The organism is Kitasatospora sp. NPDC096140 (assembly GCF_040303045.1).
Classification (GTDB): domain Bacteria; phylum Actinomycetota; class Actinomycetes; order Streptomycetales; family Streptomycetaceae; genus Kitasatospora.
In genome coordinates, this window is record NZ_JBEOUW010000024.1 from 1 (window position 1) to 56,851 (window position 56,851).

Consider the following 56,851-nt stretch of genomic DNA (forward strand, 5'->3'; position numbering starts at 1 on the left):
GCGCCGTTGGCAGTCTGAAAATCACCCGCAACGCCCCTCTCCGGGCCACCCCCTGCGCCGCCCCCGTCCGTCCCCGCAGCGCGTCCCTCTCGCTGGGGAGGGACGGGGGTGGGTGGGGGGTGGGGCCGGGGGTGGGTGCGGCGGGGTGGGGGTGGTCCTCTCGATGAGGGTGGGGGTGCTAGGGGTGGGGGGCTGGGGGTGGGGGCTGGGGGTGGCTGGGGCTGGGGTGTGTGGGGGTGCTGGGGCGGCACCGAACGGGTGAACAGTGGGGGCGACACGCATCAGGCGGGGTTGACGGGCGTTGAGTGGAGGGACGAGTGCACGAACGAGGTGTACGGGGGAGCGGAGCGAGCGAAAGGGGTGAGCCGGTGCGGGGTTTTCATCGGGCCGTTCTGCTGCGGGCGGCGGCTGCTGCGCTGGCTCTGGGTGCTGCCGTCGTGGCGCACACCGAGGTGGGGCAGGCGTTGGCCAAGCGGGGGGCGGAGCGGGCGGAGCGGGACGCGGTCGCGTGTGCCGAGGCGGCTCGGTGGGACGCCGCCGAGCGGGCGGGGCACGGGCGGCCGGATCTGTTCGATCCGGGGCGGATGCCGGGGTGCCACTGACGTACGGGTGTTCGCCGGAATCGGACAGGCCGTCACTCTTCCGGCTTGATTCCTGAACGGGGAGGAACCCCCCTTCCTTCCCTGCGGTTCGTCAGGAAGTGAACGAGTTTCCCGAGGGGGGTTCCCTGATGGCCGGCCCGGCAGTGCAGCCCGACGGCCCGGTCCCCGCGCCGTCGGAGCGGCGGCCGGTGCCGGTCTGGAGCGAGTGGGTCGGCCTGGTCGTACGGCTCGGACTCGCGGTGGTGTGGGGCTGGGCCGGGCTGGCCAAGATCGCCGACCCGGCGGAGGCGGCCCAGGCCGTCCGGGCGTACGAGATCCTGCCCGAGGGCCTGGTCAAGCCGATCGGCTACGGCCTGCCCTTCCTGGAGCTGGCGCTCGCGTTCCTGCTGGTGATCGGGCTCGGTGTCCGGCTGGTCGCCGGGGTCTCGGCGCTGCTGCTGCTCGTCTTCATCGCCGGGATCGCCTCCGCCTGGGCGCGCGGCATCTCGATCGACTGCGGCTGCTTCGGCGGCGGCGGGCACGTCGACGAGTCCCAGACCGCGTACCTGCAGGAGATCCTGCGCGACACCGGGTTCCTGCTGCTGGCCGGGTGGCTGCTGTGGCGGCCCCGTACCCGGTTCTCGGTGGACCGCTGGCTGGCGACCTGACCCGCCGGCCCCGCCGCACCCCCGTCCCCGCCCACCCCGCACCCGACGAAGGCCCCCGACCGTGGATGTCAAGGCAATGAGCGAGAAGAACCGAGAAGGCAAGCGCACCGCCCGTGAGCGGATGCAGGAGCAGCGGGCGGCCGAGGAGTCCTCCGCCCGGCGCAGGAAGAAGCTGATCGTGGGCGGCGCCGTGCTCGCGGTGATCGCCGCCGCGGTGGTCGTCGGCGTCGTGGTGCAGAACGAGCGCTCCAAGCCGGAGACCCCGACCGCCGCCCCGGCCGGGACCATCGGCGACAAGAACCTCGTCATCCCGGTCGGTGCCGGCAACGCGCCCTCCGTCCTCACCGTCTACGAGGACCCGCGCTGCCCCGCCTGCGGCATGTTCGAGCGGGAGTTCTCGCCGACCGTCGACCAGCTGGAGGACGCCGGCAAGGTCTACACCAACTACCACATCGTGTCGTTCATCGACCGGGCCGTGCCGGGCAAGGGCTCCAAGACCGCCGCCAACGCGCTGGCCTGCGCCCAGGACGCCGGGCACTTCCGGGACTACCACGACGTGCTGTACCGCAACCAGCCGGAGGAGACCAACGACGCCTTCGGCGACAAGGCCGTCCTGCTGAACCTGGCGAAGCAGGTCAACGGTCTGGACACGCCCGAGTTCCAGGCCTGCGTCAACGACAACAAGTACGGCGGATGGGTGTCCTCGGTGCAGCAGGACTTCGACAAGTCCAGCTACAAGTCCACCCCGACGGTGCTGCTCAACGGCCAGCCGATCTACCCGAAGAACGGCAGCGAGGAGATCACCCCGGAGAACCTGGCGAAGTGGGTGGACGCCGCGAACCAGGGCAAGCAGCTCGGCACGGCGGGCTCGCACGGGCAGACCCCGGCGCCGACCAGTGCGGCTTCGGAGGCCAACAACCCGTCGCCGAACGCCGGCTGAACCCCCTGCCCGGCCCGCCGCCCCCTCCCCGTCCGGAGGGGGCGGCTTCCCCTGTTGTTCGGCTTCTGTGACCCCGGGGGTGTCCGACCCGGGCCATTGACCCTGTAGCGTCGGAACTGCCATGGATATCGCCTACATTCCCAGCCCGTCGCGGGGCGTCTGGAACCTCGGACCAGTCCCGCTGCGCGCCTACGCCTTCTGCATCATCCTCGGTGTCGTCGTCGCCGTCTGGCTCGGCAGCAAGCGCTGGGTCGCCCGGGGCGGTGCCAAACACACGGTCGGTGACATCGCCGTGTGGGCCGTGCCGTTCGGCCTGGTCGGAGGCCGCCTCTACCACGTGATCACCGATGGTGGCCGGCTGTACTTCGGTGAGGGGAAGAACCCCTGGAACGCCCTCAAGATCTGGGAGGGCGGCCTCGGCATCTGGGGCGCGATCGCGCTGGGCGCGGTCGGCGCCTGGATCGGTTGCCGCCGCCGGGGTGTGCCGCTGCCCGCCTACGCCGACGCCATCGCGCCGGGCATCGCGCTCGCGCAGGCGCTGGGCCGCTGGGGCAACTACTTCAACCAGGAGCTGTACGGCCGCGAGACCACGCTGCCGTGGGGCCTGAAGATCCACAAGGTGCTGCCGGACGGCACCGTCGTGGAGGGCGTCTACCACCCGACCTTCCTGTACGAGTCGCTCTGGTGCGTCGGTGTCGCGCTGCTGGTGATCTGGGCGGACCGCCGGTTCACGCTGGGCCACGGCCGGGCCTTCGCGCTGTACGTCGCCGCGTACACGGTGGGCCGGTTCTGGACCGAGTGGCTGCGGATCGACGAGGCGCACGTCTACTTCGGTCTGCGCCTGAACGACTGGGTGTCGATCGCGGTGTTCCTGTGCGCCGTGGCGTACCTGGTGATCGTCGGCAAGAAGCGGCCCGGCCGGGAGGACCCGGCGACCATCGACCCGGCCGCGCACCTGGAGGCGGAGGGCGCCGAGGGCGTGGCCGCGGACAAGGCGGACAAGGCGGACGTCAAGGGCGCGGCGAAGGCGGACATCAAGGGCGCGGAGAAGGCCGCGGAGAAGTCGGACGCCGACGGCGGGAGAGGCGGGGGCGGGGCGAAGTCGTCCCGTTCCGTGGACGGAAAGCCGGCCGCCGCACCCGCTGCGGTGGCCGCCGACAAGGCCGACGAGGACGCCAAGAACCCGATCTGACCTGGGGCTTCCCCCGACCGGGGCCACCCTTCGCAGCGCATGCGAAGGGTGGCCTCAGTCGTGTTCGGACAGCCTTACTTTGCTGGAAATGCGCAGGTCAGGAGGGCTACGTTCAGGGCGGACCAATGACGACGGAGGGGACAGGGACATGAGTGCGACCACGTTGGAACCCGAGGCCGGGCACCAGCCCCGGATACCCGCGGCCGGTCACCACCGGGACGTCAACGGCGGCTGGCTGCGGCCGGCCGTGTTCGGGGCGGTGGACGGCCTGGTGTCCAACTTCGCGCTGATGACCGGTGTGGTCGGTGGCGCGGTGTCCAACGGCACGGTGATCCTCACGGGCCTGGCGGGCCTGGCGGCCGGCGCCTGCTCGATGGCCGCGGGGGAGTACACCTCGGTGGCCTCGCAGCGGGAGCTGGTGCAGGCCGAGATCGAGGCCGAGCGGCTGGAGCTGAGCCGCAACCCGCACGGCGAGCTGGCCGAGCTGGCCCAGCTGTACGTCTCGCGCGGGGTGGACCCGGAGCTCGCCCACGAGGTGGCCCGGCAGCTGTCGGTCGACCCGGAGCTGGCCCTGGAGGTGCACGCCCGCGAGGAGCTGGGCATCGACCCCACCGACCTGCCCTCGCCGCTGGTCGCGGCCGGGTCGTCGTTCCTGTGCTTCGCGCTCGGCGCGCTGCTGCCGCTGCTGCCGTACCTGCTGGGCGCGACCTCGCTGCTGCCCGCGCTGGTGCTGGCGGCGGCCGGGCTGTTCCTGTGCGGCGCGGTGGTGGCCCGGGTGACGGCCCGCAGCTGGTGGTTCAGCGGGCTGCGGCAGCTGGTGCTGGGCGGCGCGGCGGCCGGGGTGACGTACCTGCTCGGCTCGTTGATCGGCGGGCACGTGGGCTGAGGCCCGCCGAGCGGTCGTCGGGACCTGTGGGATGACCCAGAACTCTGCATGATTATGCCGGGCAATGCGTGACGTTTCACACATGGGCGTCGCGTCATGCCTGGCCTAGTCTCACCATCCGGGCCTCGGCGCCGCGGATTCGCATCCGTGGGCCGATTCCCGGAATGGATTCGCAGGCGGCCATGATCGGCCTCTGTGGCGATCCGGTTTCGCCCCTGTTTCAGGCCGGGGACCGTTGGGCACAATCGTCGGGACGTGCACTGTGGCACGTCCTTCTTCCCACACCCCCTGACCTGCGGCTCGTCCCGCCATGTGGACGGGATATTCCGCTTCTCGGGATCCTGGGCATCATGTAACTTGCACGACACCGCACCATCGCATCAGGGCCAACGTCGTCCCTACTTGCACCAACTTGCCGAAAGACGACGACGGGAGAGCCGATGCTGCCTGCATCCATGCACTCCGCCAACGAGCTCCAGGCCGGCGCCGCCCGCCAGCCGTACTCGCTCGTGCCGGATGCGCGACCTGCTGCTCAGGGCCTGTACGACCCGCGAAACGAGCACGACGCCTGTGGCGTCGGTTTCGTCGCCACGCTGACCGGCATCGCCGACCACACCATCGTCGAGCAGGCGTTGAACGTCCTGCGCAACCTGGAGCACCGCGGCGCCACCGGCGCCGAGCCGGACTCCGGTGACGGTGCGGGAATCCTGACCCAGATCCCCGACGCGTTCCTGCGCGGCCGCGTCGACTTCGAACTCCCGGCCGCCGGCGCCTACGCCGTCGGCATCGCCTTCCTGCCCGACGACGACGACCAGGACGCCGCCGCCGTCGCGCAGATCGAGGCCATCGCCGCCGACGAGGACCTCACCGTCCTCGGCTGGCGCGACGTCCCCGTCACCCCGGACCTGCTCGGCTCCACCGCGCGCAGCGTGATGCCGCGCTTCCGCCAGGTCTTCCTGAGCAAGGACGGCCTCGCCGGCATCGAGCTCGACCGGACCGCCTTCGTCGTCCGCAAGCGGGCCGAGCGCGAGGCCGGGGTCTACTTCCCGTCGCTGTCCGCGCGCACCATCGTCTACAAGGGCATGCTGACCACCGGCCAGCTGGAGCCCTTCTTCCCCGACCTCTCGGACCGCACCTACGCGTCCGCGATCGGCCTGGTGCACTCGCGCTTCTCCACCAACACCTTCCCGAGCTGGCCGCTCGCCCACCCGTACCGCTTCGTCGCGCACAACGGCGAGATCAACACGGTCAAGGGCAATCGCAACTGGATGCGCGCCCGCGAGTCCCAGCTCGTCACCGACCTCATCCCGGCCAACCGGAACGGGCAGGGCCTGGAGCGGATCTTCCCGATCTGCACCCCGGACCACTCGGACTCCGCCTCCTTCGACGAGGTCCTGGAACTGCTCCACCTCGGCGGCCGCTCGCTGCCGCACTCGGTGCTGATGATGATCCCGGAGGCGTGGGAGAACCACGCCACCATGGACCCGGCCCGCCGCGCCTTCTACCAGTACCACTCCAACCTCATGGAGCCCTGGGACGGACCGGCCTGCGTCACCTTCACCGACGGCACCCAGATCGGCGCCGTGCTCGACCGCAACGGCCTGCGCCCGGCCCGCTACTGGATCACCGAGGACGGCCTGGTCGTCCTCTCCTCCGAGGTCGGCGTGCTCGACATCGACCAGGAGAAGGTCGCCAAGAAGGGCCGCCTGCAGCCCGGCCGGATGTTCCTGATCGACACCGCCGAGGGCCGCATCGTCGAGGACGAGGAGATCAAGTCCGCCCTCGCCGCCGAGCACCCCTACCAGGAATGGGTCGGCGCCGGGCAGATCCAGCTCGCCAAGCTGCCCGAGCGCGAGCACATCGCGCACACCCACGCCTCCGTCACCCGCCGCCAGCAGACCTTCGGCTACACCGAGGAGGAGCTGCGGGTCATCCTCGCGCCGATGGCCAAGACCGGCGCCGAAGCCCTCGGCTCGATGGGCACCGACTCGCCGATCGCCGCGCTCAGCGAGAAGCCGCGCCTGCTGTTCGACTACTTCGTGCAGCTCTTCGCGCAGGTCACCAACCCGCCGCTGGACGCCATCCGCGAGGAGCTCGTCACCTCGCTGCTCTCCAACCTCGGCCCCGAGGGCAACCTGCTGGCCGCCGAGGCCGCCGCCTGCCGCTCGGTCGGCATCACCTTCCCGGTGATCGACAACGACGAGCTGGCCAAGCTCGTCCACATCAACGCCGACGGCGACCAGCCCGGCCTCAAGGCCGTCACGCTCTCCGGCCTCTACAAGGTCTCCGGCGGCGGCGAGGGCCTGGCCTCCCGGCTCGCCGCGATCGCCGCCGAGGCCGACGCCGCGATCGCCGACGGCGCCCGGATCATCGTGCTCTCCGACCGCCACTCGGACGCCGAGCACGCCCCGATCCCCTCCCTGCTGCTCACCTCCGCGATCCACCACCACCTCATCCGCACCAAGCAGCGCACCCAGGTGTCGCTGCTGGTCGAGGCCGGCGACGTCCGCGAGGTGCACCACGTCGCGCTGCTGATCGGCTACGGCGCCGGCGCGGTCAACCCGTACCTGGCCATGGAGTCCGTCGAGGACCTCGTCGCCCAGGGCGTGTTCATCCAGGGCGTCGAGCCCGAGAAGGCCATCAAGAACCTGATCAAGGCGCTCGGCAAGGGCGTGCTCAAGGTCATGTCCAAGATGGGCATCTCCACCGTCGCCTCCTACCGCGGCGCCCAGGTCTTCGAGGCCATCGGCCTCTCCCAGGCCCTGGTCGACGGCTACTTCGCCGGCACCACCACCAAGCTCGGCGGCATCGGCCTGGACGAACTCGCCCGGGAGACCGCCGCCCGCCACGCCAAGGCGTACCCCGCCTCCGGTATCCCCGCCGCGCACCGCGCGCTGGAGATCGGCGGCGAGTACCAGTGGCGCCGCGAGGGCGAGCCGCACCTGTTCGACCCGGACACCGTCTTCCGGCTGCAGCACGCCACCCGCAACCGCCGGTACGACATCTTCAAGCAGTACACGGACCGGGTGAACGAGCAGTCCGCCCGCCTGATGACGCTGCGCGGCCTCTTCCGGCTGGACGGCCTCGACCGCGAGCCGATCCCGGTCGAGGACGTCGAGCCGGTCTCCGAGATCGTCAAGCGCTTCTCCACCGGCGCCATGTCGTACGGCTCGATCTCCCGCGAGGCGCACGAGACCCTCGCCATCGCGATGAACCGCCTCGGCGGCAAGTCCAACACCGGCGAGGGCGGCGAGGACCCGGACCGCCTGTACGACCCGGAGCGCCGCTCCGCGATCAAGCAGGTCGCCTCCGGCCGCTTCGGCGTCACCTCCGAGTACCTCGTCAACGCGGACGACATCCAGATCAAGATGGCCCAGGGCGCCAAGCCCGGCGAGGGCGGCCAGCTGCCCGGCCACAAGGTGTACCCGTGGGTCGCCAAGACCCGGCACTCCACCCCGGGTGTCGGCCTGATCTCCCCGCCGCCGCACCACGACATCTACTCGATCGAGGACCTGGCGCAGCTCATCCACGACCTCAAGAACGCCAACCCGGCGGCCCGCATCCACGTGAAGCTGGTCTCCGAGGTCGGTGTCGGAACGGTCGCGGCGGGCGTCTCCAAGGCCCACGCCGACGTCGTCCTGGTCTCCGGCCACGACGGTGGCACCGGCGCCTCCCCGCTGACCTCGCTCAAGCACGCCGGCGGCCCCTGGGAGCTCGGCCTCGCCGAGACCCAGCAGACCCTGCTGCTCAACGGGCTGCGCGACCGCATCGTCGTCCAGACCGACGGCCAGCTGAAGACCGGCCGCGACGTCGTCATCGCCGCGCTGCTCGGCGCCGAGGAGTTCGGCTTCGCCACCGCCCCGCTGGTCGTCTCCGGCTGCATCATGATGCGCGTCTGCCACCTGGACACCTGCCCGGTCGGCGTCGCCACCCAGAACCCGGTGCTGCGCGACCGGTTCTCCGGCAAGCCCGAGTTCGTCGTCAACTTCTTCGAGTTCATCGCCGAGGAGGTCCGGGAGATCCTGGCCTCCCTGGGCTTCCGCTCGATCGAGGAGGCCGTCGGCCACGCCGAGTACATCAACGCCCAGGCCGCGATCGACCACTGGAAGGCCGCCGGGCTCGACCTGGCCCCGCTCTTCCACGTGCCCGACCTGCCCGACGGCGCCGCCCGGCACTGCACCACCACCCAGGACCACGCGCTCGACAAGGCCCTGGACAACCAGCTCATCACGCTCGCCGAGGACGCCCTGGAGCGCGGCGACGCCGTCCGCATCCAGCTGCCGATCCGCAACGTCAACCGCACCGTCGGCACCATGCTCGGCCACGAGGTGACCAAGCGGTACCGCGGCGAGGGCCTGCCGGAGGGGACCATCGACGTCACCTTCACCGGCTCCGCCGGGCAGTCCTTCGGCGCCTTCGTGCCCCGCGGCGTCACGCTGCGGCTGGAGGGCGACGCCAACGACTACGTCGGCAAGGGCCTCTCCGGCGGCGTGGTCGTCGTCCGCCCGGCCCGCGAGGCCGCGGCCATCGGCAACGACGCCCAGAACCACGTCATCGCCGGCAACACCATCGGCTACGGCGCCACCAGCGGCCGGATCCACCTGCGCGGCAAGGCCGGCGAGCGCTTCGCCGTCCGCAACTCCGGCGCCACCCTGGTCGTCGAGGGCGTCGGCGACCACGGCCTGGAGTACATGACCGGCGGCCGCGTCGTCATCATCGGCGAGACCGGACGCAACCTCGCGGCCGGCATGTCCGGCGGCATCGCGTACGTCCTGGACCTGCGCCCCGCGAACGTCAACGACGGCATGGTGGGCATCGAGGCCCCCACCGCCGACGACCGCGACTGGCTGCGCGAGACCGTGCAGCAGCACTACGAGGAGACCGGCTCCACCGTCGCCGCCGAACTCCTGGCCGACTGGGGCAGCGGCGTCTCCCGCTTCTCCAAGATCATGCCGACCGACTACAAGGCAGTGCTCGCCGCCAAGGACGCCGCTGAGCGCGATGGCCTCTCCGAGGCCGAGACCACTCGCAAGATGATGGAGGCGGCTAATGGCTGACCCCAAGGGCTTCCTGACCACGCCCAAGCAGCTGGCCGAGCGCCGTCCCGTGGACGTCCGTCTGCGGGACTGGAACGAGGTCTACGTCGAGCGCAGCCTCCTGCCGATCATCACCAAGCAGGCCGGTCGCTGCATGGACTGCGGCATCCCGTTCTGCCACAACGGCTGCCCGCTCGGGAACCTCATCCCCGAGTGGAACGACCTCGCCTTCCGGGACGACTGGGCCGGCGCGATCGAGCGCCTGCACGCCACCAACAACTTCCCGGAGTTCACCGGGCGGCTCTGCCCGGCTCCCTGCGAGTCGGCCTGCGTGCTCGGCATCAACCAGGACGCGGTGACCATCAAGAACGTCGAGGTCACCATCATCGACAAGGCCTGGGACCGCGGCGGCGTCACCCCGCAGGTGCCGGAGCGCCTCTCCGGCAAGACCGTCGCCGTCGTCGGCTCCGGCCCGGCCGGCCTCGCCGCCGCCCAGCAGCTCACCCGCGCCGGACACACCGTCGTGGTGTACGAGCGGGCCGACCGCATCGGCGGACTGCTGCGCTACGGCATCCCCGAGTTCAAGATGGAGAAGCGCCACATCAACCGCCGCATCGAGCAGATGCGCGCGGAGGGCACCCGCTTCCGCACCGGCGTGCACGTCGGCGAGGACATCACCGGGCAGCAGCTGCGCGAGCGCTTCGACGCCGTCGTCGTCGCCGCCGGCGCCACCACCGCCCGCGACCTGCCGGTGCCCGGACGCGAGCTCAAGGGCATCCACCAGGCCATGGAGTACCTGCCGCTGGCCAACAAGGTGCAGGAGGGCGACTTCGTCGAGTCCCCGATCAGCGCCAAGGGCAAGCACGTCGTGGTCATCGGCGGCGGTGACACCGGCGCGGACTGCGTCGGCACCGCCCACCGGCAGGGGGCGGCCTCCGTCACCCAGCTGGAGATCATGCCGCGGCCCGGCGAGGAGCGGCCCGGGCACCAGCCGTGGCCGACCATGCCGATGACCTACAAGGTCACCTCCGCCCACGAGGAGGGCGGCGAGCGGATCTACTCCGTCAACACCACCCGCTTCACCGGCGACGAGGACGGCAACGTCCAGGAACTGCACCTCGTCGAGGTGGAGTTCAAGGACGGCCGGTTCGAGCCCGTGCCGGGCACCGAGCGGGCCATCCCGGCGCAGCTGGTCACCCTCGCCATGGGCTTCACCGGCACCGACGTGCGGAACGGCCTGGTCGAGCAGCTGGGAGCCGACCTCGACGCGCGGGGTAACATTGCCCGCGACGGCCGGTTCGCCACCAATGTCGATGGCGTGTACGTCTGCGGAGACGCCGGCCGAGGCCAGTCGCTGATCGTCTGGGCCATCGCGGAAGGCCGTTCGGCCGCCGCCGCGGTGGACGCGTACCTGGGCGGCAAGACCCCGCTTCCCGCCCCGATCCGACCCACGGACCGCCCCCTGGTGGTCTGACGGTCCGACCGGCCCCCGAACCCCCGGCGCCGCATCGCCGGGAGCTCAACCCGCTGCCCCCGCCAGCGTCGCCGGGCCAACGCGGTCTCCTGGCGCCTGCCCTCTTCCCCGACCAGTTGGAGGGCGGGCGCCGTCGCGTTTTCCGGGGCGCTTTCCGGGGCGCTCCCCGGGGTGTTCTCCGGGCTGTTCTCCGGACCGTTCGCCGGGCTGTTCTCCGGGCGGCGCCGAGAAGCCCCGGGAGACACCGGGAGAGGCCGTCGGGCAGCGTACGGGCACCCCCCGGCACCTCCGGACAGCGCGAGCCCGGGAACGGGCGCAGACGGGTTCCCACCGGGGCGCACGGGGAAAGAACTCACCCGCGGGGGCGCACCACCGGCGTGACACTCCTCCGTGCACCGAGGGTCGGCTCACAGCGGAACCACAGGCTTCTCACAGCAGGCGGAAAGCCTCCCGGCACGGGCTGTTGTTCGTCGGTGCCAGGTGGCAGACTGCCGCCGACGGCCGGGGGGCTGCGCGAGTGCGGAGGTTGACTTCGATGGGCACGACTCAGGCAGGCGGAGGCGCGACGGTACGGCGTCTGCTGCTCGGCACCCAGCTGCGCAAGCTCCGCGAGGCCAGAGGCGTCAGCCGGGAGGAAGCCGGCTACTCGATCCGCGCCTCGGAGTCCAAGATCAGCCGGATGGAACTCGGCCGCGTCGGCTTCAAGGAACGCGACGTCGCCGACCTGCTGACCCTCTACGGCGTCGAGGCCGAACAGGAACGCGCCACCGTCCTCGGACTCCTCCGCGACGCCAACGCCAACTCCTGGTGGCACGAGTACGGCGACGTCCTGCCCGGCTGGTTCCAGAACTACCTCGGACTGGAGGAGGCCGCCGCCGAGATCCGCAGCTACGAGGTCCAGTTCGTCCACGGCCTGCTGCAGACCGCCGACTACGCCCGGGCCGTCGTCACCGCCGGCTGCCACGACCACGGCGCCGAGGAGATCGAGCGTCGGGTCGACGTCCGGCTCAAGCGCCAGGCGCTGCTCACCGACGAACGCGCCCCGCAACTCGTCGCCGTGCTGGACGAGGCGGCGCTGCGCCGCCCCTGGGGCGGGTCCGAGCTGATGCGGAGCCAGCTGGACCGACTGCTGGAGCTCGCCGAACTGCCCAACGTCCGGCTGCAGGTGCTGCCGTTCGGCAACGCCGGGCTGTCGGCGGAGAGCGGCGCCTTCACGGTGCTCGGCTTCGCCGAGCCGGAGCTCTCCGACGTCGTCTACCTGGAGCAGTTCACCACCGCGCTCTACCTCGACAAGCCCGCCGAGGTCGCCGAGTACCGCCACGCGATGGACGACCTCGTCGCCGACAGCCTGGACCCGACACGGACCCGCGACCTGCTGCACGCGGTACGCCAGGAGCTTTGACACATCAGTACGATGATGTTCCATCAGGTCGGTGCATGAGAGGGAACAGATGTCGTACTTCTCCGAGTTGGCGCTGCAGTACATCGACGGCGAGTGGTGCACCGGCAACGGCTCCTGGGACATCGTCGACGTCGACCCCTACACCGGGGACAAGCTCGCCACCATCACCGTCGCCACCGTCGCCGAGGTCGACCGGGCCTACCGCGCCGCCGAGCGCGCCCAGAAGGGGTGGGCCGCCACCAACCCCTACCGGCGCCGACTGGTCTTCGAACGCGCGCTGCACCTGCTGGAGGAGCGCGAGCCCGAGATCGTCGCGGCGATCACGGCCGAACTCGGCGGCACCGCGCTCAAGGCGGGCTTCGAACTCTCCCTGGTCAAGGACGTGCTGCGGGAGTGCCTGCACCTGTCCGTGGCCGCCGAGGGCCGGCTGCTGCCCTCATCCGCCCCGGGCAAGGAGAACCGGCTCTACCGGCTGCCGGTCGGCGTCGTCGGCGTGATCAGCCCGTTCAACTTCCCGCTGTTCCTGGCGCTCAAGGCGGTCGCCCCGGCGCTCGCCCTCGGCAACGGCGTGGTGCTCAAGCCCCACCAGGAGACCCCGGTGGTCGGCGGCGGCCTGATCGCCAAGCTCTTCGAGGACGCCGGCCTGCCGCCCGGCCTGCTGAACGTCGTGATCACCGACATCGCCGAGATCGGCGACAGCTTCATCGAGCACCCGGTGCCCAAGGTGATCTCCTTCACCGGCTCCGACAAGGTCGGCCGGCACGTCGGGACCGTCGCCGCCGCGAACTTCAAGCGCTCCGTCCTGGAACTCGGCGGCAACAGCGCGCTGATCGTGCTGGACGACGCCGACGTCGGCTACGCCGTGGACGCGGCCGTGTTCAGCCGCTTCGTCCACCAGGGCCAGGTCTGCATGTCCGCCAACCGCGTGCTGGTGGACCGCGCCGTCGAGGCCGAGTTCACCGAGAAGTTCGTCGCCAAGGTCGCCTCGCTCACCGTCGGCGACCCCAAGGACCCGGCCACCCACATCGGCCCGCTGATCAACCCCGTCCAGGCCGACGCCCTCTCCGCCCAGATCGACCAGGCGCTCGCCGCCGGCGCCACCGCACTGCTGCGCGGCGCCACCACCGGCAGCCTGATGGCGCCGACCGTGCTCACCGGCCTCGCCGAGGACGCGCCGATCCTGCAGCGCGAACTGTTCGGCCCGGTCGTGCTGCTGGTGCCCTTCGACGGCGAGGACGAGGCCGTGCGGATCGCCAACGACACGCCGTTCGGGCTCAGCGGCGCCGTGCACACCGCCGACGTCGAGCGCGGGGTGCGGCTCGCCCAGCGGATCGAGACCGGCATGGTCCACGTCAACGGCGGGACCATCGCGGACGAGCCGGGCGTGCCGTTCGGCGGGGAGAAGAACTCCGGCGTCGGGCGGCTCAACGGGGAGGCGACGGTGGACGCCTTCACCACGGTGAAGTGGATCTCGGTGCAGCACGGGCGGGCGGCGTTCCCGTTCTGAGCGGGGGTCGGGGCCGGGCGGCGTTCGGGGCCGGCCGGCGTGTGGCGCTGACTGGCGCGGGGCCGGCCGGCGTGCGGCACTGCGTAGGCGCCCGGCTCCGGCCGCGGGCGCCTACGCGGCGCGGGCCTCCCGGCGGTAACCGCCGGGGGCCAGGCCGAACTCCCGCTTGAACGCCTTCGCGAAGGCGTACTCCGAGCCGTAGCCGGTCTGCGCCGCGACCGAGGTCAGCGGCGCCTCCGACTCGCGCAGCAGCCGGGCCGCGGTGGTCATCCGCCAGCGGGTCAGGTACGCCATCGGCGGCTCGCCCACCATCGTGGTGAAGCGGCGGGCGAAGGCGGCCCGGGACAGGCCCGCGCGGTCCGCCAGCGACTCCACCGTCCACGGGGTGGCCGGCGCCTCGTGGATCGCGGTCAGGGCCGGCGCGACGGCGGCGTCCCGCAGCGCCGCCGCCCAGCCGGCGGCCGTCGCGGCGGGCTGGTCCTCGAACCAGGCCCGCAGGATGTACAGCAGCAGCGAGTCGATCAGCGCCGGGACGATGCCGGTCGAGCCGATCCGCGGGTTCTCCAGCTCGATGCCCAACAGCTGCACCGCGGCGGCCAGTTCGGGGTGGCGGCCGTGCCGGGTCGGCAGGTGGATCAGGGCCGGCAGCTGGCGGACCATCGGGTGCGGGCGGCCCTGGTCCAGGTGGTAGTTGCCGCACAGCAGGCTGGTGCGGGCGCCCCCGCCGCCCAGGGTGAGGGTGCCGATCGGCGGGGCGGAGTCCTTCACGCAGTCTTGGGCGTCCACCGCCGGGGTGTCCGGGTGGTCGGCCAGGACGTGGCCGCCGCCGTCCCGCAGGAAGACGACGTCGCCCGGGCTGAGCGCGATCGGCTCCTGCCGGCCGGAGCCGTCCCCGGTGCCCAGGGGGATCAGCCAGCAGGTGCCGTACAGCACCACGTGGAAGCCGGCGCCGAGCACCGGGGGCAGGCGCAGGGCCCACGGTGCGCGGCCCTCGGTGCGGGCGGAGGACGGGTAGGCCGTCCGCATCGAGCCCAGTGCCTCGGTCAGGATGTCCAACGCCCGTCCCCCTTGGGTGCTTTCACCGGCGGTCCTCAACGGCCCCCGGCCGTCCGCGGTCGAGTCCTCGACGGTCTGCGGTCGAGTTCTCGGTCGAGCGTTCGGCCGAGTCCTCAGTCGACCGTCAGGACGACCTTGCCCTGGACGCTACCGGAGCCCACCAGCTCGTGCGCCCGGCCGGCCTCGGCCAGCGGGAAGGCCTGCGCGACGTGCGGACGGATCCGGCCCTCGTCCACCAGGGCGGCGATCGCCTCCAGCGCGGCGTGGTCGGGCTCGACGAAGACGCCCGCGAAGCGGCGTCCGGCGGCCTCGACCGCGGCGGCCAGCTCCCGGTCGCGGTGCTCCATGATGCTCACCAGGTGGCCGCCGGGCTTCAGCACCTCCAGCGCGCGGGTGTTCTCGGAGGAGGAGTCGAAGACGACGTCGACGTCCTTCACCGCGCGGGTGTAGTCGGTGGTGCGGTAGTCGATGACCTCGTCGGCGCCGATCTCCTTCAGGAAGGCGTGCTTGGGCTCGCTCGCCAGCGCGATCACGTACGCGCCACGGGCCTTGGCGATCTGCACGGCGAAGTGGCCGACGCCGCCCGCCGCCCGGTGGATCAGCACCCGCTGCCCCTCACCGACGCCCGCCGCGTCCACCAGACCCTGCCAGGCGGTCAGCGCGGCCAGCGGCAGCGCGGCGGCCTGCACGTGGTCGATCGAGGCGGGCTTGCGGGCCAGCTGGCGGGACGGCGCGGCCACGTACTCGGCGTAGGCGTTCGCGGCGCGGGGGAAGAGCGGCATCCCGTACACCTCCTCGCCCACCCGGTACCGGGCGCCGGGCGCGGCCTCCTCGACCACCCCGGAGACGTCCCAGCCCACCGTGAACGGCGGCGCGCCCAGCAGCGGGAACATGCCCGCCCGCACGCCCACGTCCACCGGGTTCACCCCGGCCGCCTTCACCCGCACCAGCACCTCGCCGCTCAGCAGGTGCGGACGCTCCACCTCGGCGACCTCCAGGACCTCCGGCCCGCCGACCTCCCGCTGCACCACCGCACGCATCGCACTCACTCCCTGCCCGGTCAACACCGGCCCCCCGTGGGGCCGTTCTCGATGTGCTCAACGATAGGAAGGGCAGGCGAGCGGATGAATATCCTCCAGTCTTCACTGGATGTCCGATCGTCTCGCGGGACGAGCGTGTCAGTCGGGATAGCGGAGCAGGGTGTCGGTGGCCAGCTCGAAGTCGAAGGGGGCGGGAATCGGTACGAGGTCGCCGAACTTGCCGGTCCACTGTCGGTGGTAGCCGGTGGGGGAAGGCTCGGAGTAGAGCGTGATGTCGCCGTTGCGCGGGTCGATCACGAGGTACAGCGGGATGTCCATCAGCGGGTAGTCGCGGACCTTGCCGACCAGGTCGTTCTCCGGGTTCGACGGGGAGACGATCTCCACGGCGATGGCGGCCTCTTCGGCGGGCACCTCGGTGCCGCCGGATTCGTCGAGGGGGAACCGGAAGTAGGTCAGGTCGGGGTTGCGCAGCGCGCCGATGACCGGCGAGACGAGGTCGGTGTTCTCGCTCGGCATCAGGCCGGTCGGGCAGTGTGCGTCGAGTTGGCTGCGGACGAGCCAGAGGGTGTGTGCGTGGGTGGTGGACGGGCTCGCCGTGATGACGATGGTGGTACCGGAGACTTCGACCTTCCAGCCAGGTGGTGGGGTCAGAGTGCGTGCGTAGGTGAGGACTCGGCGATCCGACTCGGTCATGGCGGCATCCTGCCACCGCTCCGGATGCGGCGAGGCGCCGCCGGGCGGACGGGCCCGGCGGCGCCTCGGAGGGGCGGTGGTGCCGGTCAGAAGACCGGCTGGCCGGCGCGGACCAGGCGCCAGGAGTCGGTGAAGAAGTCGGCGGGGTCGATGACGCCCTTGGCCTTCACCCAGGCGATCATGGTGTTGCGGATCTCGTCGGAGTTCGACCAGACCAGCTTGGCGCCGGCCACGTGCGGGAAGTTGCCGCCGCCGTTGGCGCGGTAGTTGTTGACGGCCAGGACGAACTGGGCGGCGGGGTCGATCGGCTTGCCCTGGAACGACAGGTTGACGATCCGCGAGCCCTTCGGCTGGGCGACGTCGATGTCGTAGGTCAGGCCGTAGACCGAGTCGTAGTTGTAGTCCGGGGTGGCCTCGGCGCCGGTCAGGGCGTCCTTGTCGACCGGCGCGCCCGGGGCGAGCTGGTTGTAGTACTTCGCCGAGAACTCCAGGTAGTCCTTGAGCTGGGCGCCCGTCAGGATGCGGGCCTCCATGGTGTTCTCGTAGATGTAGAGGCCGGCGGCGTCGCGCAGCTTGACCTGGCCCGAGGGGATCAGGGCGGTGCGGTTGAACGGGGCGGCCTGGGCCAGCACCGGGAGGTTGGCGTACTGCCCGCCGGCCAGCGCGGCCTTGACGGCGTCCGCCTGGACCTTGCCGATCAGGTCGATGATCGGGGTGGCCTTGAAGCGGGACTCGGCGATCGACAGCTCGATCTTGCTGGTGCCGATGTTCTGGTTGACGTACGCGACGACCTTCTTGTGCTGGTCGGTGATCGCGTTGGTGATCTCCGGGTTCTCCGGCACGGTGTTGGAGTTCAGCACCCGCGAGGAGACCGAGGTGACCTTCCAGGCGCCGTCGGCGAACTCGACCTCGAAGTCGAAGCAGCTCAGACGCTGGCCCCAGCACAGCGGCTCGGACAGCACGACCGTCTTGCCGGTCTTCTTGTTGACGATCAGGCGCTGCGCGACCTCCTTGTGGGTGTGCCCCACCAGGACCGCGTCGATGTCCGGGACGGTCTCCGCCATCTCGCCGGAGGCGTCCTCGGGCCAGGGCAGCTGGTCGCCGTAGGTGGTCGCCTCGTCGATGCCGGAGTGGGCCGAGACGACGATGACGTCCGCGCCCGCCGCCTTCATCCGCGGCACGTACTTGGCGGCGGTCTCCACGATGCCCGGGAAGACCATCTTGCCGCTGACGTTGGCCTTGTCCCAGATCGCGATGCCCGGGTTGGTGAGGCCGAGGATGCCGACCTTCAGCGGCTTGCCCTCGCCGAGGTGCATCTCCTTGATCACGTACGGCGGGAAGGCCGGCTTCTCGTTCTTCGCGTGCAGCGCGTTGGCGCCCAGCAGCGGGAACTCCAGCTGGTCCTCGAAGGCCTTCACGGTCGGGATGCCGTAGTTGAACTCGTGGTTGCCGAGCGCGGCGGCGTCGTACTCCATGAGGTTCATGGCGACGGCCATCGGGTGGTCCGGGACGGTGTCGCCGTCGGTGGCGATCGGCTCGATCCGGGCGTAGAAGTAGGTCAGCTGGGTGCCCTGGATGATGTCACCGGAGTCGATCAGCAGGCAGCGGTTCCAGCCCTTCTCCTCGCGCACCTGGTTGGCCAGGGTGGAGATCTTGGCGAGGCCGACCGCGTTGTGCGCCTTGTCGACGTACTCGGCGTCGGTGAAGTAGTCCCAGTTCAGCACCCGGCCGTGCAGGTCGGTGGTGCCCATGACGGTGAAGGCCTGCTTGCGCGGCTTGCGCTGGCCCTTGGCGGCCGCCGTGTCCGGCTCGGCGGCCGCGGCGGAGGGGGCGGCGGCCACGGCGGCACCGCCGACGAGGGCGGCGCCGGCGGCGGTGGCGGCGGACCGGGTGACGAAGTCACGGCGGTTCAGGGGCATGGACGACTCTCCCGAGTGGGGCGACGGCAGATGGACCGTCAACTTGGCTGCGTGAGTGGGTGCGCGTCCACGTGTCGGCGCGTCAATGCGTCGACGCGCGTAGAGGGACGCGCGTAGAAGTGTGCCGTGCGGGCCGGGTCACTGGATAGCCCCCGGACCTGTCCAAGAGGTGAGATCTTGGCGACTCGTTCGTGACGCGGACGGGTGGGGGTGAGGGTGGTAAAGGGGAGGTTTCGGGCCTGAACGGGCATCCGGCCGGGGGCCTGAGCCGGGCCATCGCCGCGGCCTGAGCAGGGCAACCATCGGGGCCTGAGCTGGGCCTGAGCTGGGCCTTCGCCGGGGCGAGCCGGCGGATCGGGGGCCGGTGCCCGGCCGGGCACCGGCCCCCGATCAGGCCAGGTCGGTGGTCAGCAGGACCACCTCGCGGCCGAGCTCGGCCGCCGGGTCCGGGGCGTCCGGGCCCACCCACGGCTGCCAGGTCCGCGCCCGCAGGTAGCCGGCCACCGCGAGCGGCAGCCGGTGCCGGACGATCCGTTCCGCCACCGGGCCCGGGCCGGCCACGCGCAGCGCCGCCACCAGGTCGTCCACCCCGGCGGAGGGCGGCAGCGGCACGGTGTCCAGATAGGCGGCCAGCGCCTCCAACTCGGGGTCGGGCAGGGGCGGTGGCGGGGTCGGCGGCCCCTCCGGCACCACCGCCGCCGACGGCCCCGACACCGACACGGAGTGGGCGGCGGCCCCCGAACCGGACCCGGACCCGGCCCCCGAACCGGACCCGGACCCGGTCCCCGAACCGGACCCGGCCCCCGACTCCCGGCCCGGGTCCGAGCCGCCACCACCGGCGTGCGGCGGCCCCTCCGGCGGCTCGTCCGGCGGGCCGGCCTTGGGCCCGGGGGCCACCAGGGCGCCGACCCCGTACAGGGCGGCCGCCACCCCCGGCCACAGGCCCCCGCCGAGCCCGAACTCGTGCAGCCCCACCCCGACCGCGGCGCCCCCGAGGCCGGCCCAGTTCCTGGCCGAGTTCAGGTACCGCCCCAGCCGCCCGGCCGGACCGTCACTGGTACCCACGGATCTCCTCGAACGCCCCGTCCAGCGAGCCCGAGCCGTCGAACAGCTTCCCGCCGCTGATGTCCGCGATCCCCTGCAGCTGGGCCACCGCCGCCTCCCCGAACTTGATCGGGAACACCGGGATCGACTTCTCCCGGGCCGGCAGCGCGTCGTGGAAGCGCTTGAAGTCGGCGTCCGACGCACCGACGTTGCTCTCCCCGTCCGTCATCAGCACGATCGAGGTGAACCGGTCGTCGTTCGCCGCCGCCTGCTGGCGCTCGATCACCCGGTACGCCTCCTCCAGCGAGCCGTACACCGCCGTCCCGCCCGAGGCCGCCAGCGACTGCACGTCCGCGTTGATCGACGCCAGCTCCGCCTGCGGACCGGGCTGGCTGCCCGTGGGCGGCACCACGTGCGTCTTGGACCACTTCACCGAGGACGCGAAGGACACCAGGGTGACCTCCTCGCGGTTGCGGAAGCGGCGCACCCCGCGGGTGTCGTCCGCCCCGGTCAGCCGGCCCATCGCGGTCTTCAGCGAGGCGATCCTCGAACCCTCCATCGAGCCCGAGGTGTCCAGCACGTACACCGTCCGGGACGGGCGGCGCAGGTCGTTCTGGTACGAGGCCAGCAGGCCGTCCGCCACCGCCCGGGTGCCCGGGAACGGCAGCTCCCGGCGGCGGTCCGTCGGCAGCCCCGCGGCCGGGGCCACACCCGCCGTCGCGGGCCGGCGCAGCGTCGTCTCGGAGATGCGCTTCTGCACGTCGTCCTTGAGCAGGTACGAGGTCAGCCGCTGGAAGGCGTCGCGCTGGTCCGGCGCGGCCGAGGACAGCAGCGACAGCGGGTAGTCCGCCGACACCACGCCGTCCACCGGGCGCACCACCGTCAGCTGCTGCTGCGGCGGCAGCGTCCTGTTCAGCGACAGCAGCACCGACTCGTAGTTCACCAGCGCGCCCACCACGCCCGACTCGGCCCGGGTGTACGCCTGGGCCAGCCAGCCCGAGGAGCCGGAGGTCAGCTTCTGGCCGGTGAAGAACTGCTTCAGCTGCGGCGTCGCCTTCTGCACGTCCGCCTCGGCCAGCGCGCCGTCCGCCCCGGAGAACGCCGAGGCGACCGCCACCAGGGTGGAGAAACCGGAGTTGGAACGCGACGGGTCCGCCATGCCGTACGTCAGCTTGCCGGCCGCCGCCGCATCGCCGACCTGCGCCCAGGTGACCTTCGAGCCGTCGCCCCAGCCCAGGTCGCCGAGCACCGAGGAACGCACCCCGATCGCCACCGGCGAGACCATCACCGGCGTCTCCGACAGCACCTTGGACTTCCCGACCGGATCCAGCCGCAGGTACTGGTCGGACGGGAACCACACCGCGTCGTACTTGCCGTCCGCGCGGCCCGAGGACACCGCGTCGGCGCCGTCCAGGGTGCCCGTCCAGGAGAACTGCACCGTCACCCCGGTGGCCTTCCGGGCCTCCTCCAGGACCGGCGCCAGGTCCTGCAGCTCGCTGCCCGCCAGGACGCGCAGCACCCCCGGCCGGGCGGTCTCGGCGGGCGGATCGGAGGGCTGCGGACCGGCCTTGTCGCCGCCGGACGAGGTGCAGGCCGTCACCACGGCCAGCACGGCCGCCAGGGCCACGGCGAGTCCGCCGCGGTGCTTCGTACGGAGGTTCACTTCGGGCTCCCACCCTTCGCCGCGGCGGTCAGCTTGAGGAGGTTGTCCAGCGAGGGCAGGGTGGCCTGCTTGAACCCGGAGTTCCTCAGGTCGTGCGCGAAGTGCGGCGTCTTGTCCTTCATCAGGTTCCAGAAGGCTTCCTGGTCGGCCTGGGGCCGGAGACCGTACCGGGCCTCCAACCCGCGCAGCACCGCGTCGTTCTCCAACACGTCGGCCAGCTTGCGGCCGTTGTCCGTCCGGGCCACCAGGGTGTGGTCCGACTGGATCGTGGTGTCCGGGTACATCACCACCATGTCCCCGGTGTCCTTGCCCTGCAGCGGCAGCGCGGCGGCCTGCGACTCGTACGCGAAGACCAGCGTGCCCACCCCCGCGAAGAAGTCGCGGAACGGCTCGTCACTGCTGATCTTCTGCATGCCCTGGAGGCCGTTCGCGGTGGCCAGGACGTCCCGGACGGCGCTCACACCGGCGTCGTCCTGCACCACCTGGTTGCCGTTCGCGACGTACGACAGCAGCGCCAGGTACAGCGCGCCCGAGGACGAGGTCTCCGGGTCCGTCGTCGACACGAACAGCGGACCGGCCAGCTCCGGGTGCTGCTCGGCGCCCGGAAGCTCCTTCCACTTCCTGCCGGCCTTCAGCGCCTCCACGTACTTGTCCATCCGGAACGTCCAGACGCCCTTGGCGTCCACGTCCGCCAGCTGGTTCTGCTTCAGGACCTGCGCCGCCGACTCGTGCGTCACGATCACCAGCGGGGAGTAGAAGGGCACCAGCGGCGAGTCCGTCAGCTGCCAGTTGCGCTGGATCTCCCGGGCGGGGGCGGCACTGGCGGGGAAGGCGAAGTCCAGCCCCTTGGTGCTCTTCGCCTGCTCGCTCATCGTCCACGAGCCGGTCGAATCGGCCCGGACCTCCAGGCCCCGCTTCTTCAGCTCGTCCTTGACGTCCTTGTCCTCGAAGAAGCCGCGCTTCTCCGAGCCGATCAGGCCGGTGACCGTGACCACCTGGGTCCCCCCCTTGTGGTCGTCGGGGATCAGCGCATAGGCGACCCAGCCCAGCAGGGCCAGGGTCGCCACCACCCCCAGAGCGCCGCGTTTCATGCCGAACGCCTCCCCCTCGTACGCGACTTCGGTCGCGTCGTCTACGTCGTCCGGGTGGTTACCCGAATCCCCGGGCCGTCACCCGGAACCCCCCGGCCGTCACCCGGGGGTGACGAGCGTCCCGCCGGGCAGGGAGCTGCAACGGAAGTGACGGTGAACCAGAGGTGAACACCCCTTCACGGAATCGCATCGGCCGGGCCGCCACCGGGTGACCGGAGGAGGCACGGGACAAGGCGCTCGCACACCGGTCCGAGGGTGTGTCAGATTGTTCAACTCGCCTTACCGCAACGGTCATCCCGCAGTCCGGACCCGCCTCGTGGTTACGCGCCGGTAATGCCTAGTCTCAGCACTATGCGCCGAGCAAAAATCGTCTGCACCCTCGGGCCCGCCACCGACTCGTACGACCAGATCAAGACCCTGGTCGACGCCGGGATGGACATCGCCCGATTCAACCTCAGCCACGGCACCCACGCCGAGCACGAGGAACGCTACCGACGCGTCCGCAAGGCCGCCGACGAGACCGGCCGGAGCGTCGGCGTCCTCGCCGACCTTCAAGGCCCGAAGATCCGCCTCGACACCTTCGCCCACGGGCCCGTACTCCTTGAACGCGGCGACGAGTTCACCATCTCCACCGACAAGGGCGTCGTGGGGGACAAGGACATCTGCGGCACCACCTACACCGGGCTCGCCGCCGACGTCGGCCGCGGCGAACGCATCCTCGTCGACGACGGCCGCGTCACCCTGGAGGTCGTCGCCGTCGACGGACCCCGCGTGCGCTGCCTCGTCATCGAAGGCGGCCTGGTCTCCGACCACAAGGGCCTCAACCTCCCCGGCGTCGCCGTCTCCGTCCCCGCACTCAGCGACAAGGACGTCGCCGACCTGCGATGGGCGCTGCGCACCGGGGCCGACCTGATCGCGCTCTCCTTCGTGCGGAGCGGCCGCGACATCGAGGACGTCCACCGGATCATGGCGGAGGAGGGCCGGTTCGTCCCGGTCATCGCCAAGATCGAGAAGCCGCAGGCGGTGGAGAACCTCGAATCCGTCGTCGACGCCTTCGACGGCATCATGGTGGCCCGCGGCGACCTGGGCGTGGAGATGCCCCTCGAACAGGTCCCGCTGGTCCAGAAGCGCGCCATCAAGCTCGCCCGGCGCAACGCCAAGCCGGTCATCGTCGCCACCCAGATGCTCGACTCGATGATCAACGCCTCCCGGCCCACCCGCGCGGAGGCCTCCGACGTCGCCAACGCCGTCCTGGACGGCACCGACGCGGTGATGCTCTCCGGCGAGACCTCCGTCGGCAAGTACCCCGTCGAGACGGTCAAGACCATGGGCCGGATCATCGAAGCCGCCGAGAACGACATCCTCGCCGCAGGACTGCCCCCGCTCACCGCCGGCAGCAAGCCGCGCACCCAGGGCGGCGCCGTCGCCCGCGCGGCCGCCGAGATCGGCGACTTCCTGCACGCCAAGTACCTGATCGCCTTCACCCAGTCCGGCGACACCGCGCGCCGGCTGACCCGCTACCGCTCGCCCATCCCGGTCCTCGCCTTCACCTACGAACCGGCCGTGCGCAGCCAACTCGCCCTCACCTGGGGCGTGGAGACCTTCCTCGGCCCCTTCGCCCCGACGACCGACCAGATGGTCGAACAGGTCGACGCGGCGCTGCTGTCGCTGGGCCGCTGCCAGAAGGGCGACATCGTCGTCATCACCGCCGGCTCCCCGCCCGGCCTCGCCGGCTCCACCAACCTCGTCCGCGTCCACCACGTGGGCACGTTGGACGTCTGAGGCGCCATCGGCGGCGCGGCCCTCCGAGGGCTCGCGCCGCCGTCAGTACTTGGGGCCGATGTGGGCGTCCATGAGGGCGACGGAGTCCCTGCGGGCGATCGAGATGTTGAAGCCCCCGTTGGACCGGGAAGCGTTCTTCCACCGGACACCGACGGCGTCGAGGGTGGCGGTGAAGAGGCCGATGATGTCGGTCGACGTGTTGGTGAAGAAGTACCGCGGGTACTCGTAGCGCTTCGTGACGCCACCGACGGTGCGGGTGGCCCAGTTGGTGATCCGGCAGCCGTCGGAGTGGATCAGCCCCCGCAGGAACTCCCAGGGGTGCGCGTCCACGATCTCCTGCTGCCAGGGCTCCAGCGCGATGGTGCGCTCGTGCTTCTTGCCGGGGCCGTGCTGCGGGAAGAGGCAGGTGAGGTGGTTCGAGTAGACCTTCACGTCGCGGCAGCCGGTCCGGCGGACACGACAGGGCGTGTTGTTCGGAAGGACTATGCGCATGGCCTGTTCGACGGAGTCCATGATTCCAGGCCACTTGTCATCGCAGGTGATCTGGAGGCTCTGAGCCCTGCGGTATTCGTTGGGAAGCAGGATATGGCCGTCGCCGAGGTAGAGCCCGAGAAGATAGGCATAAGCGGCACGGCTGAGCTCATCGCCGTAACAGTGAGGGCAGGTGGACCGTTTGCGACCGGGAGCCTTACCGCGCTTTGAGAGGTCGTAGTGCTTCCAGGCCCCGACCGTGCCGATGGGAACCTTGAGGCGGCGGGCGACATCAGCGTTGCTGAAGCCTCGGCGGAGTAGATGGACCGCTTGATCGCGCAGCGAAAGGGTGGTCATGCAGATCAGGCTGACCGTTGCAAGAGTGAAGTGTGGGCACTCTGCATACAGTTCACCGGATGAGGTGAATTCCCGAATGCTGGGAATTTTTAGCTAGAGTGCCGGGTGCGGGATTCGAACCCGCATGTCCTTTCGGACAGATGTGTTTGAGACATCCGCGTAAGCCTATTCCGCCAACCCGGCTGGGTGTGCCTGCGACAGCATACCGCGTGCGCGCGGCCGAGTGGGTGTAGGTACCCTCATCTGTGCAGTACCCCGCCGGAACGAGGAGCCCCGTGAGCACCGCCGACGAGCAGGCACAGCCGCTTGAGACCGATACGCCCCAGATCACCCGGATCGTGATCGCCGAGGACGAGGCGCTGATCCGCCTCGATCTGAAGGAGATGCTGGAGGAGGAGGGGTACACCGTCGTCGGCGAAGCGGGTGACGGGGCGACGGCGGTGAAGCTCGTGGAGGAGCTGAAGCCGGATCTGGCGATCTTCGACGTGAAGATGCCGGTGCTGGACGGGCTGTCGGCCGCCGAGCAGATCCACGAGAAGCACCTGGCTCCGGTGCTGATGCTGACCGCGTTCTCGCAGCGGGAGCTGGTGGACCGGGCGCGGGACGCGGGGGCGATGGCGTACATCGTCAAGCCGTTCTCGAAGTCGGACCTGGTGCCGGCGATCGAGATGGCGGTGTCGCGGTACGCCGAGATGCGGGCGCTGGAGAAGGAGATCGGGGATCTCAGCCAGCGGCTGGAGACGCGGAAGCTCGTCGACCGGGCGAAGGGTGTGCTGCAGACGAAGTTCGGGCTGAACGAGCCGGCCGCGTTCCGGTGGATCCAGAAGACCTCGATGGACCGGCGGATGACGATGGCGGCGGTGGCCGAGGCGGTCATCGAGGAGGGCGAGGCCCAGGACCGCAAGAAGGCGGAAGAGGGCAAGTCCGAGTAGGACGAGCAGGACGAGTGCGACGAGCACGACGCGCACGGCGAAGGGCCCGGCAGAGCGGATCTGCCGGGCCCTTCGTGCGTGACGGGGGTCAGTCCTCGCCGAGGTAGGCCTTGCGGACGGACTCGTCGTGGAGGAGGTCGGCGCCCGTCCCGGAGAGGACGATGCGGCCGGTCTCCATGACGTAGCCGCGGTCGGAGAGGGACAGGGCCGCCTGGGCGTTCTGCTCGACGAGCAGGATGGTCGTACCGGACGCCTTGAGTTCGACGATGGTCGCCATGATCTTCTGCATCATCAGCGGGGAGAGGCCCATGGAGGGCTCGTCCAGCATGAGCAGCTTGGGCTGGGACATCAGGGCCCGGCCCATGGCGAGCATCTGCTGCTCGCCGCCGGAGAGCGTTCCCGCGGCCTGCTTGCGGCGTTCGCCGAGGATGGGGAAGAGGCCGTAGGCGCGTTCGACGTCGGCGGCGATGCCGGCGGTGTCGGAGCGCAGGAAGGCGCCGAGGAGGAGGTTCTCCTCGATGGTCATGCGGGGGAAGATGTGCCGGCCCTCGGGGGAGTGGGCGAGGCCGAGCGACACGATCTTGTGGGCGGGGACGGTGGAGAGGTCCCGGCCCTCGAAGGTGATGCTTCCGGCGGTGGGCTTGAGGAGGCCGGAGAGGGTGCGCAGGGTGGTGGTCTTGCCGGCGCCGTTGGTGCCGATGAGGGTGGTGACCTCGCCCTGTTCGACGGTGAAGCTGATGCCCTTGACGGCTTCGATCTTGCCGTAGGCGACGCGGAGGTCCTCGACCTCAAGGAGTGCGGTCACTGGTCGGTCTCCGTAACGGTCTCCGGACCTGCCGGGGCGGTCTCTGCCGGGGCGGCGTCTGCCGGGACGGTGTCTGCCGGGGCGGCGTCTGCCGGGGCGGTCTCTTCGAGCGGCGCGCCGAGGTAGGCGGTGATGACGCGCTCGTCGTTCTGGACGGTCTCGCGGTCGCCCTCGACGATCTTCTGGCCCTGGACGAGCACGGCGGTGCGGTCGCAGAGGTTGAAGATGAAGCGCATGTCGTGCTCGATGACGAGGATGGAGATGCCCTTGTCGCGGATGGCGAAGACGAGTTCCTCGGCGGCGCGGGTCTCCTGGGGGTTCATGCCGGCGGTGGGCTCGTCGAGGAGGAGCAGACCGGGTTCGGAGGCGAGGGCGCGGGCGATTTCGAGCTTGCGCTGCTCGCCGTAGGGGAGGTTGCGGGCGAGGTGGTCGGCCTTGTCGGCGAGGCCGGTGAACGCGAGGAGGTCCATGGCCTTCTCGCGGCTCTCGGCTTCGGCGCGGTGGTAGCCGGGGCCGCGCAGGATGGCGGAGAAGATGCCTTCCTTGGTGCGGGTGTGGCGGCCGACGAGGACGTTCTCCAGGACGGTCATGTTGGCGAAGAGCCGGATGTTCTGGAAGGTGCGGGCGATGCCGGCCTGGGTGACCAGGTGGGGCTTGGGGGGCAGTACGACGTCGCGGTAGCGGACGGAGCCCTCGGTGGGGACGTACAGGCCGGTGAGGCAGTTGAAGAAGGTGGTCTTGCCGGCGCCGTTGGGGCCGATGAGGCCGATGATCTCGCCCTCGCCGACGGTGAGGGAGACGTCGTTGACGGCGGTGAGGCCGCCGAAGCGCATGGTGACGCCGGTGACTTCGAGCAGGGGTGCGGCGGTGGTGGTCATCGGGTCGTTCACGCCCCTGCCTTGGTGAGTGCGGTCGGCTCGCCGGTGGGCTGGGCCGGGATGGCGGCTTCGTGGAACTCCAGTTGCCGGCGGCGGTTGGGGATGAGGCCTTCGGGGCGGACGCGCATGAGGACGATGAGGGCGGCGCCGAAGGCGAGGAGCTGGTAGTCGGCGAGGAACTCCAGCTTCTTCGGGATGAGGAAGAGGAGGGTGGCGCCGGCCAGCGGGCCGCTGATGGTGCCCATGCCGCCGAGGATGACGGCGGCGAGCAGGAAGGCGGAGTTGGGCGGGAGGGCCTCGGCGAAGGTGTACTGGTCGGGGGTGACGGTGTAGCTGACGTGGGCCTGGACGGTGCCGGCGAGGCCGGCGAGGCAGGCGCCGAGGGCGAAGGCGAGGAGCTTGAGGCGGAAGCCGTTGATGCCCATGGCTTCGGCGGCGGTCTCGTCCTCGCGGATGGCGACCCAGGCGCGGCCGATGCGGGAGTTGCCGACCCGGGCGAAGACGAGCACGACCAGGGCGGTGACGAGGAGCATCAGCAGGTAGTAGTTGGAGAAGCGGCCGAGTTCGATGCCGGCGACGGTGTGGGTCTTGCCGAGGTCGAAGCCGAGGATCTCCAGGTCGGGGATCCGCGGGATGCCGTTGGAGCCGTTGGTGATCTTGGGGCCGGTGGTGCCGTTGAGGTTGAGCATGGTGATGCGGAAGATCTCGCCGAAGCCGAGGGTGACGATGGCGAGGTAGTCGCCGCGCAGCCGCAGGGTGGGGGCGCCGATCAGGACGCCGAAGACCATGGAGACGGCGGCGCCGGTGAGCATCGCGGCCCAGAACGGGAACTGGACGTGGATGGGCGAGGCGGGGGAGCCGGAGACCAGGGCGGCGGCGTAGGCGCCGACGCCGAGGAAGGCGACGTACCCGAGGTCGAGCAGTCCGGCCAGGCCGACGACGATGTTGAGGCCGAGGGCGACGGTGGCGAAGATCAGGATGTTGGTGGCGACCGAGGTGTACTGGTCGCTGCTCTGGGTGAAGGGGAAGCTGGCGGCGGCGGCGAAGGCGGCGCCGGTGGTGACCGGGCGGTGCTTGACCGTCAGTGCGCGCAGCCGGGCGATCAGGCCGGACCGGGTGAGGGCGGCGACGGTGGGGCCGGCGAACAGCAGGTAGCAGATGAAGAGTTCGCCGTACTCGGTGTCGATGCCGAAGGTGATCGCGAAGAGGCCGAGCCCGAAGGCGCCGACGATGACCAGGACCTCGACCCAGGAGGGGAGTTGCTTCGGCGCGGCCAGCGGGCGCTCGATCCGGCCGAGGCGCAGCCAGGTGTTGGCGAGGTGGCCGAGCTGGAGGAGCAGGACGGCGCCGGTGGCGATGGCCACGCCGCCGGCGAGGGCGGTCATGACGGGGGCGACGGGCTTGTCGGACGGGATGGCGTGGGCGCCGAGCCAGACCAGGGGTGCGGCGGGGACGAGCAGGAAGAGGCGCTTGTCGACGATCCGCAGGGGGACGGCGGTGCGGCGGTCGAGGGGGAGGCCGAGGGCGCCGAGGACGGTGAGCAGGCCGCCGGCGGCGAGGACCCAGCCGCCGGGTTCGAGGTTGGCGAGGCCGCCGAGGTCGACGGCGATGGCGGAGACGGAGTAGGCGGCGACGGCGAGGGCGCCGGTGGCGGCGTAGAGGACGGCGTTGTTGCTGCGGGTGGGGGAGGCCCAGCGCAGGCCGGGGACGCCCTGGGCGGCGAGCAGCAGGACGAGGGTGAGGGCGCCGGCGGTGAGGGCGAGCCACTGGAGGCCGGCGGGGGAGCCGTAGTAGGTGAGGTCGCCGGGGAAGTCGGAGGTCCAGGTCCAGGACATGGCGGCGGAGGCGGCGGTGGTGAGGGCGCCGAGGCCGGTGAGGGCTGCGGCGGCGCGGGCCGGCAGGGGGATGACCGGGGTGGTCTCGGTGGTCGTGGTGGTCATGGTGGTCACGCCCTGTCCGCGACGCGCTCGCCGAGCAGGCCTTGGGGCCGGACGAGGAGCACGAGGATGAGGAGTACGAAGGCCCAGACGTCCTTCCAGGCGCCGCCTCCGAAGAGGTGCATGCCGGGCAGGTGCTGGATGTAGCCGGTGGCGAGGGCTTCGGCGAGGCCGAGGGCGAGGCCGCCGAGCATGGCGCCGTAGATGTTGCCGATGCCTCCGAGGACGGCGGCGGTGAAGGCCTTGAGGCCGAGGATGAAGCCCATCCGGAAGTCGATCTGGCCGCTGCGCAGGCCGTAGGCGATGGCGGCGACGGCGGCGAACGCGGCGCCGATGGCGAAGGCCATGACGATGATGCGGTCGGTGTCGATGCCCATCAGCTTGGCGGTGTCGGGGTCCTGGCTGGTGGCCTGCATGGCGCGGCCGGAGCGGGTGCGGGTGACGAACCAGCCGAGGGCGAGCATGCACAGGGGGGCGGCGATGATGAGGAAGAGGTCGCTGCGCTGGATGGTGACGGAGCCGAGGCTGAAGGGGTCGCCGGGGATCTTGGGGAAGACCCGGGCCTTCTTGGCGTCGGGGTAGAAGGAGAAGACGAGTTGCTGGAGGAAGATGGAGAGCCCGATCGCGGTGATCAGGGGGGCGAGCCGGGGGGCGTTGCGCAGGGGGCGGTAGGCGAAGCGCTCGGCTGCGACGGCGGTGAGGGTGGAGACCAGGATGCCGGCGATCAGCATCAGCGGTAGGGCCAGCCAGAGGGTGGTGCCGCCGGGGAGGGCGAGGTAGGCGGTCAGGGCGCCGAAGCCGCCGACCATGACGATCTCGCCGTGGGCGAAGTTGATGAGCTGGACGATGCCGTAGACCATCGTGTAGCCGATCGCGACGAGGCCGTAGAGGGCGCCGAGGATCAGGCCGTTGGCCAGCTGCTGCGGTAGGTCGTGCACCGCTGGGCCTCCGTAGTGCGTTCTGGGGTGTCCGCGTGGGTGGTGGATGTGGGGGCGCGCGGGGGCACTCGTGGCGCCCCCGCGCGCTGTGGTGGTTCGGGTGGCTCGGGTCGGCTGGGGGTCAGCCGTTGAAGGTGCCGGTCTTCTCCACGGCCCACGCGCCGTCCTTGACGGTGTAGACGGTGAGCTGCTTGTTCGTGGTGTCGCCGAACTCGTCGAAGGAGACCTTGCCGGTCACGCCGTCGAAGGAGACCTTCTGGACGGCGTCGACGACGGCGGCGCGGGGGTTGGCCGGGAGCTTGCCGTTGTTGGCGGCGACGACGGTCTTGACGGCCTGGATGATGGCCCAGCCGCTGTCGTAGGAGTAACCGCCGTAGGTCTCGTAGGCGTCCTTGTAGCCGGCGGCCTTGTAGTCGGCGATGAACTTGGCGGCGGTGGGGAGCTGTTCGACGGCGCCGCCGACGGCGGTGGCGAAGTCGCCGGCGCTCTTGGGGTTGAGCTTGATGTAGTCCTTGCTCTGCATGCCGTCGCCGCCCATCAGCGGGATGTTGACGCCGGCCTCCTTGAGCTGGAGGGAGAGCGGGCCGGCGGCGGGGTACTCGCCGCCGTAGTAGACGGCTTCGGCGCCGGAGCTCTTGACCTTGGTGACGATGGCGGCGAAGTCGCGGTCGTCGGGGTTGACGTGCTCCTCTCCGACGATGGTGCCGCCCTGCTTGGTGAACTCGGCCTTGAAGGTGCCGGCGAGGCCGGCGCCGTAGGTCTTCTGGTCGTCGATGAGGAAGACCTTCGACTTCTTGGCGTCCTTGGCGAGGTACTGGGCGGCGAAGGGGCCTTGGACGGCGTCGGTGGTGGCGGTGCGGAAGTAGGTCTTGAAGGGGCGCGCCTTCTCGCCGGTGGCCCACTTCTCGCCCTGGCTGAGGGCGACGCCGGTGTTGGCGGGGGAGATCTCGACGAGGTTGGCATCGGCGAAGATCTGCTGCATCGACTGCGCGACGCTGGAGTTGAGCGGGCCGACGACGCCGATCACGCTGGTGTCGCCGACCAGCTGGGTGGCGTTCTGCTGGCCGGGGCCGGGCTTGGCGGTGTCGTCCAGTGCCTTGATCTGGAACTTGACGCCGGGGACCTCGTTGGCCTCGTTGGCCTTCTTCACCGCGAGCTCGACGGAGTTGCGGATGCCGATGCCGATGGCGGAGAGGTCGCCGGTGAGCGGGGCGTCGATGCCGATGGTGACGGTGGCGGCGGAGCCGCCGCCGCTGCCTCCGTCGCCGGACTTCTTGTCACCGCGAGAGCCGCAGGCGCTGAGGCTGAGGGCGGCGATCACGGCAATGCTCACGACAACTGCTGAACGGTGACGCACGAGGGTCCCCTTCGGTTCAGGATGCGCCCGCGCCGGAGGGGCGGGAGCCGGGTGCGCTGAGGGCCAGGCCCAATTGGATGGCGCGGTGACTGGCCGTGACTCTAGGCGTGGTTGGGCGGCTCGGGCAGTGCTGCGAGCATGCTGTGATTCTCTTGTTATGAGCACACGGAGCAGTTGTCTCAACATGTGGTCGTTTCGGCTCGATCGATCCGGCGCTTTCGGGCGTTTACGCGCTGGTAGGGCGATGTAAGGGCCAGAAATGCGGGTTGCGGCTGGCGTCGTCGATTACCGGACGGTCATGTCCGATTCCCAGGTTCCGGCCTTGAGCGTCCGGATTGCGGACGAAAAGAGCACGGTCAAGTGATCTCGGGGCGCCCGGGGCTCCCGGAGCCGGACTCGTGCGAGGATTTCCTGCTTGTTACGCAGCGTTACGGGCGTGGAGGGCGCCTCGGCGCGTCCGGGCATGCGAACGCCCCCTCGTTTGACCAACGCCTGCCCAGGAGGGTCGGTGGTCAAACAAGGGGGCGGAAAAGGAATCTGATGCCGCGTCTGCTGAACTCGCAGAAGCTGTCGGGCCGTTAGAGGTCGCGCAGCATGCAGGTCAGCCGGCAGCTGGTGACGCGCTTGCCGGTGTCGTCGGTGATCGCGATCTCGTAGGTGGCGGCGGTGCGGCCCTTGAACACGGCCGTCGCCACCCCGGTGACCAGGCCGGACGTCGCCGAGCGGTGGTGGGTGGCGTTGAGGTCCACGCCGACCGCGTACCGGCCGGGGCCGGCGTGCAGCATCGCCCCGATCGAGCCCAGCGTCTCGGCCAACGCCGCCGACGCACCGCCGTGCAGCAGCCCGTACGGCTGCTGGTTGCCCTCCACCGGCATGGTGCCGACCACGCGGTCGCCGGAGGCCTCGACGATCCGGATGCCGAGCTTCTCGCCGAGGAGGCCGCCGGAGAAGGTCTCCGGGCTGACGCCCAGCTTGGCGAAGTGGTCCAGCACGTCCTGCGGGACGTTCAGGAGGGGGGCGGTGTCGGGCGCCGCATCGGTCATGGGGGAACTCCTGCCGCTCGGGGGTCACGGGTCCTGCTGCCTGTGATCGTACGACCGTCCTACTCGGCGGTAGAGCGCGCGGCCGGAGGCTGGCGTGGCGGCCCCGGCGGGCGCCCCGCCGCGGCCGCCGCTGCGGGCCTCCTCGCGCCGTCGCTGCGGGCCTCCTCGCGCCGTCGCTGCGGGCCCTGCTGCGCCGCCGCTGCCGTGCTCGGCCCCACCGGTGCCGTGCCCCTTTTGTCGGTGCCGGGCCATAGGATCGGTGGACGGTAGTGGAATCGGCAGGAACGGACGTTGACGTGGCTACGCAGAGTACGGACAAGGGCGCTACGGGTGGCGGCGGGGCCGGCCCGCGGCCCCGGCTGATGCTGCTCGACGGGCACTCGATGGCCTACCGGGCCTTCTACGCCCTGCCCGTGGAGAACTTCAACACCTCCACCGGGCAGCCCACCAACGCGGTCTACGGCTTCGCGTCGATGCTCGCCAACACCGTCCGCGACGAGCAGCCCACCCACCTCGCCGTCGCCTTCGACCTCTCCCGGCAGACCTTCCGCTCCGTCGAGTTCCCCGACTACAAGGCCAACCGGGCCAAGACGCCGGACGAGTTCAAGAGCCAGGTCGGCCTGATCGGCGAACTCCTCGACGCCATGAACGTCCCCCGGATCACCGCCGAGGGCTTCGAGGCCGACGACATCATCGCCACCCTGGCCACCGCCGCCGAGGCGGCCGGGTACGACGTCGACATCGTCACCGGCGACCGCGACTCGCTCCAGCTGGTCACCGACCACGTCACCGTCCTCTACCCGACCAAGGGCGTCTCCGAGCTCACCCGCTTCACCCCGGAGAAGGTCACCGAGAAGTACGGCGTCACCCCGCGCCAGTACCCGGACCTCGCCGCGCTGCGCGGCGACCCGTCCGACAACCTGCCCGGCATCCCCGGCGTCGGCGAGAAGACCGCCGCCAAGTGGGTCAACCAGTTCGGCTCCTTCGACGAACTGGTCACCCGCGCCGACGAGGTCAAGGGCAAGATCGGCGAGAAGCTGCGCGACAACCTCGACTCGGTCAAGCGCAACCGCGTCCTCACCGAACTGGTCCGCGACGTCGAACTCCCGCTCGGCGTGGCCGACCTGGCCCGCGCGCCGTTCGACAGGACCGCCGTCGGCACCCTGATGGAGTCGCTGGAGTTCCGCAACGCCAACTTCCGCGACCGCGTCTACGGCATCGACCCGGCCGTCGGGGAGGAGGAGGCCGCCGAACTCGCCCCCGGCGTCGAGGTGGACGGCGAACTGCTGACCGACCCGGGCACCCTGGCCGCCTGGCTGCGCGAGCACGCCTCCGACGGCAAGACCACCGTCGCCCTCGCCGCCGTCTACCGGTGGGCGCTCGGCACCGGCGAGGTCACCGAAGTCGCCCTCGCCGCGGGCGAGACGGCCGCCTGGTTCGACCCGGCCCTGCTCGCCGAGGAGGACGAGCGGGCCTTCGCCGGCTGGCTCGCCGACCCGGCCGCCCCCAAGGCCCTGCACATCGCCAAGCAGGTCATGCGCGCCTTCGCCGAGCGCGGCTGGACGGTCGAGGGCGTCGTCGCCGACACCGCGCTCGCCGCCTACCTGGAGAAGCCCGGCCGTCGCACCTTCACCCTGGAGGTGCTCGCCGAGGAGTACCTGGCCCGCTCGCTCACCCCGGCCCCCGCCGCCGAGAGCGGCCAACTCGCCTTCGACGCGCCGGAGGAGGACGAGACCGCCGCGGCCCAGTCGCTGATGCTCCAGGCCCGCGCCGTGCTCGACCTCGCCGCGCTCTTCGACACCCGCCTCGCCGAGGTCGGCGCCGCCGGGCTGATGCACGACATGGAACTGCCCATCGCCGCCCTGCTCGCCCGCATGGAGCGCTACGGCATCGCCGCCGACCGCGCGTGGCTCACCACGCTGGAGACGCAGTTCGCCGCCGAGATCCAGCGCTGCGTCGAGGAGGCCCACGCCGCCGCCGGGCACGAGTTCAACCTCGGCTCGCCCAAGCAGCTCCAGGAGATCCTCTTCGGCGAGCTCGCGCTCCCCAAGACCAAGAAGATCAAAACCGGCTACACCACCGACGCCGACGCGCTGACCTGGCTGGCCACCCAGACCGACAACGAGCTGCCGGTCATCCTGCTGCGCCACCGCGACCAGGCCAAGCTGCGCACCACCGTCGAGGGCCTGCTCAAGACCGTCTCGCCCAAGGGCCGGATCCACACCACCTTCAACCAGATGGTCGCCGCCACCGGCCGGCTCTCCTCGCAGGACCCGAACCTGCAGAACATCCCGGTCCGCACCGAGGAGGGCCGCGCCATCCGCCGCGCCTTCGTCGTCGGCGCGGGCTACGAGACGCTGCTCACCGCCGACTACTCGCAGATCGAACTGCGGATCATGGCGCACCTGTCCGAGGACGAGGCGCTGATCGAGGCCTTCGCCTCCGGCGAGGACCTGCACACCACCGTCGCCTCCCAGGTCTTCGAGGTCCCGGGCGCCGCGGTCGACGCCGAGATGCGCCGCAAGATCAAGGCGATGTCCTACGGCCTGGCGTACGGGCTGTCCGCGTACGGGCTCTCGCAGCAGCTCGGCATCAAGCCCGCCGAGGCGCAGGGCCTGATGGACACCTACTTCGAGCGCTTCGGCGGCGTGCGCGACTACCTGCGCCGGGTCGTCGACGAGGCCCGCGCGACGGGATACACCGAGACGCTGCTCGGCCGCCGCCGCTACCTGCCGGACCTCAACAGCGACAACCGCCAGCGCCGCGAGATGGCGGAGCGGATGGCCCTCAACGCCCCGATCCAGGGCTCGGCCGCCGACATCGTCAAGATCGCCATGCTCCGGGTGGACGAGGCGCTGCGCGCGGCCGGCCTCACCTCCCGGATGCTGCTCCAGGTGCACGACGAAATCGTCCTGGAGCTGGCCCCCGGCGAGCGCGAGCGGGTGGAGGCCGTCGTCCGCGAGCAGATGGCGGGTGCGTACCCGCTGCGCGCCCCGCTGGACGTCTCGGTCGGCGTCGGCGCGAACTGGGAGGCCGCCGCGCACTGACGGCGGAGCGGTATCGGCGGGCCCGGGCACACAGGTGTCCGGGCCCGCCGTCGTGTGCGGGGTCCGGGGGCGGCCCGGTCCGGGGAGGCCTGTTCCGCCGACGGGGAATTGGTCCTCATGTTCGGTCAATTTCGTACTACCGTAGGCGCAATGACAACCGGAACCCCTTCGACCGACCAGTTCCCGTCCCTCGCCGAGGCGCCGACCGCCCAGGCCCGCAACTCCGCCGCCTTCTGGACCGCGACCGGCCTGAGCCGGGGCCACGAGGTGATCCGGCGCCGCGGATTCGTCGCGGTCGACGGCGACGCGCGCGCGGGCCTGCGGGTCCTGATCCAGGAGCCCGACCTCGACCCGGCCGAACTCGCCGAGGTGGGCGAGCTGGTCCGCGCGGCCGCCGGGACGGCCTACGTCGACGACCCGTTCAGCTCGGCCGACCTGAGCGACCTGGGCCTGGGCCTGCGCAACTGGCAGATGCCGATCATGCTGCGCCTGCCCGGGCCCGTCGCCGAACCGGCCCTGGACGTGATCCGGGTGCGGGGGGCCGGCGACCTCCAGGCGGCCGAACAGGTCGTGATCGAGGGCTTCGACCTGGACGGGTTCCAGCCCCACCGCCCCGGTGAGCTCTTCCCGGCGGCGCTGATCGAACAGCCGGGCCTGGACGTGTTCGTCGCCTCCATCGACGGCACGGTCGCGGGAGCCTGCGTCAGCGTCGTGGCCAACGGTGTCGGAAGCCACTACTGGGTCGCCACGTCCTCGGCGTTCCGCTCGCGCGGCGTGGGCCGGGCCGTCATGCTCGGCGCCCTCGCCCACATGACGGACCTGCCGGCCACCCTCACCGCCTCGAAGCTGGGCAGGCCGCTGTACGAGTCGCTGGGCTACACGGTCGCGACGCCCTCCACCTGGTGGGCCTCCTCCTGACCGACGCCATTGCGCCGGGGCCGCGTCTGCGCGCGCCTTCGCCAGAGGCGCGCCGGCCGCCCGGGCCGGTGACGCGAAGTCACCGCGAGTGCGCTCCGTAGCCGCCGGGTTGACGCCGAAGCAGCCGGTGACACCCGGCGGTTCGTGCGCGTAGCGTGGAGGGAGCTGGTCGGCGAGGGACCGACCCGACGGCGGCCGCGCGCACCCGTGGGACGCGACGGCCCCGGTCCCTGCGACTGAGGAGGACACATGTCCAGGGAAATGCTCTTCTACCGGGCCGACGACGGCCTGATAGCGACGGGAAGACTCGGCACCGACGGCAGATTCAACGGCCTGGCCGACGGAAAGCTCTCCCCGCACTGGACGCACATCGTGCCCATCGGGCGGGAGCTGTTGTTCTACCGGGCTGGTGACGGGGTGATCGCCACCGGCCGGATCGACACCAACGGCATCTTCAGCGAGCTGGCCGAGGGTCGGCTCTCCACCGGCTGGACGCACATCGTGCCGGTGGGGCGGGAGCTGCTGTTCTACCGGTCCGACACCGGGGTGATCGCGACGGGCCGGATCGACACCAACGGCATCTTCAGCGAGCTGGCCGAGGGCCGGCTCTCCCCGCACTGGACGCACATCGTGCCGGTCGGCCGGGTGCTGCTCTTCTACCGGTCCGACAGCGGCGTGATAGCCACCGGGAACCTGTCCACGAACGGCATCTTCACCGAGCTGGCCGAGGGTCGGCTCTCCACCGGCTGGACCCACATCGAGCCCCTGGGAGCCGAGTTGTTCTACCGGTCCGATACCGGGGTGATCGCCACCGGCCGGATCGACACCGACGGGATCTTCACGGAGCTGGCCGAGGGTCGGCTCTCCTCCGGCTGGACGCACATCGTGCCGGTCGGCGAGGAAGCCCTGTTCTACCGGGCCGGCAACGGCGACATCGCCACCGGCCGCATCGACACCGAGGGCATCTTCACCGAGCTCGCCGAGGGCGGCCTGAGCCCCGACTGGACCGTCATCGTCGCCCTGACCGCTTGAGCGCCTGACCGCTTGAGCGCGGGGCACCACTCCCGGGCGGTGACGCGCGGGGGCCGGCGTTCGGGGGCCGTGCCCGCCGTTCGGTCCGGAGCGCACAGGAAGTCGATGGGGTCGACTTCCTGTGCGCCGGTTCGGGGGCAGGGGTGTCGCGCGCCCGGTCAGATCGGCAGGTCCCAGCCCGGACCGTCCGCGCTGCCGAGCCAGACCCGTTGCCCCGCCGCCGAGACGGTGATGCCGAAGGCGTCCTGCTGCGGCTCGCCCGCGCCCTGCCAGGCCTCGATGGCGGTTTCCACCCGGTCCCACAGGCGGAGTGGTCCGCGCTGGACCACGGTCCAGCCGCCTGCGGGGTCGGGCACGGTCCGGGCCTGCGATCCGGTGGCCACGTCCGAGAGGATCTGATTCCCGCCGCTTCCCATCCGTTCGGCCGAGGGCGCCGCGAGCTGCGCGACCCAGCTTCCGGTCCACGTGTCGAGCTTCGCCGGGTCGATCCGGCTCGCGCGTTCTTCTCCGGGGAGTAGGGCGAGAACGGGGCGGGGCGGGCGGTCGTGGGGCCGGGCGATCATGAAGCTGGTGTAGCCGGGCAGGAACCTGCCGGTGGCCTCACCGGGGCCGGTGACGTCGAGCAGTGCCAGGGCGTTGGCGTAGCTCCACCCGGACAGGGTGACCAGGATCCGCCCGCCCGGCTCGACCTGGCGGAGCCAGGCCATCGGCAGGTACCGGACCGAGCACGTCGCGATGAGCCGGTCGAACGGGCCGCCCTCCGGGTCGCCGTCGAGACCGTCGCCGGTGAGCAGGCGCGGGGCGTAGCCGGCGGCCCGGAGTGCGGAAGCGGCGCGCGTGGCCACCAGGGGGTCGTACTCGATGCTGGTGATGTTCCGGTCGCCGAGGCGGTGGGCACCGAGGGCGGTGGAGTAGCCGGTTCCCGTGCCGACTTCGAGCACCCGGTGACCGGCGTCCGCGCCGAGCCGCTGCCACATGTCCAGCACGAGCGAGGGCAGCGTGGAGGACGACGAGGGCGCCCCGGTGACCGGCTGGTCCCCGGCGTCCTCCGGGCTTGTGCGACCGTCGAGTTGGGTGATGAGGGTCTGATCCGTGTAGACCCCCTTCAGCCACCCGGGGTCAGCGGGGTGCACGGTTCGGTAGCCGGTCGGGGTGCTGCCCTCGATCGGGACGAAGTAGCTGCCGGCGAACAGTTCGCGCGGTACGGCGGTAGCGGCCTCGGCCCAGGCGGCGTCGGTGAGCGTGCCGTTCTCGGTGAGCCGCTCGACCAGGGCGGCGCGCAGGGTGTCGGAGCTGGTCACTCGTCGTGGCCTCTTTCCAGTCGGTCCGCGATCGCGTGCGCGATCCGGTTGGTGATCCCGGTCGGCTGCCAAGCCCATTGCCCGTTGGGGTTGCACTCCAGGAAGTACCAGGTGCCGTCTGCGGTGACGGCGAAGTCGAAGGCGCCGAAGGCCAGTGCGAAGGTGGCGAGGTAGTGGGCGATGGACTCGGCGACCGGGGTGGGGACGTCGATCGGACTGCACCGCATCCGGTCCTGACGGTGTCGCCAGTCGAGATCCGGGCTGTCGATGCGGGCGCCGAACAGGCGGCTTCCGACGGCGGTCACCCGGGTGTCGAACACCTTGGGAACCTTGGCCTGGAAGAGGTGCGGACACGCCGCCACCGCCTCGGTGATCTCGGACCCGTCGACTTCACGCACCCAGACGGCCCGGGCCTGCCCGTCGACCGAGTACGACGTGTTCCACAGCGGCTTGTACACCGCGCCGCCGTCGTGGCATGAGGTGAACTCCCGTGCCTCACGCGCGTCGTCGGTGATCAGTGTGTGGGGCACGTGGAATCCGCAGCGTTGTGCGGCGGCGAGCTGAGCGGGCTTGTACTCCGCCGCCCGGTTGGCCCAGGGATGGTTCACGTAGTGCGCCCCAGGAAGGGAGGCCAGGATGCCGCCCGCGCCCCAGAACGCCTGCGAGGCGGCGAACCGGCGGTCCTGGCCGTCGAGGTCGGGCGGCCCCTCGTAGGGCGAGGGCCTGCGCACCCAGACGGAGCGAACGGCCGTGAGGTCCAGTTCCCGGCTCGACGTGCGGAGGGTGCCCCGCTGACCGCCCGTACGGTACGTGGCGGTCAGTGAGGCGGCCGTGAGCAGGTCGGTGCCGGGATCGAGACGGACCACGGGAACCCGGCGCTCGGCGAGCAGCCGCAGCACCGCGTCCGCCGTCACATCGGAGGAGTTGGTCAGTACCAGCACCGACCCGCTTCGGTCGTCCATCAGCCGGAGCTCTGGTCCTGGTCGTAGGACTCGGTGACGTCGCTGTCCGTGGACCCGCCCGGCTTGGCCCCGTCGCCGGGGCTGGTGTGGGTGGGCGTGACACCGCTCGTGCTGGTGCCGTGGCTGCCCAGCTCGACCGTTCGGCCGTTCTCGTCCACGATGACGGCGATCTGCGTCTCGGGGTCGATCACGGGCGTGAACGCGGGGAGCGTGGCAGTGGCCGCGTAGGGCCCCATCCTGCCGATGCCCCACGGCACGGGGGTCTGCGTCATGTGTCCTCCTTGTAGCGGTATCCGGTTATTTCCGGCAACTCCGCTGCTGTGCGGAGTCGTTCATCGGCTCGCTGTGGGCGGGCGGTCGGGGTGGTGGGGGGAGCGGGAAGTCGGTGGGGTCGACTTCCTGTGTTCAGGGGGTGGTGGTGTGGGCGGCGGCGCGGGTGCGGCAGTGGGCGAGGGCGAGCTTGATCCGGGTGTCGGGGCCGGGGGCGGTGGCGAGGAGTTCGCGGGCGGCGACGAGGGCGGCCCAGTAGCGGGCGGGGTCGCCGGTGCGGGGGAGGGGCTGGGCGGCGGCGAGGGAGAGGTAGGCGGCGGTGAGGTTGCCGGTGGTGAACCAGCGATCGAGGCCGTGCTGGTGGCCGGGGCGGATACCGCCCATGGCGTCGATCGCGGTCAGGAAGAGGTCGATGACGGCGCGGTCGGTGTCGGTGAGGGCGGCGGGGACGTCGAAGACGCCGAGGGCTTCGAGAAGTTCACCCGTGTCGGCCTCGGAGCCGGGGCGGGGGTTGGCGAGAAGGGAGCCGTAGCAGTCGCCGAGGCGGGTGGTGGCCTCGGCGAGGGGGATGGAGAGGGCGAGGCAGACGGCGCGGGCGGAGGGAAGAGGCTGGCGGGTCCGGCGGGCGAGGAGGGCGTAGGCCTGGGCGGGGGTGGCGCCGCGGGCGAGGGCGTGCTGGGCGAGGGTGAGGAGGGGAGGCTGCATCGGGGTGCGCTTTCAGACGGTGGCGAGGGCGGGCGCGACGAGCGCCCAGACGAACTTGCCGATGCCGCCGGAGCGGGGGCAGCAACCCCAGCGCTCGGCCAGCTCGTTGACGAGGAAGAGCCCACGCCCGCGCTCCTCGTCGGTACCGGCGGCGCGGACGGAGGGACGTCCGGCGCCGGCATCGTGGACTTCGAGGCGGAGGAGGTCGCGGACGACGGAGAAGCGGACCTCGACGAGGCGGTCGGGCGGAGCGGAGGAGTGCTGGACGGCGTTGGTGACCAGTTCGCCGAGGAGCAACTCCGCCACGTCCGAATAGCGTTCGCCGTCGGGTAGGGCGGCGAGGTAGGCGCGGAGCAGGTGTCGGGCGAACGGGGTGGATGCGGTGCGCGAGTCGAGCCGGGCGGCGAACGTGCGGGGGCGGCGGGAAGCGAGCATGGTGGTGTCCTTGGGGGCGGATGGGGGAGCGTGGGAGCGGCGCGGAGTGATGGCATGCGCCGCTCCGATGTGTAGCGATACGGCTACTCAGTGCGTCCACTTTCCCCTAGGCTTCAGAGCTGTTCAACGTGGCTGTTTTGTTTGATTGGTGGGGTGAATCGCCGTGAACAAGAGGGAACTTGATCCTCAGACCTCCCCTGCGGCCGAGTTCGGAGCGTTCCTTCGCGAGTCGCGCGAGCGACGAGGGTGGACGCAGGAACACCTTGCAGGGTTGGTTGGCTGCACCTCGTCCCACATCTCGGCTCTTGAAAATGGCCGGAGGAAACCAACCCGACGGATCGCAGCAGCACTTGACGGTGCATTCGGCACATCGCAGGCGGGAACGTTCAAGCACAAGGCAAGCGACGTCAAGTACAGCGCACTACTGGAAGGCTTTGCCGAGTTCGTCACTCAAGAGCATCGGGCCGTCGAACTGCGACTCTTCGAGCTCGGCATCGTGCCGGGCCTGCTGCAGACGAAGGAGTACGCAACAGCCATTGCGGCGGGTGCTGTGCGCCGGAGAACCATCACTCAGGACCAGGCGGACGAGCGAGTGCGCGTCCTCATCAACCGGCAGGCGGGCATGCGCCGGGAGCCACCGCCCTTGATCCATGTGGTCATGGATGAGAGTTGCATTCGTCGGATCGTGGGTGGGGGCGCTGTGATGGCGGCTCAGCTCGACCGTCTGGTCGAGTTCGCCGAGGAGCCCACCGTGAGGCTTCAGCTTGCCCCGTACCAGCTGGGGGAGGACAGGGCCTTTGATCTTCCGGTGTCCATTCTGACGTTGCCCGACCGATCGCTGATCTCCTATGCCGAGAGCGCACACCAAGGGCGTTTGGAGAGGGACGGCAGCGCCGTGACAGCCGAGTTGGCGTCCTACTATCAGCTGCAAACGCATGCTCTTTCACAGGCGGACTCGGTGGCGATGATCCGCGAGCTACGGAGGCAACTATGACCCTCGACTGGTTCAAGTCCAGCTACAGCAGCAATGGCGGGCAGTGCATCGAGGTGTCCGACAGCGTGCCGGGCACCGTTCCTGTGCGCGACTCCAAGGACCCGTATGGCCCGGTTCTCATCTTCCCTGCGGCGGCCTGGGAAGCGTTTGTGGTGGCAGTCCGTGAAGGTGACGTGCCGACATGGGTCTGACTGGCACGCTGACCTGGCGTAAGAGCTCGTTCAGCGCCCAGCAGGGACAATGTGTGGAGGTTGCAGTCGGCGACCCCTGTCAGGTGCCTGTCCGGGACTCCAAGGACCCTCGCGGTCCCGTGCTCTCCTTCCCCGTCGACGCATGGCAGTCCTTCGTGACCGCCGTTCGCTTCGGGGAGTTCGGTGACGTCTGACGCGTCGTGTGAGCGTCGCGCTAGTAGGAATGTGTGGACGAACCCGATAACGGAGGTGGCGGATCATGGCCAGGCGTGACTACGAGGACGACCCGAACGCCCCCGCGGCCAACTCCCTCGTCCCGGCGGCGTCCGTCGTCGTGGTCGACGATGCGGGCCGGGTCCTCCTCCAGCGCCGTACCGACAACGGGATGTGGGCCCTGCCGGGCGGAAAGATGGACATCGGTGAGTCGCTCGCGGGGTGCGGGGTCCGGGAGACGCGTGAGGAGACCGGCATCGACATCGAGATCACCGGGATCGTCGGCACCTACACCGACCCCCGGCACGTCTTCGCCTATGACGACGGGGAGGTCCGCCAGGAGTTCTCCATCTGTCTCCTCGGGCGCCCGCTCGGCGGGGAGTTGCGGGTGTCCGACGAGTCCTACGAGGTGGCGTGGTTCGCCCCGGCGGAGACGGACGGTCTGCCGATGGTGTCGAACATCCGCAGGCGGTTGGCCGACTGGCGCTCGGGGGAGTTCCCCGTGGTGCGTTAGCCGGTTCGCGCCGTGAGGTTCGCGGGCCTCACTCCAGCATGCGTTCCGCGTCGTCGGGAACCCAGGGGAACGGGACGTCGGGCCACCGTGCGGCGGCCCAGGCATCGAGGTCCACGGCCATGACGGCGTCGACGAAGACCTGGGGCGGCCGGTAGCCGTGGGCAGTGATGTAGTGGGTGATCAGGAACGGAGCGGCGTAGGCGATGCCGGGCTCGCCCGGGATCCGCACCTCCCCGTTCCCTTCGGGAGCCACTTCCTCGGGGCACAGGCCGCAGTCGTGGAAGCCGCGGCAGACGTTCATCCACTGGACCTTCTGGACGGCTTCCAGCTTCTCGACGAAATGGCCGGGGACCGGCCCGGTCGCGTACGTTCGGTCGGACTCCAGCCAGCCGACATTCAGACGGGTGTATGTCGGCCGGTACCTGAGCGCGTAGAAGTTCGACCCGCTGTCCGTGAACGAGTCGTTGGCCTGGTAGCTGTACTCGCTGAGGTCTTCGTAGAACACCCGGGGAGTATCGTCGCCCCCGCCGATCCGTGCCTGCTATTTCCTGGCGTTGGTGCGCTTGGTGGGCTCGGCCGTGGTCGGGTCCTCGGGCCAGGGGTGGCGGGGGTAGCGGCCCCTGAGATCCGCCCTCACGGCGTGGTAGCCGTTCTGCCAGAACCCCTCCAGGTCGCCGGTGATGGCGGCGGGGCGGCCGGCGGGGGACAGCAACTGCACCGTCAGCGGCACGCGGCCGCCGGCCAGGGCGGGAGCGGCCTTCCAGCCGAACAGCTCCTGCAACTTGACGGCCAGCACGGGGCGTTCGGTGCTGTAGTCGACCCGTATCTTCGACCCGGACGGCACGGTGATGCGTTCGGGGGCCAACTCGTCCAACCGCCCGGCCTGTCCGCTCGCCCACGGGAGCAGGCGCTGCAGCGCTGCCGTCGTGTCGATCCTCGTGAGGTCGGCGCGGCGGCGGGCGCGGGAGAGTTCGGGCTCCAGCCACTCGTCGGCGCGTTCCAGCAGGGCCTCGTCGGACACGTTCGGCCACGGATCTCCGAGGGCGGCACGGAGGAACGCCAGGCGTTCGCGGAGGTTGGACGGGAAGGTCAGTAGCTCGCTGACGCCCTCGCGGGCGAGGCCTTCGAGGATGGCGGCCCGGACAAGCGCCGGGTCGGGGCGGTCCAGCCGCTTCTCCGCCAGTTCGATGGCGCCCAGCGACTCCACCCGGCGGGACACCACCTCACCCCGCCGGCTGTCCCAGTGGACCTCTTCGCGGGTGCCGAGCAGTGCCGCACCGGCCTGCAGCGCAGTGTCCTCGTCCAGTGCCGCCGCGTGCAGCACCCGCGCGGAGTGCGATCCCGCGGGCCGGTCGGCGACCGCGACGGCGAGCCACGGCAGCGCGCCGAGCCGGGTGTCGCGGGAGAGTTCGGCGGCCGTCCCCGAGGCCATCAGGTACGGGCTGCGCTCGCCGGGCGCCGGGCGTTCGACCCTCGCCCTCGCGATCCGCTCCGGGAACGCCAGGGCGACGATCAGCCCGACGGCGGTCGCATCGCCCAACGCCGTGGCGGGTTCGTCGCCCGCGGCGCGCTGCAGCCGGCGGACTTCGTCGCGCCAGCGCCCGGCGTAGGGGTCGCGGGAGTCCTTCACTCCGCGCCACACCGCGCCGAGGTCGTCCCCCAGCGCGCGCGGCGGCTCTTCGGAGAGCAGCGCGACGACCTCGGCGGCCCGGCGGGCGCCCACGGCGGGTGCGCCGTCGACCAGGGCCCGCCCCAGCCGGGGGTGCAGCCCGGTCCTGGCGAGCCGTACACCGCGCGCCGTTGCGCGCCCATCAGCGGAAACGGCCCCGAGGGCGAGCAGGGTTTCCCGGGCGGCGGCCATCGCGCCGGCTGGGGGCCGGTCGGGCAGGGCGAGGCCGGTGGCGTCCGGGTCTCCCCAGCAGGCGGCCTGGAGGGCGAACGACGTGAGGTCGGCGAGGGCGATCTCGGGGGTGGGGAACCGTGCGGCGCGGGCGTCCTCGGCCTCGTGCCAGCAGCGGTACACCGTGCCCGGGGCCTCGCGCCCGGCCCGTCCGGCGCGCTGGCGGGCGGCGGCGAGTGAGGCCCGGACGGTGACGAGCCCCGCGAGTCCCCGGGCGTGGTCGGTGCGGGGTTCGCGGGCGAGCCCGGCGTCGACCACGACGCGTACGCCGGGCACGGTGAGGGAGGATTCGGCGACGGCGGTGGCCAGCACCACCCGGCGGCCCTCGGCCGGGGTGAGGGCGGCGTCCTGGACGGCCTGCGGGGCGCGCCCGTGCAGCTGCAGCACGTCCGCGGGCACGGCGGCCAGCTGTCCGGCGACCCGGGCGATCTCGCCGACGCCGGGCAGGAAGCAGAGGACGTCGCCCTCGCGCTCGCTCAGCGCCCGCCGTACGACGGCCGCGACGTGGTCGAGCAGGGCCGGGTCGACCCGGGTGCCGTGTGCGGGCCGGACGGCGCGCGGCGGGGGCGCCCAGAGGACGTCCACCGGGTGGGAGACCCCGTGCGCCTCCACCACGGGGGCGCCGCCGAGGAGTTCGGCCCAGGCCTCGGTGTCGGGGGTGGCCGAGGCGCAGACCAGTCCGAGTTCGGGCCGCAGTGCCGCCCGGACGTCCAGCAGGAAGGCGAGTGCCGTGTCGGCGTCCAGGTGCCGCTCGTGGCACTCGTCGAGGACGACGACGTCCACGCCGGGCAGTTCCTGGTCGCGCTGGAGCCGCTGCAGCAGCACGCCGGTGGTGACCACCTCGACGACCGTCTCCGGGCCGACCCGGCGCTCGCCGCGCACGGTGTAGCCGACTTCGCGGCCCACGGCGGATCCGAGCAGCCAGGCCATCCGCCGGGCGGCGGCGCGGACGGCGAGCCGGCGCGGTTCGGCGACCAGCACCCGGCGCACCGGCCGGCCGTCGCCGAGCAGTCCGGCCAGGGCGAGCGGCACCAGGGTGGTCTTGCCGGTGCCGGGCGGGGCGGCGAGGACGGCGGTGCCGTGTCCGGCGAGGGCGTCGTGCAGTGCGGGCAGGGCGGTGCGGACGGGCAGGTCGTGCCAGGCCGGGGTCACGTGCGTCAGCCCCGCTCCGTGACGAAGATCGCCGTGCCGGGGATCAGGCGCCCGCGGAGCGGGGACCAGCCGCCCCACTCCTGTTCCAGGCCGGCCGGCCACTCGGGCTCGACCAGGTCCAGCAGGCGGAAGCCCGCGCCGACGAGTTCGCGGACCCGGTCGCCGACGGTCCGGTGGTGCTCGACGTAGGTGGCGTGGCCCTGCTCGTCCTGCTCGACGTAGGGGGTGCGGTCGAAGTAGGAGGACATCGCGGTGAGGCCCTCGACGCCCGGCTCGTCCGGGAAGGCCCAGCGGATCGGGTGGGTCACCGAGAACACCCAGCGCCCGCCGGGCCGCAGCACCCGGTGCACCTCGCGCATCAGGGCGGCGGTGTCGGCGCTGAACGGGACGGCGCCGTAGGCGGAGCAGGCGAGGTCGAAGGCGCCGTCGGCGAAGGGGAGGACGGCGGCGTCGGCCTGGACGACCGGGACGGGGACGGCGCCGCGGCCGAGGTCGATCCGGCGGGAGTGCTGGAGCTGGCGGTAGGAGATGTCGAGGGCGACGGGGCGGGCGCCGCGGCCGGCGAGCCAGCGGGAGCACTGGGCGGCGCCGGCGCCGATCTCCAGCACGTCCTTGCCGGCGACGTCGCCGAGCAGGTGGGTGTCGGCCTCGTCGAGGCCTTCGGGGCACCAGGTGAAGCGGTCGTCGCCGAGGAAGTCGCCGTGTTCGTCCTGGTACTCGTCGGCGTTGCGGTCCCACCAGTGCCGGCTGGCGCGGCTGCTCTCCCCGGTGCCCGCGTCGCGTCGGACCGCGTCGTCGTCGGCCTCCTCGGCGGATGCGTCAAGATCGTGGAGGTCTGACTGGGGGGTGGTGGCCACGGTGACAATGCCCATCGCGTAGGGTATGGAGTGCGGAAGCGCCGCTGCCGCGAACCGGCCCCGAGAGGGGTCCGGATCCTGGCGGTGGCATCCGGGGAAGGGCCCCTGCGGGCGCCGCCGCGAGGCGCGCAATCGGAGGATATGGCCTGATCCGTACCAGGCTCCACCGTCTTGACTCTCTTGGCGTTGACCGTGCCTGGCCGTCCCCGTATGCTACAAGTTGCGCTGCGGGCCTGCGCGCCTCAGACGGAGCAGGTCGCGCTCGCATCTGTCGAAGACCCCACGGTCGCAAGACGGACGCCGATTCCCGTTGTCACGGGAATGCCGGTGCGCCGTGTTCTTGGCTGTCCGGCTTTCGGTGGGAGCGATACGGGCCCTCCGCGTGGCATTACCTACGACTTTCATGTCCGTACCGGAGCCCTTTTCCTAATGACGAGCCCCACCGACTCCTCCCTCAGCACCACCCCGCAGGTCGCGGTCAACGACATCGGCGACGCGGAGGCCTTCCTCGCCGCCATCGACGAGACCATCAAGTACTTCAACGATGGCGACATCGTCGAGGGCGTCATCGTGAAGGTCGACCGTGACGAGGTCCTCCTCGACATCGGTTACAAGACCGAGGGCGTCATCCCGTCCCGCGAGCTCTCGATCAAGCACGACGTTGACCCGCACGAGGTCGTCGCCGTCGGTGACAACATCGAGGCCCTGGTTCTCCAGAAGGAGGACAAGGAGGGTCGTCTCATCCTGTCCAAGAAGCGCGCTCAGTACGAGCGTGCCTGGGGCACGATCGAGAAGATCAAGGAAGAGGACGGCATCGTCACCGGTACCGTCATCGAGGTCGTCAAGGGTGGTCTCATCCTCGACATCGGCCTCCGCGGCTTCCTCCCCGCCTCGCTGGTCGAGATGCGTCGCGTCCGCGACCTCCAGCCCTACGTGGGCAAGGAGCTTGAGGCCAAGATCATCGAGCTGGACAAGAACCGCAACAACGTGGTCCTGTCCCGCCGTGCCTGGCTGGAGCAGACCCAGAGCGAGGTCCGCCAGACCTTCCTCACCACCCTGCAGAAGGGCCAGGTGCGCTCCGGCGTCGTCTCCTCGATCGTCAACTTCGGTGCCTTCGTGGACCTGGGTGGCGTCGACGGCCTGGTGCACGTCTCCGAGCTGTCCTGGAAGCACATCGACCACCCGTCCGAGGTTGTCGAGGTCGGCCAGGAGGTCACCGTCGAGGTTCTCGACGTTGACATGGACCGCGAGCGCGTCTCCCTGTCGCTGAAGGCGACCCAGGAGGACCCGTGGCAGCAGTTCGCCCGTACGCACCAGATCGGTCAGGTCGTCCCGGGTAAGGTCACCAAGCTGGTTCCGTTCGGTGCGTTCGTCCGCGTGGACGAGGGCATCGAGGGTCTGGTCCACATCTCCGAGCTGGCCGAGCGCCACGTCGAGATCCCGGAGCAGGTCGTCCAGGTCGGCGACGAGATCTTCGTCAAGGTCATCGACATCGACCTGGAGCGTCGCCGCATCAGCCTGTCGCTGAAGCAGGCGAACGAGGCCCTGGGTGCCAACCCGGCCGAGGTCGAGTTCGACCCGACCCTGTACGGCATGGCCGCCTCGTACGACGACCAGGGCAACTACATCTACCCGGAGGGCTTCGACCCCGAGGCGAACGACTGGCTGCCCGGCTTCGAGAAGCAGCGCGAGGAGTGGGAGCGCCAGTACGCCGAGGCGCAGACCCGCTTCGAGCAGCACCAGGCCCAGGTCATCAAGAGCCGCGAGGCCGACGCCCAGGCTGCCGAGGAGGGTGGCGACGCCGTCGCCGCTGCCGCCGGTGGTTCCTACTCGTCCAGCAGCGACGAGGGCTCGGGCGCCCTGGCCTCCGACGAGGCCCTGGCCGCCCTGCGCGAGAAGCTGGCCGGTGGCCAGAGCTGAGGCTCTCGCTTCCCGCTAGCCGATAGCTAGTAGATGGGCCCCACCCGGAATTTCGGGTGGGGCCCATTTGGTTTTCCGCTTTGACTTATGTGTGTTTTATGTGAAGGAAAGTGTGAGATGGGGCTCATTGCCCTTCTATAGGTCGAAGTTCGGGTTCCGCCTACATTGAATGGAGCTGCCCGAAAGGCTCCTTCATGCGAAACCCCTCGTCCGACGCCCCCGTCACCCCCGCCGCCGTGGTCGGCGGCCGGCTCGCGGCCCTCGGCCGGTTCTGCTTCCGCCACCGCCGCTGGGTGCTCGGCTTCTGGGCCGTCGTCCTGGTCCTCGGTGTCCTGATCGGCGGCCGGGTCTTCGAAGGCTCGGTGGCGGGGGCCTCCTCCGCCAGCGCCGAGGCCGACCGGGGCAGCGCGGTGGTCACCGCGGCCGACCCGGTCAAGGGCACCGTCACCGCCGTGGTGGACGGGAAGCCGGTGGACGATCCGGCGGTGAAGGCCGCCGTCGAGAAGGCCACCGCCGAGATCTCCGCCCTGCCCGGGGTCTCCTCCAGCCTCGACGCCTACGGCCCCGGCCCGGCCCCGGCCGCGCTGCGCTCCGCCGACGGCACGGCGAGCCTGGTGACCGTCCGGATGGCCGACACCGCGACCACCGCCCAGACCGACGCCGTCACCGAGCGGCTCACCGCGCTGAACGGCGCGGGCGGCGCGCACGTGACCGTCGGCGGGGACCTGGTGCTGCAGGACGAGGTCAAGAAGCAGACCGAGAAGGACACCCGCTTCGGCGAGATGGTGACGCTGCCGCTCACGCTGGTCGTCATGGTGCTGGTCTTCGGCGGGCTCTCGGCGGCCTCGCTGCCGGTGATCGGTGCGGTCGCCTCGGTGGGCGGTGCGCTGCTGGCCATGTTCGGGTTCAGCCAGATCATGGACATCGACACCAGCGTGCTGCCGATCGCGACCGTGCTGGGGCTCGGGCTCTCGATCGACTACGCGCTGCTCATGGTGAATCGTTTCCGCGAGGAACGCGGCCACGGCGCGGGCATCGCCGCCGCCGTCGAGCGCACCGCGGCGACCGCCGGGCGCACCGTGGCCTTCTCCGGGCTGACCGTGGCCGTGGCGCTGTCCGGTCTGTTCGTCTTCACCAGCCCGGTGCTCGGGGCGGTGGCCGCCGCCGGAGTGAGCGTGGTGGTGATCGCCGTCGCCGCCGCGCTGACGCTGATCCCCGCGCTGCTCGGCTTCGCCGGCTCCCGGATCAAGACGCCCACCTCGCCCGTACCGGATGAGGGGTTCTTCAGCCGGACCGTCCGCCGGGTCCGCAAGCGGGCCGTGCTGGTCACGCTCGCCTCCGTGGCGCTGCTGATGGCGGCCGGGGCTCCGTTCCTCCACGCCGAGATGCGCAACTCGGGCGCCGCCGTGCTGCCCGCCTCCTCGGCGGGGCGGCAGGTCGCCGAGACCGTCGACCAGCGCTTCCCGCAGGTCTCGGCCGCGCCGATCACGGTGGTGGTCGAGGGCGGCGCGACGGTGGCGCAGGCGTACGCCGACGAGGTGGTCGCCAAGCTGCCCGGGGTGAGCGGGGTACGGGCGGTCAGCCCGGTGAGCGACGCCGTCTCCACCATCGACGTGCTGGTGAAGGGGGACCCGCAGGGCGGGCAGGCCAAGCACGTGGTCGAGGAGCTGCGGGCGGACCGCGGCGGGTTGAAGACCTACGTCACCGGCGGTGCGGCCTCGGTGGTCGACTTCCAGAAGGAACTGCTCTCGCGCGGGCCGTGGGCGCTGGGGCTGGTCGCGGCGGGCACGCTGGTGCTGCTGTTCCTGATGACCGGCTCGGTGGTGATGCCGGTCAAGGCGCTGCTGATGAACCTGCTGTCGCTGGGTGCCTCGCTCGGCGCGCTCACCCTGGTGTTCCAGGACGGGTACTTCAGCGGGCTGCTCGGGTTCAGTCCGACGGGCGGGCTGGAGACCTTCATCCCGGTGCTGGTCTTCGCCTTCGCCTTCGGGTTGTCGATGGACTACGAGGTGTTCCTGCTCGCCCGGATCAAGGAACTGCGGGACAAGGGGCACAGCTGCACCCGGTCGGTGGAGCTGGGTGTCCAGCGCAGTGGTCGGATCATCACCTCGGCGGCACTGCTGATGGTGATCGTCTTCGCCGGGTTCGCGCTCGGGGACATGCTGATGGTCAAGCAGATGGGCATCGCGCTGGCCGTCGCCGTCGCGGTGGACGCCACCCTGGTGCGCTGCCTCCTGGTGCCGGCCGCGATGAGCCTGTTCGGCGAGTTCAACTGGTGGGCGCCCGCTCCGCTGCGGCGACTGCACCGGCGCTTCGGGCTGAGCGAGCACGTCGAGCTGCCGGAGATCGAGCCGGCGGTGATCCCGGCGCCACGGCCGGCGGCCGGGGAGCCCGCGGCCGGGGAGCCGGTGGGCACGGACCTGGTGAAGGCGTAGCTGTTCCGGCGCTCGTCCCTCGGCGTCCCCCGGTGGCCTGAGCCGCCGGGGGACGTCCGGTTTTCGGGGTGGGCGGCTCAGGACAGGCGGCTCAGAAGGCCGACCGCGGCGCGGAGCCGGTCCTGCTCGGCGGGGGTGAGGCGGGACTCGATGGCGGCCGCGATGCGGTGTTCGCGGCGGGCGCGCTGGTCGAGGAGGGCGGCGTGGCCGGCCTCGGTGGCGGCGATGAGCTGCTTGCGGCCGTCGGTGGGGTGGGGCTGCTGGGTGACCAGTCCGGCCTCGGCCATCAGGGCGACGGTGCGGGCCATCGACTGGTGGCGGACGCGCTGGAGGTCGGCGAGTTCCGCGACGGTGCAGGAGCGCTCGTCGCGGACCAGCAGACCGAGGACGGCGGCCTGGTTCTGCGGCAGCTCGTCGCTGTCGCGCAGGGAGCGGACCAGGCTCCCAAGGGCGGCGCGCAGGTCCGCGGCGAGTTCCAGGGTGTCCGGGTGCGGGGCTTCGCTGGGCATGGCAGAAGTCTACCCGGAAGATCTACAGCATCGCTGTACAGCTTTGCTGTATGGTTTCGGGCATGCGAATCACCAAGTTCGGACATGCCTGCGTACGCGTCGAGCACGGCGACACCACCGTCGTCGTCGACCCCGGAGTGTTCACCGACCCCGCCGCGCTGGCCGGCGCGGACGCCGTCCTGATCACCCACGAGCACATGGACCACTTCGAGGAGTCCCGGCTGCGCGCCGCCCTGGAGGCCGACCCGGCGCTGCGGGTGTGGACCAACACCGCCGTCGCCGCCCAGCTGGAGGGCGTGGCGCAGCGGGTCACCGCGGTCGGCGAGGGGGACGCCTTCGAGCTCGGCGGCCTCGGCGTCTCGGTGCACGGCGAGTGGCACGCGGTGATCCACCCGGACATCCCGCAGGTGCGCAACATCGGTTTCCTCTTCGACGGCCGGCTCTTCCACCCCGGTGACGCGTTCACCCTGCCGCCGCACGCCGTGGACACCCTGCTGCTGCCGCTCGCGGCGCCGTGGAGCAAGGCCTCCGAGGTGATCGACTACGTCCGGGAGGCCGGGGCGCACCGGGCGGTGCCGGTCCACGAGGCGGTGCTCAGCCCGGTCGGCTTCGCCGTGCACACCCGACTGGTCGGACCGGACGGGCCGGGCACGGGCTCGGAGCTGGCCGTCCTCGGGGACGGGGAGAGCCTGGAGCTGGGCTGACCGCCGGGTGCGGAGCGGGTGCCGCCCGGGTGCGGAGCCGGCGCCGCCGGGTGCCCGCCCGGTGCTGACGGGCCCGGTGCGGCGCCGGTAGCCTGACGCCATGCTGAAGATCGGACTGACGGGTGGCATCGGCGCGGGCAAGAGCGAGGTGTCCCGGCTGTTCGCCGCGCACGGCGCGGTGATCGTGGACTCCGACGTGATCGCCCGCGAGGTGGTCGCCCCCGGGACGGACGGTCTGGCGGCCGTCGTCGCCGAGTTCGGCCCGCAGGTGCTGCGGGAGGACGGCGCGCTGGACCGTCCGGCCCTCGGGGCGGTCGTGTTCGCCGACCCGGAGCGGCTGAAGGCGCTGAACGCGATCGTCCACCCGCTGGTGCGGGCCCGCTCCGCCGAGCTGGAGGCGGCGGCCGCCCCGGACGCGGTCGTGGTGCACGACGTGCCGCTGCTGGCCGAGAACGGGCTGGCGCCGCTGTTCGACCTGGTCGTGGTGGTCGACGCCGCCGACGAGGTGCGGGTGGACCGGCTGGTGCGGTTGCGCGGGATGGCCGAGGAGGAGGCCCGGGCCCGGATGGCCGCGCAGGCCTCGCGGGCGGACCGGCTGGCGATCGCCGACCTGGTGATCGACAACGGCGGCGGGCTGGCGGAGCTGTCGGCCCGGGTGGACGAGGTCTGGGCGGAGCTGGCGGAGCGCGCGGCGGTCTGAGCCGCGGGGTGGTCGGACCGGCCTCCCAGGCCCGGCCCCGCAGGCTCGGGCCCTGCCGGGCCGCGCCGGGTCAGCCGGTCCGGCCGGCCCCGAGCGGCAGCCGGGCCCGGACCGCGAAGCCGCCCTCGGCCGTCGGCCCGGCGTGCAGGGTGCCGCCGAGATCGCCGGCCCGGGTGCGCATGCCGGTCAGGCCGTGCCCGCCGGAGGGCAGACCGCTTCCGTCGGCCGCCGGTGCGTGGCCACCCGTCGGCCCGTCGGACTCCGCCGCAGCCGGGGTGTTGACCACCGCCAGGCGCAGCCCGTCCGGCCGGACCTCGACGGTGACGGCCACCTCGGCCGCCGGGGCGTGCTTGTGCGCGTTGGTCAGCGCCTCCTGGACGATCCGGTACGCCGCGTACTGCACGGCGGGCCCGGGCGCGGGCAGTCCGTCGGCCGGGCCGGTGACGGTCAGGCCGACCGCCAGCCCGGCCTGCCGGGACTCCTCGACCAGGGTGGGCAGGCCGCGCAGCGAGGGCGCCTGGTCGGCGGCCGTGGTCAGCACGCCCAGCAGGCCGCGCAGTTCGGTGAGCGCCTGCAGCCCGAGGGTGCGGATCAGGCCGAGCGTCTCCCGGACGGCCGCCGGGTCCTCGGCCCGGGCGACCTGACCGGCGCCCGCGTGCAGTGTGATCAGTGACACCCGGTTGGAGACCACGTCGTGCATCTCCCGTGCGAGCCGGGAGCGTTCGGCGGCCGCGGCGCGCTCCTCGACGTGCCGGCGGGCGTCCTCCAGCAGCCGGTTGCGCTCGCCCAGGAAGCGGTTGCGCTCCGCGAGCACCCGGACGGTGTGGGCGCGGTGGTGGGTGGTCAGCCCGAGGAGGATCGGGACCGCGCCGAAGACCAGCGGGTCCTCGATCAGGCCGGCCAGCGAGGAGGGGGTGGTGACGTCCCCGAGGTCGAACGGGACGATCAGCCGCAGTTCGGCCGCGGCCGCCAGGACGTACAGCAGCGTGGTGGTGCCGCGCCGCGCGGCCAGCCCGTAGAGGGCGACGGCGAGCGGGAGTTGACCGCTCACCAGGGTGGCCGCGGTGACCGCCGCGGGATGCCGGCGCCGCAGGGCCAGGGCGAGGGCGCCGAACGCCATCAGGCCGGCGTTGACCGACGGCGAGGTGGTCGGGCCGAAGTCCGGGTCGTTCGCGGCGAGCGGGACGAGCACCAGCATGACCAGGGCGGTCGGCGCGAGGGCCCGGACCGGGCGGGGCAGACGCACCGGCGGCCAGGGCGGCGGCGCGTCGGGGTCGACGGCCGACCGGTCGGTGAGGTGCTGCATGAGGGGCATGCTTCCACACCGGGGTCCGACCGGGATGATCGTCCGACCGTGTGGCCGGGAAGGGGCTGTTGCGAGGATCCCGGCGGGGAGAACATGGCGGGCATGAGTGATCATTTTTCGTCCGGGGCGCAGTCGGCCGAGTCGCAGTCGGCCGAACGGCGCCGGACCGGGCCGCATCTGACCGACCAGCAGCCGACCGACGCGACCCCTTTCGACCCGCGCCCCGCCGATGCGACCCCTTCCGACCCGCGCCCCGCCGATGCGACCCCTTCCGACCCGCGCCCCGCCGATGCGACCCCTTTCGCCCCGCACACGACCGACGCGACCCCGACCGAGCGGCACGTGGCCGTCGAACGGCTGGAGCAGTACTCCCGCGCCGAGCAGGAGGAGATCCTCGGCCCGGGGGCCGACCCGTACGGGGTCGCGTACACCGGGCTGACCTACCTGCCCAAGGAGATCCACTTCGGTGTCCGGGCCGCCGACGGCCGGCTCGTGGCCCACACCGGGCTGCGGCCCCTGCCGCTCACCGCGGGCGGCACCGACCTGACGGTGATGGGCGTCGGCGGGGTCTGCGTCGCCCCCGACCGGCGCGGCGGCGGCCTCGCGCACGCCGTGGTCGGGACCGCCCTGGACCACGCCCGCACCCTCGGCCACCGGCGCGCGCTGCTGTTCTGCCGCCCGCCCCTGGTCACGCTCTACCGGGGGCTGGGCTTCCGCGAGGTGACGCAGGAGGTGACGGTGGAGCAGCCGGAGGGCCGACTGGCCGTGATGCCGCTGCGCACCATGTGGGCGCCGCTGGCGGCGGGGGCCGACTGGCCGGAGGGGCCGGTCCGGCTGCGCTCGCTGCCGATGTGAGGCCGGATCAGGCGCGGGCCGCCGGCGCGGAGGACTCCGCGTGGGCCACGGCGGCGGCAGCCAGTGCGCGGATCGCGGCGTGCGCCCGGGTGCCGTCGCCGGACAGCTCGGGCTGGAACAGCGAGGCGAGGAAGAACGGGTGGTCCGGCAGTTCCAGGATCCGCACCTCGCCCGACTCGTCCGCGCCGCTGAACCGCAGGCCGTGCGTGCTCAGCCGGTCCAGGTAGGCGGCGTTGAGGCCGTACGCGCAGTGGTAGCGCTCCAGGGTGCGGGTGGTGCCGAAGACGCGCTCGGCGAGGCTGCCCGGGGTGATGGCGACGGCGCCCTCGTGGCCGACCAGTGAGCAGCTCAGCGGGGCGATCACCTGCTGCTCCCCGTCGGGCTGCTGCTCGCCGTGGACGGCTCCGGCCAGGCCGCAGACGTTGCGGGCGAACTCCAGGACCGCGTGCTGGAACCCGGCGCAGGTGCCGAGGAAGGGGATGCCGCGTTCGCGGGCGGTGCGCACGGCGGCCACCGCGCCCTCCTCGCTGCGGTAGGGGCTGCCGGGCAGCAGCCAGACGGCGTCGAAGCCGTCCAGGGCGCCGGCGGCCGCGGCGTCCTCGGTGGGGATCCAGTAGGCGTCCAGCACGAGGTGGTCGTGCTCGGCGAGGGCGTCGAGCAGGCCGGGGATGCGGGCGTGCGAGCGGACGGCGGGGGAGCGGTCGCCGACGAGGGCGACCCGCGGGGTCAGGTAGGTCATGCGGCTATCCTGACCCCGCACGCGAGATCAGCGCCAACGATGATTTCTTACACCTCGATCAGATCGGTTGATGGCCGCCGTGGATCCCCAGCAGCTGCGCACCTTCGTCACCGTCACCCGCCTCGCCTCCTTCTCCGACGCGGCGCGGGAACTCGGCTACACCCAGTCCGCGGTCTCGCAGCAGATCGCCGCGCTGGAGGCGGACCTAGGTACGGCCCTGCTGGTCCGCCGCCCGGTCGGCCCCACCGAGGCGGGGCGTCGGCTGCTGGAGCACGCCGCGCCGCTGCTGGTCCGCCTGGAGGCGGCGCGTGCCGACGTCGCGCGCCTGGCCGGCGCCCCGAGCGCCCGGCTGGTGGTCGGCGCCACGGCGCCCGCGGTCGGGGCGGTGCTGGGGCGCGCGCTCGGCGAGGTGCGCCGGGCGTACCCGAGGGTGCAACCGGAGGTCCGGGTGCTCGCCCAGGACGTGCTGCCCGCGCAGGTCGCCACCGGCGAGGTCGACC

At 71.6% G+C, this 56,851-nt stretch carries 48 protein-coding genes and 1 tRNA gene (1 of these 49 cut by a window edge); 23 read left to right on the forward strand and 26 right to left on the reverse strand.

Annotation, left to right across the window (positions count from 1 at the left end):
• Window positions 1-730: 730 nt before the first annotated feature.
• The 8 genes from ABT048_RS23985 (at window position 731) to ABT048_RS24020 (ending at window position 13,686) form a co-directional block, all read left to right on the forward strand.
• Window positions 731-1,249 carry a MauE/DoxX family redox-associated membrane protein gene (locus ABT048_RS23985; protein WP_350523520.1) on the forward strand — a complete coding sequence of 173 codons (519 nt, stop codon included), beginning with the start codon at window positions 731-733 and terminating at the stop codon, window positions 1,247-1,249.
• Window positions 1,250-1,325: 76 nt separating this feature from the next.
• A complete protein-coding gene (locus ABT048_RS23990) occupies window positions 1,326-2,189 on the forward strand; it encodes a DsbA family protein (RefSeq protein WP_350523521.1) in 864 nt (287 codons plus the stop codon).
• A 121-nt stretch (window positions 2,190-2,310) separates the two neighbouring features.
• Complete coding sequence (lgt, locus tag ABT048_RS23995; protein ID WP_350523522.1) at window positions 2,311-3,381, forward strand: prolipoprotein diacylglyceryl transferase; 1,071 nt, start codon at window positions 2,311-2,313, stop codon at window positions 3,379-3,381.
• A 148-nt stretch (window positions 3,382-3,529) separates the two neighbouring features.
• On the forward strand, window positions 3,530-4,267 hold the full coding sequence (locus tag ABT048_RS24000) for a VIT1/CCC1 transporter family protein (RefSeq protein ID WP_350523523.1): 738 nt from the start codon (window positions 3,530-3,532) through the stop codon (window positions 4,265-4,267).
• Between the two features lie 455 nt (window positions 4,268-4,722).
• Window positions 4,723-9,324 carry a glutamate synthase large subunit gene (gene gltB / locus ABT048_RS24005; protein ID WP_350523629.1) on the forward strand — a complete coding sequence of 1,534 codons (4,602 nt, stop codon included), beginning with the start codon at window positions 4,723-4,725 and terminating at the stop codon, window positions 9,322-9,324.
• Window positions 9,317-10,777 carry a glutamate synthase subunit beta gene (locus tag ABT048_RS24010; protein ID WP_350523524.1) on the forward strand — a complete coding sequence of 487 codons (1,461 nt, stop codon included), beginning with the start codon at window positions 9,317-9,319 and terminating at the stop codon, window positions 10,775-10,777. The genes gltB and ABT048_RS24010 overlap by 8 nt, the downstream gene beginning before the upstream one ends.
• Window positions 10,778-11,312: 535 nt before the next feature.
• A complete protein-coding gene (locus ABT048_RS24015; RefSeq protein ID WP_350523525.1) occupies window positions 11,313-12,179 on the forward strand; it encodes a Sco1979 family transcriptional regulator in 867 nt (288 codons plus the stop codon).
• 49 nt (window positions 12,180-12,228) lie between these two features.
• Entirely contained in the window at window positions 12,229-13,686 is a 1,458-nt protein-coding gene (locus tag ABT048_RS24020) for an aldehyde dehydrogenase family protein (RefSeq protein ID WP_350523630.1), read from the forward strand.
• A gap of 111 nt (window positions 13,687-13,797) precedes the next feature.
• Here the strand turns inward: ABT048_RS24020 and ABT048_RS24025 are convergent, their stop codons facing one another.
• The 7 genes from ABT048_RS24025 to ABT048_RS24055 form a co-directional block, all read right to left on the reverse strand.
• Window positions 13,798-14,742 carry an AraC family transcriptional regulator gene (locus ABT048_RS24025; RefSeq protein ID WP_350523526.1) on the reverse strand — a complete coding sequence of 315 codons (945 nt, stop codon included), beginning with the start codon at window positions 14,740-14,742 and terminating at the stop codon, window positions 13,798-13,800.
• A 113-nt stretch (window positions 14,743-14,855) separates the two neighbouring features.
• Window positions 14,856-15,782 carry an NADP-dependent oxidoreductase gene (locus ABT048_RS24030; protein ID WP_350523527.1) on the reverse strand — a complete coding sequence of 309 codons (927 nt, stop codon included), beginning with the start codon at window positions 15,780-15,782 and terminating at the stop codon, window positions 14,856-14,858.
• Between the two features lie 138 nt (window positions 15,783-15,920).
• On the reverse strand, window positions 15,921-16,475 hold the full coding sequence (locus ABT048_RS24035) for a Uma2 family endonuclease (protein WP_350523528.1): 555 nt from the start codon (window positions 16,473-16,475) through the stop codon (window positions 15,921-15,923).
• Between the two features lie 86 nt (window positions 16,476-16,561).
• Window positions 16,562-18,394, reverse strand: a complete 1,833-nt coding sequence (locus ABT048_RS24040) for a bifunctional metallophosphatase/5'-nucleotidase (RefSeq protein WP_350523529.1) — start codon at window positions 18,392-18,394, stop codon at window positions 16,562-16,564.
• 390 nt (window positions 18,395-18,784) lie between these two features.
• The gene (locus tag ABT048_RS24045) at window positions 18,785-19,459 is read right to left on the reverse strand and encodes a hypothetical protein (RefSeq protein ID WP_350523530.1); all 675 of its coding nucleotides are present in this window, start codon (window positions 19,457-19,459) and stop codon (window positions 18,785-18,787) included.
• Entirely contained in the window at window positions 19,446-21,101 is a 1,656-nt protein-coding gene (locus ABT048_RS24050; protein WP_350523531.1) for a VWA domain-containing protein, read from the reverse strand. Before ABT048_RS24050 ends, ABT048_RS24045 begins: the two co-directional genes overlap by 14 nt.
• Window positions 21,098-22,192 carry a substrate-binding domain-containing protein gene (locus ABT048_RS24055; RefSeq protein WP_350523532.1) on the reverse strand — a complete coding sequence of 365 codons (1,095 nt, stop codon included), beginning with the start codon at window positions 22,190-22,192 and terminating at the stop codon, window positions 21,098-21,100. The genes ABT048_RS24050 and ABT048_RS24055 overlap by 4 nt, the downstream gene beginning before the upstream one ends.
• Before the next feature lie 351 nt (window positions 22,193-22,543).
• On the opposite strand from ABT048_RS24055, the gene pyk reads away from it, so the two are divergent.
• Window positions 22,544-23,974 carry a pyruvate kinase gene (gene pyk / locus ABT048_RS24060; protein ID WP_350523533.1) on the forward strand — a complete coding sequence of 477 codons (1,431 nt, stop codon included), beginning with the start codon at window positions 22,544-22,546 and terminating at the stop codon, window positions 23,972-23,974.
• 42 nt (window positions 23,975-24,016) lie between these two features.
• Here the strand turns inward: pyk and ABT048_RS24065 are convergent, their stop codons facing one another.
• Window positions 24,017-24,802, reverse strand: a complete 786-nt coding sequence (locus ABT048_RS24065) for an RNA polymerase sigma factor (protein ID WP_350523534.1) — start codon at window positions 24,800-24,802, stop codon at window positions 24,017-24,019.
• A 99-nt stretch (window positions 24,803-24,901) separates the two neighbouring features.
• A tRNA-Leu gene (locus ABT048_RS24070) sits at window positions 24,902-24,985 on the reverse strand.
• A 92-nt stretch (window positions 24,986-25,077) separates the two neighbouring features.
• Here ABT048_RS24070 and ABT048_RS24075 point away from each other — a divergent pair.
• Complete coding sequence (locus ABT048_RS24075; protein ID WP_350523535.1) at window positions 25,078-25,734, forward strand: ANTAR domain-containing response regulator; 657 nt, start codon at window positions 25,078-25,080, stop codon at window positions 25,732-25,734.
• A gap of 88 nt (window positions 25,735-25,822) precedes the next feature.
• On the opposite strand, the gene ABT048_RS24080 is transcribed toward ABT048_RS24075, so the two are convergent.
• The 6 genes from ABT048_RS24080 to ABT048_RS24105 form a co-directional block, all read right to left on the reverse strand.
• Complete coding sequence (locus ABT048_RS24080) at window positions 25,823-26,539, reverse strand: ABC transporter ATP-binding protein (protein WP_350523536.1); 717 nt, start codon at window positions 26,537-26,539, stop codon at window positions 25,823-25,825.
• Entirely contained in the window at window positions 26,536-27,417 is an 882-nt protein-coding gene (locus ABT048_RS24085; protein WP_350523631.1) for an ABC transporter ATP-binding protein, read from the reverse strand. The genes ABT048_RS24080 and ABT048_RS24085 overlap by 4 nt, the downstream gene beginning before the upstream one ends.
• 8 nt (window positions 27,418-27,425) lie before the next feature.
• Window positions 27,426-29,357, reverse strand: coding sequence for a branched-chain amino acid ABC transporter permease (locus ABT048_RS24090; protein ID WP_350523632.1), 1,932 nt, complete (start codon window positions 29,355-29,357; stop codon window positions 27,426-27,428).
• Between the two features lie 5 nt (window positions 29,358-29,362).
• Entirely contained in the window at window positions 29,363-30,292 is a 930-nt protein-coding gene (locus ABT048_RS24095) for a branched-chain amino acid ABC transporter permease (protein WP_350523537.1), read from the reverse strand.
• 121 nt (window positions 30,293-30,413) lie between these two features.
• Window positions 30,414-31,649, reverse strand: a complete 1,236-nt coding sequence (locus tag ABT048_RS24100; protein WP_350523538.1) for a branched-chain amino acid ABC transporter substrate-binding protein — start codon at window positions 31,647-31,649, stop codon at window positions 30,414-30,416.
• A 578-nt stretch (window positions 31,650-32,227) separates the two neighbouring features.
• Window positions 32,228-32,692 (reverse strand): PaaI family thioesterase, encoded by a 465-nt coding sequence (locus ABT048_RS24105; RefSeq protein ID WP_350523539.1) that lies wholly within the window; start codon window positions 32,690-32,692, stop codon window positions 32,228-32,230.
• A 362-nt stretch (window positions 32,693-33,054) separates the two neighbouring features.
• On the opposite strand from ABT048_RS24105, the gene polA reads away from it, so the two are divergent.
• From polA to ABT048_RS24120, 3 genes are all read left to right on the forward strand, one after another.
• Window positions 33,055-35,739 (forward strand): DNA polymerase I, encoded by a 2,685-nt coding sequence (gene polA, locus ABT048_RS24110; RefSeq protein ID WP_350523633.1) that lies wholly within the window; start codon window positions 33,055-33,057, stop codon window positions 35,737-35,739.
• A gap of 150 nt (window positions 35,740-35,889) precedes the next feature.
• Window positions 35,890-36,657 carry a GNAT family N-acetyltransferase gene (locus ABT048_RS24115; protein ID WP_350523540.1) on the forward strand — a complete coding sequence of 256 codons (768 nt, stop codon included), beginning with the start codon at window positions 35,890-35,892 and terminating at the stop codon, window positions 36,655-36,657.
• Window positions 36,658-36,906: 249 nt separating this feature from the next.
• Window positions 36,907-37,689: a hypothetical protein gene (locus ABT048_RS24120; protein WP_350523541.1), complete on the forward strand. Its 783-nt coding sequence runs from the start codon at window positions 36,907-36,909 to the stop codon at window positions 37,687-37,689.
• A gap of 158 nt (window positions 37,690-37,847) precedes the next feature.
• Here the strand turns inward: ABT048_RS24120 and tgmC are convergent, their stop codons facing one another.
• The 5 genes from tgmC to ABT048_RS24145 form a co-directional block, all read right to left on the reverse strand.
• Window positions 37,848-38,990, reverse strand: a complete 1,143-nt coding sequence (gene tgmC / locus ABT048_RS24125; protein ID WP_350523542.1) for an ATP-grasp peptide maturase system methyltransferase — start codon at window positions 38,988-38,990, stop codon at window positions 37,848-37,850.
• Window positions 38,987-39,952: an ATP-grasp ribosomal peptide maturase gene (gene tgmB / locus ABT048_RS24130; protein ID WP_350523543.1), complete on the reverse strand. Its 966-nt coding sequence runs from the start codon at window positions 39,950-39,952 to the stop codon at window positions 38,987-38,989. Before tgmB ends, tgmC begins: the two co-directional genes overlap by 4 nt.
• Window positions 39,952-40,224, reverse strand: a complete 273-nt coding sequence (gene tgmA / locus ABT048_RS24135; protein ID WP_350523544.1) for a putative ATP-grasp-modified RiPP — start codon at window positions 40,222-40,224, stop codon at window positions 39,952-39,954. The genes tgmB and tgmA overlap by 1 nt, the downstream gene beginning before the upstream one ends.
• 133 nt (window positions 40,225-40,357) lie before the next feature.
• A complete protein-coding gene (locus ABT048_RS24140; protein ID WP_350523545.1) occupies window positions 40,358-40,927 on the reverse strand; it encodes a hypothetical protein in 570 nt (189 codons plus the stop codon).
• Between the two features lie 12 nt (window positions 40,928-40,939).
• Window positions 40,940-41,362: an ATP-binding protein gene (locus ABT048_RS24145; protein WP_350523546.1), complete on the reverse strand. Its 423-nt coding sequence runs from the start codon at window positions 41,360-41,362 to the stop codon at window positions 40,940-40,942.
• 163 nt (window positions 41,363-41,525) lie between these two features.
• Between ABT048_RS24145 and ABT048_RS24150 the strand changes: the two genes are divergently transcribed.
• The 4 genes from ABT048_RS24150 to ABT048_RS24165 all read left to right on the forward strand — a co-directional run bounded on the left by ABT048_RS24150 (window position 41,526) and on the right by ABT048_RS24165 (window position 43,274).
• Window positions 41,526-42,356 carry a helix-turn-helix domain-containing protein gene (locus tag ABT048_RS24150; protein ID WP_350523547.1) on the forward strand — a complete coding sequence of 277 codons (831 nt, stop codon included), beginning with the start codon at window positions 41,526-41,528 and terminating at the stop codon, window positions 42,354-42,356.
• Window positions 42,353-42,547 carry a DUF397 domain-containing protein gene (locus ABT048_RS24155; protein ID WP_350523548.1) on the forward strand — a complete coding sequence of 65 codons (195 nt, stop codon included), beginning with the start codon at window positions 42,353-42,355 and terminating at the stop codon, window positions 42,545-42,547. The genes ABT048_RS24150 and ABT048_RS24155 overlap by 4 nt, the downstream gene beginning before the upstream one ends.
• On the forward strand, window positions 42,538-42,741 hold the full coding sequence (locus ABT048_RS24160) for a DUF397 domain-containing protein (protein ID WP_350523549.1): 204 nt from the start codon (window positions 42,538-42,540) through the stop codon (window positions 42,739-42,741). The genes ABT048_RS24155 and ABT048_RS24160 overlap by 10 nt, the downstream gene beginning before the upstream one ends.
• Window positions 42,742-42,806: 65 nt before the next feature.
• A complete protein-coding gene (locus tag ABT048_RS24165; protein WP_350523550.1) occupies window positions 42,807-43,274 on the forward strand; it encodes an NUDIX domain-containing protein in 468 nt (155 codons plus the stop codon).
• Window positions 43,275-43,302: 28 nt separating this feature from the next.
• Here ABT048_RS24165 and ABT048_RS24170 read toward each other — a convergent pair whose 3' ends face one another.
• Genes ABT048_RS24170 through ABT048_RS24180 form a run of 3 tightly spaced genes read right to left on the reverse strand, consistent with a single transcriptional unit; the run spans window position 43,303 to window position 47,198 of the window.
• Window positions 43,303-43,779: a DUF7919 family protein gene (locus ABT048_RS24170; protein ID WP_350523551.1), complete on the reverse strand. Its 477-nt coding sequence runs from the start codon at window positions 43,777-43,779 to the stop codon at window positions 43,303-43,305.
• A gap of 36 nt (window positions 43,780-43,815) precedes the next feature.
• Entirely contained in the window at window positions 43,816-46,326 is a 2,511-nt protein-coding gene (gene hrpB / locus ABT048_RS24175; RefSeq protein ID WP_350523552.1) for an ATP-dependent helicase HrpB, read from the reverse strand.
• Between the two features lie 5 nt (window positions 46,327-46,331).
• Window positions 46,332-47,198 (reverse strand): class I SAM-dependent methyltransferase, encoded by an 867-nt coding sequence (locus ABT048_RS24180; RefSeq protein WP_350523553.1) that lies wholly within the window; start codon window positions 47,196-47,198, stop codon window positions 46,332-46,334.
• A 414-nt stretch (window positions 47,199-47,612) separates the two neighbouring features.
• Between ABT048_RS24180 and rpsA the strand changes: the two genes are divergently transcribed.
• The gene (gene rpsA / locus ABT048_RS24185) at window positions 47,613-49,103 is read left to right on the forward strand and encodes a 30S ribosomal protein S1 (RefSeq protein WP_316520647.1); all 1,491 of its coding nucleotides are present in this window, start codon (window positions 47,613-47,615) and stop codon (window positions 49,101-49,103) included.
• 194 nt (window positions 49,104-49,297) lie between these two features.
• Window positions 49,298-51,538 carry an MMPL family transporter gene (locus ABT048_RS24190; RefSeq protein ID WP_350523554.1) on the forward strand — a complete coding sequence of 747 codons (2,241 nt, stop codon included), beginning with the start codon at window positions 49,298-49,300 and terminating at the stop codon, window positions 51,536-51,538.
• Between the two features lie 77 nt (window positions 51,539-51,615).
• Here ABT048_RS24190 and ABT048_RS24195 read toward each other — a convergent pair whose 3' ends face one another.
• Complete coding sequence (locus tag ABT048_RS24195) at window positions 51,616-52,047, reverse strand: MarR family winged helix-turn-helix transcriptional regulator (protein ID WP_350523555.1); 432 nt, start codon at window positions 52,045-52,047, stop codon at window positions 51,616-51,618.
• Between the two features lie 62 nt (window positions 52,048-52,109).
• Here ABT048_RS24195 and ABT048_RS24200 point away from each other — a divergent pair, with 62 nt between their 5' ends.
• Together ABT048_RS24200 and coaE are read left to right on the forward strand one after the other, a co-directional pair.
• Window positions 52,110-52,751 carry an MBL fold metallo-hydrolase gene (locus ABT048_RS24200; protein ID WP_350523556.1) on the forward strand — a complete coding sequence of 214 codons (642 nt, stop codon included), beginning with the start codon at window positions 52,110-52,112 and terminating at the stop codon, window positions 52,749-52,751.
• Window positions 52,752-52,851: 100 nt separating this feature from the next.
• Entirely contained in the window at window positions 52,852-53,451 is a 600-nt protein-coding gene (coaE, locus tag ABT048_RS24205) for a dephospho-CoA kinase (RefSeq protein WP_350523557.1), read from the forward strand.
• Between the two features lie 70 nt (window positions 53,452-53,521).
• Here the strand turns inward: coaE and ABT048_RS24210 are convergent, their stop codons facing one another.
• The gene (locus ABT048_RS24210; RefSeq protein ID WP_350523558.1) at window positions 53,522-54,757 is read right to left on the reverse strand and encodes a sensor histidine kinase; all 1,236 of its coding nucleotides are present in this window, start codon (window positions 54,755-54,757) and stop codon (window positions 53,522-53,524) included.
• A 102-nt stretch (window positions 54,758-54,859) separates the two neighbouring features.
• Here ABT048_RS24210 and ABT048_RS24215 point away from each other — a divergent pair, with 102 nt between their 5' ends.
• Window positions 54,860-55,612, forward strand: a complete 753-nt coding sequence (locus tag ABT048_RS24215) for a GNAT family N-acetyltransferase (RefSeq protein WP_350523559.1) — start codon at window positions 54,860-54,862, stop codon at window positions 55,610-55,612.
• A gap of 7 nt (window positions 55,613-55,619) precedes the next feature.
• Here the strand turns inward: ABT048_RS24215 and ABT048_RS24220 are convergent, their stop codons facing one another.
• Window positions 55,620-56,351, reverse strand: coding sequence for a CTP synthase C-terminal region-related (seleno)protein (locus tag ABT048_RS24220; protein WP_350523560.1), 732 nt, complete (start codon window positions 56,349-56,351; stop codon window positions 55,620-55,622).
• A gap of 70 nt (window positions 56,352-56,421) precedes the next feature.
• Here ABT048_RS24220 and ABT048_RS24225 point away from each other — a divergent pair, with 70 nt between their 5' ends.
• Window positions 56,422-56,851: the beginning of a LysR family transcriptional regulator gene (locus ABT048_RS24225; RefSeq protein WP_350523561.1), read on the forward strand. The gene runs 479 nt beyond the window's last position; 430 of the gene's 909 nt are visible here — the first part of the coding sequence; it begins with the start codon at window positions 56,422-56,424; the stop codon falls past the right edge of the window.

Coding starts and splice junctions, on each gene's coding strand:
- ABT048_RS23985 (WP_350523520.1), top strand. CDS start 731: ATGGCCGGCCCGGCAGTGCAGCCCGACGGCCCGGTCCCCGCGCCGTCG.
- tgmA (WP_350523544.1), bottom strand. CDS start 40,224: ATGACGCAGACCCCCGTGCCGTGGGGCATCGGCAGGATGGGGCCCTAC.
- ABT048_RS24040 (WP_350523529.1), bottom strand. CDS start 18,394: ATGCCCCTGAACCGCCGTGACTTCGTCACCCGGTCCGCCGCCACCGCC.
- ABT048_RS24165 (WP_350523550.1), top strand. CDS start 42,807: ATGGCCAGGCGTGACTACGAGGACGACCCGAACGCCCCCGCGGCCAAC.
- lgt (WP_350523522.1), top strand. CDS start 2,311: ATGGATATCGCCTACATTCCCAGCCCGTCGCGGGGCGTCTGGAACCTC.
- ABT048_RS24085 (WP_350523631.1), bottom strand. CDS start 27,417: ATGACCACCACCGCCGCACCCCTGCTCGAAGTCACCGGCGTCACCATG.
- ABT048_RS24015 (WP_350523525.1), top strand. CDS start 11,313: ATGGGCACGACTCAGGCAGGCGGAGGCGCGACGGTACGGCGTCTGCTG.
- ABT048_RS24010 (WP_350523524.1), top strand. CDS start 9,317: ATGGCTGACCCCAAGGGCTTCCTGACCACGCCCAAGCAGCTGGCCGAG.
- ABT048_RS23990 (WP_350523521.1), top strand. CDS start 1,326: ATGAGCGAGAAGAACCGAGAAGGCAAGCGCACCGCCCGTGAGCGGATG.
- ABT048_RS24115 (WP_350523540.1), top strand. CDS start 35,890: ATGACAACCGGAACCCCTTCGACCGACCAGTTCCCGTCCCTCGCCGAG.
- tgmB (WP_350523543.1), bottom strand. CDS start 39,952: ATGGACGACCGAAGCGGGTCGGTGCTGGTACTGACCAACTCCTCCGAT.
- pyk (WP_350523533.1), top strand. CDS start 22,544: ATGCGCCGAGCAAAAATCGTCTGCACCCTCGGGCCCGCCACCGACTCG.
- ABT048_RS24030 (WP_350523527.1), bottom strand. CDS start 15,782: ATGCGTGCGGTGGTGCAGCGGGAGGTCGGCGGGCCGGAGGTCCTGGAG.
- ABT048_RS24180 (WP_350523553.1), bottom strand. CDS start 47,198: ATGGGCATTGTCACCGTGGCCACCACCCCCCAGTCAGACCTCCACGAT.
- coaE (WP_350523557.1), top strand. CDS start 52,852: ATGCTGAAGATCGGACTGACGGGTGGCATCGGCGCGGGCAAGAGCGAG.
- ABT048_RS24090 (WP_350523632.1), bottom strand. CDS start 29,357: ATGACCACCACGACCACCGAGACCACCCCGGTCATCCCCCTGCCGGCC.
- ABT048_RS24155 (WP_350523548.1), top strand. CDS start 42,353: ATGACCCTCGACTGGTTCAAGTCCAGCTACAGCAGCAATGGCGGGCAG.
- ABT048_RS24200 (WP_350523556.1), top strand. CDS start 52,110: ATGCGAATCACCAAGTTCGGACATGCCTGCGTACGCGTCGAGCACGGC.
- ABT048_RS24120 (WP_350523541.1), top strand. CDS start 36,907: ATGTCCAGGGAAATGCTCTTCTACCGGGCCGACGACGGCCTGATAGCG.
- ABT048_RS24160 (WP_350523549.1), top strand. CDS start 42,538: ATGGGTCTGACTGGCACGCTGACCTGGCGTAAGAGCTCGTTCAGCGCC.
- rpsA (WP_316520647.1), top strand. CDS start 47,613: ATGACGAGCCCCACCGACTCCTCCCTCAGCACCACCCCGCAGGTCGCG.
- ABT048_RS24000 (WP_350523523.1), top strand. CDS start 3,530: ATGAGTGCGACCACGTTGGAACCCGAGGCCGGGCACCAGCCCCGGATA.
- polA (WP_350523633.1), top strand. CDS start 33,055: ATGCTGCTCGACGGGCACTCGATGGCCTACCGGGCCTTCTACGCCCTG.
- ABT048_RS24210 (WP_350523558.1), bottom strand. CDS start 54,757: ATGCAGCACCTCACCGACCGGTCGGCCGTCGACCCCGACGCGCCGCCG.
- ABT048_RS24220 (WP_350523560.1), bottom strand. CDS start 56,351: ATGACCTACCTGACCCCGCGGGTCGCCCTCGTCGGCGACCGCTCCCCC.
- ABT048_RS24055 (WP_350523532.1), bottom strand. CDS start 22,192: ATGAAACGCGGCGCTCTGGGGGTGGTGGCGACCCTGGCCCTGCTGGGC.
- ABT048_RS24195 (WP_350523555.1), bottom strand. CDS start 52,047: ATGCCCAGCGAAGCCCCGCACCCGGACACCCTGGAACTCGCCGCGGAC.
- ABT048_RS24105 (WP_350523539.1), bottom strand. CDS start 32,692: ATGACCGATGCGGCGCCCGACACCGCCCCCCTCCTGAACGTCCCGCAG.
- ABT048_RS24140 (WP_350523545.1), bottom strand. CDS start 40,927: ATGCAGCCTCCCCTCCTCACCCTCGCCCAGCACGCCCTCGCCCGCGGC.
- ABT048_RS24145 (WP_350523546.1), bottom strand. CDS start 41,362: ATGCTCGCTTCCCGCCGCCCCCGCACGTTCGCCGCCCGGCTCGACTCG.
- ABT048_RS24215 (WP_350523559.1), top strand. CDS start 54,860: ATGAGTGATCATTTTTCGTCCGGGGCGCAGTCGGCCGAGTCGCAGTCG.
- ABT048_RS24035 (WP_350523528.1), bottom strand. CDS start 16,475: ATGACCGAGTCGGATCGCCGAGTCCTCACCTACGCACGCACTCTGACC.
- ABT048_RS24020 (WP_350523630.1), top strand. CDS start 12,229: ATGTCGTACTTCTCCGAGTTGGCGCTGCAGTACATCGACGGCGAGTGG.
- ABT048_RS24190 (WP_350523554.1), top strand. CDS start 49,298: ATGCGAAACCCCTCGTCCGACGCCCCCGTCACCCCCGCCGCCGTGGTC.
- ABT048_RS24065 (WP_350523534.1), bottom strand. CDS start 24,802: ATGACCACCCTTTCGCTGCGCGATCAAGCGGTCCATCTACTCCGCCGA.
- gltB (WP_350523629.1), top strand. CDS start 4,723: ATGCACTCCGCCAACGAGCTCCAGGCCGGCGCCGCCCGCCAGCCGTAC.